General features: G+C 69.9%; 53 protein-coding genes (2 of these 53 cut by a window edge). 13 read left to right on the top strand and 40 right to left on the bottom strand.

Annotated features, from left to right (window positions below; genetic code table 11):
- The 5 genes in view from rplB to rpsJ are tightly spaced (at most 19 nt apart) and all read right to left on the bottom strand, a layout consistent with a single transcriptional unit that may run on beyond the window.
- Positions 1-54, bottom strand: partial view of a 50S ribosomal protein L2 gene (gene rplB, locus AB0K73_RS08790; protein WP_360516512.1) — the 5' portion only. Its footprint begins 786 nt before the window's first position; only the first 54 of its 840 coding nucleotides appear in the window; it begins with the start codon at positions 52-54; its stop codon lies off the left edge, out of view.
- Between the two features lie 19 nt (positions 55-73).
- Positions 74-379 (bottom strand): 50S ribosomal protein L23, encoded by a 306-nt coding sequence (rplW, locus tag AB0K73_RS08795; protein ID WP_360516509.1) that lies wholly within the window; start codon positions 377-379, stop codon positions 74-76.
- Complete coding sequence (gene rplD, locus AB0K73_RS08800) at positions 376-1,053, bottom strand: 50S ribosomal protein L4 (RefSeq protein WP_360516506.1); 678 nt, start codon at positions 1,051-1,053, stop codon at positions 376-378. The genes rplW and rplD overlap by 4 nt, the downstream gene beginning before the upstream one ends.
- 3 nt (positions 1,054-1,056) lie before the next feature.
- On the bottom strand, positions 1,057-1,713 hold the full coding sequence (rplC, locus tag AB0K73_RS08805; RefSeq protein WP_360516503.1) for a 50S ribosomal protein L3: 657 nt from the start codon (positions 1,711-1,713) through the stop codon (positions 1,057-1,059).
- A 7-nt stretch (positions 1,714-1,720) separates the two neighbouring features.
- Positions 1,721-2,029 (bottom strand): 30S ribosomal protein S10, encoded by a 309-nt coding sequence (rpsJ, locus tag AB0K73_RS08810; RefSeq protein ID WP_017201594.1) that lies wholly within the window; start codon positions 2,027-2,029, stop codon positions 1,721-1,723.
- A gap of 496 nt (positions 2,030-2,525) precedes the next feature.
- Here rpsJ and AB0K73_RS08815 point away from each other — a divergent pair, with 496 nt between their 5' ends.
- Positions 2,526-3,017: an OsmC family protein gene (locus tag AB0K73_RS08815; RefSeq protein ID WP_360516500.1), complete on the top strand. Its 492-nt coding sequence runs from the start codon at positions 2,526-2,528 to the stop codon at positions 3,015-3,017.
- Between the two features lies 1 nt (position 3,018).
- On the opposite strand, the gene AB0K73_RS08820 is transcribed toward AB0K73_RS08815, so the two are convergent.
- The 7 genes from AB0K73_RS08820 to AB0K73_RS08850 all read right to left on the bottom strand — a co-directional run bounded on the left by AB0K73_RS08820 (position 3,019) and on the right by AB0K73_RS08850 (position 10,210).
- A complete protein-coding gene (locus tag AB0K73_RS08820; RefSeq protein ID WP_360516497.1) occupies positions 3,019-4,146 on the bottom strand; it encodes an acyltransferase in 1,128 nt (375 codons plus the stop codon).
- Between the two features lie 183 nt (positions 4,147-4,329).
- Complete coding sequence (tuf, locus tag AB0K73_RS08825) at positions 4,330-5,523, bottom strand: elongation factor Tu (protein WP_360516493.1); 1,194 nt, start codon at positions 5,521-5,523, stop codon at positions 4,330-4,332.
- A gap of 112 nt (positions 5,524-5,635) precedes the next feature.
- Complete coding sequence (gene fusA / locus AB0K73_RS08830; protein ID WP_360516490.1) at positions 5,636-7,750, bottom strand: elongation factor G; 2,115 nt, start codon at positions 7,748-7,750, stop codon at positions 5,636-5,638.
- 82 nt (positions 7,751-7,832) lie between these two features.
- Complete coding sequence (gene rpsG / locus AB0K73_RS08835; protein WP_360516487.1) at positions 7,833-8,303, bottom strand: 30S ribosomal protein S7; 471 nt, start codon at positions 8,301-8,303, stop codon at positions 7,833-7,835.
- Positions 8,303-8,677: a 30S ribosomal protein S12 gene (rpsL, locus tag AB0K73_RS08840; protein ID WP_022889720.1), complete on the bottom strand. Its 375-nt coding sequence runs from the start codon at positions 8,675-8,677 to the stop codon at positions 8,303-8,305. Before rpsL ends, rpsG begins: the two co-directional genes overlap by 1 nt.
- Positions 8,678-9,001: 324 nt before the next feature.
- The gene (locus AB0K73_RS08845; protein ID WP_360516483.1) at positions 9,002-9,649 is read right to left on the bottom strand and encodes a spermidine/putrescine ABC transporter substrate-binding protein; all 648 of its coding nucleotides are present in this window, start codon (positions 9,647-9,649) and stop codon (positions 9,002-9,004) included.
- Positions 9,650-9,736: 87 nt separating this feature from the next.
- The gene (locus tag AB0K73_RS08850; protein ID WP_360516480.1) at positions 9,737-10,210 is read right to left on the bottom strand and encodes a DUF6121 family protein; all 474 of its coding nucleotides are present in this window, start codon (positions 10,208-10,210) and stop codon (positions 9,737-9,739) included.
- 103 nt (positions 10,211-10,313) lie between these two features.
- Here AB0K73_RS08850 and AB0K73_RS08855 point away from each other — a divergent pair, with 103 nt between their 5' ends.
- Together AB0K73_RS08855 and AB0K73_RS08860 are read left to right on the top strand one after the other, a co-directional pair.
- The gene (locus AB0K73_RS08855) at positions 10,314-11,045 is read left to right on the top strand and encodes a hypothetical protein (RefSeq protein WP_360516477.1); all 732 of its coding nucleotides are present in this window, start codon (positions 10,314-10,316) and stop codon (positions 11,043-11,045) included.
- Complete coding sequence (locus AB0K73_RS08860) at positions 11,042-11,677, top strand: hypothetical protein (RefSeq protein ID WP_360516474.1); 636 nt, start codon at positions 11,042-11,044, stop codon at positions 11,675-11,677. The genes AB0K73_RS08855 and AB0K73_RS08860 overlap by 4 nt, the downstream gene beginning before the upstream one ends.
- A gap of 36 nt (positions 11,678-11,713) precedes the next feature.
- Here the strand turns inward: AB0K73_RS08860 and AB0K73_RS08865 are convergent, their stop codons facing one another.
- From AB0K73_RS08865 to AB0K73_RS08915, 11 genes are all read right to left on the bottom strand, one after another.
- A complete protein-coding gene (locus AB0K73_RS08865) occupies positions 11,714-12,052 on the bottom strand; it encodes a hypothetical protein (RefSeq protein WP_360516471.1) in 339 nt (112 codons plus the stop codon).
- Positions 12,052-12,924: a T6SS immunity protein Tdi1 domain-containing protein gene (locus tag AB0K73_RS08870; RefSeq protein WP_360516468.1), complete on the bottom strand. Its 873-nt coding sequence runs from the start codon at positions 12,922-12,924 to the stop codon at positions 12,052-12,054. Before AB0K73_RS08870 ends, AB0K73_RS08865 begins: the two co-directional genes overlap by 1 nt.
- Positions 12,925-13,066: 142 nt before the next feature.
- Positions 13,067-13,438: a hypothetical protein gene (locus tag AB0K73_RS08875; protein ID WP_360516465.1), complete on the bottom strand. Its 372-nt coding sequence runs from the start codon at positions 13,436-13,438 to the stop codon at positions 13,067-13,069.
- A gap of 68 nt (positions 13,439-13,506) precedes the next feature.
- Positions 13,507-13,791, bottom strand: coding sequence for a hypothetical protein (locus AB0K73_RS08880; protein ID WP_360516462.1), 285 nt, complete (start codon positions 13,789-13,791; stop codon positions 13,507-13,509).
- A gap of 10 nt (positions 13,792-13,801) precedes the next feature.
- Entirely contained in the window at positions 13,802-18,787 is a 4,986-nt protein-coding gene (locus tag AB0K73_RS08885) for a polymorphic toxin type 15 domain-containing protein (protein WP_360516459.1), read from the bottom strand.
- 7 nt (positions 18,788-18,794) lie between these two features.
- The gene (locus AB0K73_RS08890) at positions 18,795-19,103 is read right to left on the bottom strand and encodes a hypothetical protein (RefSeq protein WP_360516456.1); all 309 of its coding nucleotides are present in this window, start codon (positions 19,101-19,103) and stop codon (positions 18,795-18,797) included.
- The gene (locus AB0K73_RS08895; protein WP_360516453.1) at positions 19,096-19,773 is read right to left on the bottom strand and encodes a WXG100 family type VII secretion target; all 678 of its coding nucleotides are present in this window, start codon (positions 19,771-19,773) and stop codon (positions 19,096-19,098) included. Before AB0K73_RS08895 ends, AB0K73_RS08890 begins: the two co-directional genes overlap by 8 nt.
- A gap of 65 nt (positions 19,774-19,838) precedes the next feature.
- Positions 19,839-20,132, bottom strand: a complete 294-nt coding sequence (locus AB0K73_RS08900; protein ID WP_056010942.1) for a WXG100 family type VII secretion target — start codon at positions 20,130-20,132, stop codon at positions 19,839-19,841.
- Positions 20,133-20,224: 92 nt separating this feature from the next.
- Complete coding sequence (locus tag AB0K73_RS08905; protein ID WP_360516448.1) at positions 20,225-20,854, bottom strand: FHA domain-containing protein; 630 nt, start codon at positions 20,852-20,854, stop codon at positions 20,225-20,227.
- 75 nt (positions 20,855-20,929) lie between these two features.
- Positions 20,930-25,270: an FtsK/SpoIIIE domain-containing protein gene (locus AB0K73_RS08910; RefSeq protein WP_360516445.1), complete on the bottom strand. Its 4,341-nt coding sequence runs from the start codon at positions 25,268-25,270 to the stop codon at positions 20,930-20,932.
- A 22-nt stretch (positions 25,271-25,292) separates the two neighbouring features.
- The gene (locus AB0K73_RS08915) at positions 25,293-26,351 is read right to left on the bottom strand and encodes a hypothetical protein (protein WP_360516442.1); all 1,059 of its coding nucleotides are present in this window, start codon (positions 26,349-26,351) and stop codon (positions 25,293-25,295) included.
- A 280-nt stretch (positions 26,352-26,631) separates the two neighbouring features.
- On the opposite strand from AB0K73_RS08915, the gene AB0K73_RS08920 reads away from it, so the two are divergent.
- Both AB0K73_RS08920 and AB0K73_RS08925 read left to right on the top strand, forming a co-directional pair.
- The gene (locus AB0K73_RS08920) at positions 26,632-27,096 is read left to right on the top strand and encodes a hypothetical protein (RefSeq protein ID WP_360516439.1); all 465 of its coding nucleotides are present in this window, start codon (positions 26,632-26,634) and stop codon (positions 27,094-27,096) included.
- 5 nt (positions 27,097-27,101) lie between these two features.
- The gene (locus AB0K73_RS08925; RefSeq protein ID WP_360516436.1) at positions 27,102-27,854 is read left to right on the top strand and encodes a hypothetical protein; all 753 of its coding nucleotides are present in this window, start codon (positions 27,102-27,104) and stop codon (positions 27,852-27,854) included.
- Positions 27,855-27,874: 20 nt separating this feature from the next.
- On the opposite strand, the gene AB0K73_RS08930 is transcribed toward AB0K73_RS08925, so the two are convergent.
- The 4 genes from AB0K73_RS08930 to rpoB form a co-directional block, all read right to left on the bottom strand.
- Positions 27,875-28,834: an RDD family protein gene (locus tag AB0K73_RS08930; protein ID WP_360516433.1), complete on the bottom strand. Its 960-nt coding sequence runs from the start codon at positions 28,832-28,834 to the stop codon at positions 27,875-27,877.
- Positions 28,835-29,017: 183 nt separating this feature from the next.
- On the bottom strand, positions 29,018-30,124 hold the full coding sequence (locus AB0K73_RS08935; protein WP_360516430.1) for a hypothetical protein: 1,107 nt from the start codon (positions 30,122-30,124) through the stop codon (positions 29,018-29,020).
- A 219-nt stretch (positions 30,125-30,343) separates the two neighbouring features.
- Positions 30,344-34,240, bottom strand: coding sequence for a DNA-directed RNA polymerase subunit beta' (locus AB0K73_RS08940; RefSeq protein ID WP_360517164.1), 3,897 nt, complete (start codon positions 34,238-34,240; stop codon positions 30,344-30,346).
- Between the two features lie 40 nt (positions 34,241-34,280).
- On the bottom strand, positions 34,281-37,772 hold the full coding sequence (gene rpoB / locus AB0K73_RS08945; RefSeq protein ID WP_360517167.1) for a DNA-directed RNA polymerase subunit beta: 3,492 nt from the start codon (positions 37,770-37,772) through the stop codon (positions 34,281-34,283).
- Positions 37,773-38,120: 348 nt separating this feature from the next.
- Between rpoB and AB0K73_RS08950 the strand changes: the two genes are divergently transcribed.
- Positions 38,121-38,891, top strand: a complete 771-nt coding sequence (locus tag AB0K73_RS08950) for a fused MFS/spermidine synthase (protein WP_360517170.1) — start codon at positions 38,121-38,123, stop codon at positions 38,889-38,891.
- Between the two features lie 85 nt (positions 38,892-38,976).
- Positions 38,977-39,837 carry a fused MFS/spermidine synthase gene (locus AB0K73_RS08955; protein WP_360517173.1) on the top strand — a complete coding sequence of 287 codons (861 nt, stop codon included), beginning with the start codon at positions 38,977-38,979 and terminating at the stop codon, positions 39,835-39,837.
- A 31-nt stretch (positions 39,838-39,868) separates the two neighbouring features.
- Here AB0K73_RS08955 and AB0K73_RS08960 read toward each other — a convergent pair whose 3' ends face one another.
- The 3 genes from AB0K73_RS08960 to AB0K73_RS08970 are packed head-to-tail and all read right to left on the bottom strand — an operon-like array spanning position 39,869 to position 42,116.
- Entirely contained in the window at positions 39,869-40,729 is an 861-nt protein-coding gene (locus tag AB0K73_RS08960) for a biotin-dependent carboxyltransferase family protein (protein ID WP_360517176.1), read from the bottom strand.
- Positions 40,726-41,358: an allophanate hydrolase subunit 1 gene (locus tag AB0K73_RS08965; protein WP_360517179.1), complete on the bottom strand. Its 633-nt coding sequence runs from the start codon at positions 41,356-41,358 to the stop codon at positions 40,726-40,728. The genes AB0K73_RS08960 and AB0K73_RS08965 overlap by 4 nt, the downstream gene beginning before the upstream one ends.
- Positions 41,355-42,116: a 5-oxoprolinase subunit PxpA gene (locus AB0K73_RS08970; protein ID WP_360517182.1), complete on the bottom strand. Its 762-nt coding sequence runs from the start codon at positions 42,114-42,116 to the stop codon at positions 41,355-41,357. Before AB0K73_RS08970 ends, AB0K73_RS08965 begins: the two co-directional genes overlap by 4 nt.
- Before the next feature lie 48 nt (positions 42,117-42,164).
- On the opposite strand from AB0K73_RS08970, the gene AB0K73_RS08975 reads away from it, so the two are divergent.
- The 3 genes from AB0K73_RS08975 to AB0K73_RS08985 all read left to right on the top strand — a co-directional run bounded on the left by AB0K73_RS08975 (position 42,165) and on the right by AB0K73_RS08985 (position 44,641).
- Positions 42,165-43,355 (top strand): PQQ-dependent sugar dehydrogenase, encoded by a 1,191-nt coding sequence (locus AB0K73_RS08975; protein ID WP_360517185.1) that lies wholly within the window; start codon positions 42,165-42,167, stop codon positions 43,353-43,355.
- Between the two features lie 66 nt (positions 43,356-43,421).
- On the top strand, positions 43,422-43,919 hold the full coding sequence (locus AB0K73_RS08980) for a SprT-like domain-containing protein (protein WP_360517188.1): 498 nt from the start codon (positions 43,422-43,424) through the stop codon (positions 43,917-43,919).
- A 104-nt stretch (positions 43,920-44,023) separates the two neighbouring features.
- Positions 44,024-44,641: an ABATE domain-containing protein gene (locus tag AB0K73_RS08985; RefSeq protein WP_360517191.1), complete on the top strand. Its 618-nt coding sequence runs from the start codon at positions 44,024-44,026 to the stop codon at positions 44,639-44,641.
- A 10-nt stretch (positions 44,642-44,651) separates the two neighbouring features.
- Here the strand turns inward: AB0K73_RS08985 and AB0K73_RS08990 are convergent, their stop codons facing one another.
- The 3 genes from AB0K73_RS08990 to AB0K73_RS09000 all read right to left on the bottom strand — a co-directional run bounded on the left by AB0K73_RS08990 (position 44,652) and on the right by AB0K73_RS09000 (position 47,051).
- On the bottom strand, positions 44,652-45,272 hold the full coding sequence (locus AB0K73_RS08990; RefSeq protein WP_360517194.1) for a 2-phosphosulfolactate phosphatase: 621 nt from the start codon (positions 45,270-45,272) through the stop codon (positions 44,652-44,654).
- An 89-nt stretch (positions 45,273-45,361) separates the two neighbouring features.
- Positions 45,362-46,627, bottom strand: a complete 1,266-nt coding sequence (locus AB0K73_RS08995) for a hypothetical protein (RefSeq protein ID WP_360517197.1) — start codon at positions 46,625-46,627, stop codon at positions 45,362-45,364.
- A 10-nt stretch (positions 46,628-46,637) separates the two neighbouring features.
- Positions 46,638-47,051, bottom strand: a complete 414-nt coding sequence (locus AB0K73_RS09000; protein ID WP_360517200.1) for a RidA family protein — start codon at positions 47,049-47,051, stop codon at positions 46,638-46,640.
- 224 nt (positions 47,052-47,275) lie between these two features.
- On the opposite strand from AB0K73_RS09000, the gene AB0K73_RS09005 reads away from it, so the two are divergent.
- The 3 genes from AB0K73_RS09005 (at position 47,276) to AB0K73_RS09015 (ending at position 50,193) form a co-directional block, all read left to right on the top strand.
- Complete coding sequence (locus tag AB0K73_RS09005; RefSeq protein ID WP_360517203.1) at positions 47,276-47,833, top strand: hypothetical protein; 558 nt, start codon at positions 47,276-47,278, stop codon at positions 47,831-47,833.
- Entirely contained in the window at positions 47,830-48,459 is a 630-nt protein-coding gene (locus AB0K73_RS09010) for a DUF1684 domain-containing protein (protein ID WP_360517206.1), read from the top strand. Before AB0K73_RS09005 ends, AB0K73_RS09010 begins: the two co-directional genes overlap by 4 nt.
- Before the next feature lie 228 nt (positions 48,460-48,687).
- A complete protein-coding gene (locus AB0K73_RS09015) occupies positions 48,688-50,193 on the top strand; it encodes a DEAD/DEAH box helicase (RefSeq protein WP_360517209.1) in 1,506 nt (501 codons plus the stop codon).
- 397 nt (positions 50,194-50,590) lie between these two features.
- Here AB0K73_RS09015 and AB0K73_RS09020 read toward each other — a convergent pair whose 3' ends face one another.
- The 7 genes from AB0K73_RS09020 to AB0K73_RS09050 form a co-directional block, all read right to left on the bottom strand.
- Positions 50,591-51,466 (bottom strand): SDR family oxidoreductase, encoded by an 876-nt coding sequence (locus AB0K73_RS09020; RefSeq protein WP_360517212.1) that lies wholly within the window; start codon positions 51,464-51,466, stop codon positions 50,591-50,593.
- Between the two features lie 63 nt (positions 51,467-51,529).
- Positions 51,530-52,567: a hypothetical protein gene (locus tag AB0K73_RS09025; protein WP_360517214.1), complete on the bottom strand. Its 1,038-nt coding sequence runs from the start codon at positions 52,565-52,567 to the stop codon at positions 51,530-51,532.
- On the bottom strand, positions 52,564-53,124 hold the full coding sequence (locus AB0K73_RS09030; RefSeq protein WP_360517217.1) for a UGSC family (seleno)protein: 561 nt from the start codon (positions 53,122-53,124) through the stop codon (positions 52,564-52,566). The genes AB0K73_RS09025 and AB0K73_RS09030 overlap by 4 nt, the downstream gene beginning before the upstream one ends.
- A gap of 167 nt (positions 53,125-53,291) precedes the next feature.
- Positions 53,292-54,890, bottom strand: a complete 1,599-nt coding sequence (locus AB0K73_RS09035; protein ID WP_360517220.1) for an ABC transporter substrate-binding protein — start codon at positions 54,888-54,890, stop codon at positions 53,292-53,294.
- A gap of 94 nt (positions 54,891-54,984) precedes the next feature.
- Positions 54,985-55,767 carry an ABC transporter ATP-binding protein gene (locus AB0K73_RS09040; RefSeq protein ID WP_360517223.1) on the bottom strand — a complete coding sequence of 261 codons (783 nt, stop codon included), beginning with the start codon at positions 55,765-55,767 and terminating at the stop codon, positions 54,985-54,987.
- Complete coding sequence (locus AB0K73_RS09045) at positions 55,764-56,708, bottom strand: ABC transporter ATP-binding protein (protein WP_360517226.1); 945 nt, start codon at positions 56,706-56,708, stop codon at positions 55,764-55,766. The genes AB0K73_RS09040 and AB0K73_RS09045 overlap by 4 nt, the downstream gene beginning before the upstream one ends.
- Positions 56,705-56,722, bottom strand: partial view of an ABC transporter permease gene (locus AB0K73_RS09050; RefSeq protein ID WP_360517229.1) — the final stretch only. Its footprint extends 897 nt past the window's final position; 18 of the gene's 915 nt are visible here — the last part of the coding sequence; its start codon lies beyond the right edge, outside the window — the gene reads right to left on this strand; its stop codon occupies positions 56,705-56,707. The genes AB0K73_RS09045 and AB0K73_RS09050 overlap by 4 nt, the downstream gene beginning before the upstream one ends.

Genomic DNA, 56,722 nt, shown 5'->3' on the forward strand with positions numbered 1-56,722 from the left:
GACCGACGAACCGCGGCGGCCCGGGGTCGTGGGCTTGTACTTGCGAATAGCCATAGTGAGTTACCTGTGCTCCCTAGCCGACAGCCGTGAAGATGTCGATCGAGCCGGACTTGAGGGTGACGATCGCGCGCTTGGTGTCCTTGCGCTTGCCGATCCCGAAGCGGGTGCGACGCGTCTTGCCCTGGCGGTTCAGGGTGTTGATGGACGCCACCTCGACGTTGAAGATCTTCTCGATCGCGAGCTTGATCTCGGTCTTGTTCGAGCGGGGGTCCACGGTGAACGTGTACTTGCCCTCGTCGATCAGGCCGTAGCTCTTCTCCGAGACGACGGGCGCGATGATGATGTCGCGCGGGTCCTTGTTGTGGACGGCGGAGCTCATGCGGAAACCTCTTCCTTCGCGGTGCTGTCGGCCTTGGGCGCCTTCGAGGCGATGAACGCCTCGAGCGCGGCCGTGCTGAAGACGATGTCGTCGGAGACGAGCACGTCGTAGGCGTTCAGCTGGTCGACCGGCAGCACGTGCACGGTCGGGATGTTGCGCACCGCTCGCGCCGAGAGCTCGTCGTCGCGCGTGAGCACGACGAGCTGGTGCTTCGACGGCGCGACGGCCGCGAGGAGCGCGACGGCGTCCTTCGTCTTCGCGACGTCGCCGTTCACGAACGACTCGATCGCGTGGATGCGGGCGCCGCGGGCGCGGTCTGAGAGCGCGCCGAGCAGGGCTGCGGCGATCATCTTCTTGGGGGTGCGCTGCGAGTAGTCGCGCGGCTGCGGGCCGTGCACGATGCCACCACCGGTCATCTGCGGCGCGCGGATCGAGCCCTGGCGGGCACGGCCCGTGCCCTTCTGCTTGAAGGGCTTGCGGCCGGCGCCGGAGACCTCACCGCGGGTCTTGGTCTTGTGGGTGCCCTGACGCGCGGCGGCGAGCTGGGCGACGACGACCTGGTGGATCAGCGGCACGTTGGTCTGCACGTCGAAGAGCTCGGCGGGGAGCTCGATCGTGCCCGACTTCTTGCCGGTGGCGTCGAGAGTGTCGATGGTGTTGGTCGCGGTAGCCATGGACTACGCCCCCTTCACTGCGTTGCGGACGAAAACGAGGCGGCCGCGCGCGCCGGGAACCGCGCCCTTGACGAGCAGGAGGCCCTTGTCGGCGTCGACGGCGTGCACGCGGAGGTTCAGCACGGTCACGCGCTCGCCACCCATGCGACCGGCCATGCGCATGCCCTTGAAGACACGGCTGGGGGTCGACGAGGCACCGATCGAACCGGGCTTGCGGTGGTTGCGGTGGGAACCGTGCGAGGCGGAGACGCCCTTGAAGTTGTGGCGCTTCATGACACCGGCGAAGCCCTTGCCCTTCGAGGTGCCGACGACATCGACCAGCTGACCGGCCTCGAAGGTGCCGTCGACGGTGAGCTCCTGGCCGAGCGTGTAGCTCGCGGCATCCGCCGTGCGGACCTCGGCGAGGTGACGACGCGGGGTGACTCCGGCAGCCTTGAAGTGGCCGGACGCGGGCTGGTTGACCTTGCGCGGGTCGATGGCGCCCGCCGCGATCTGCACGGCCTGGTAGCCGTCCTTCTCGGGGGTGCGCAGCTGGGTCACGACGTTCGGCGCGATCTCGATGACGGTGACGGGGACGAGCTTGTTGTTCTCGTCCCACACCTGGGTCATGCCGAGCTTGGTGCCGAGCAGACCCTTCACGTTCTTGGTAGCGGTGGACATGGTTACCTCAGAGCTTGATCTCGATGTTGACGTCGGCGGGGAGGTCGAGACGCATGAGCGAGTCGACGGCCTTGGGCGTCGGGTCCACGATGTCGATCAGACGCTTGTGGGTGCGCATCTCGAAGTGCTCGCGGCTGTCCTTGTACTTGTGGGGCGAGCGGATGACGCACACCACGTTCTTCTCGGTCGGAAGCGGCACGGGGCCGACGACCGTGGCGCCCGCGCGGGTCACCGTGTCGACGATCTTGCGCGCCGAGGTGTCGATGACCTCGTGGTCATACGACTTCAGTCGAATGCGGATCTTCTGTCCCGCCATCTCGAGCTCTCTCTCTGTCAAGGCGTCTTACCCCTTCCGAGGGCATCGGACGCCGCGTAGCTACTCCGTGTGAAGCACCACTGTTCTTCTGTCAAAGGCCGTGATCGAGCCTGTCGAAACCACCCCGCTGACGCGGTGGCCTCGGCACGCTCGACCCGAGAGCCTCACCGACCCCCGCGCTCGGGCGTGTCGCCCTCGCGAAACGGGCATGGTTCGCCCATGCTCGAAGTGGTGGTCGGTTGTATGTTCTGCTGCCCGCGGCCTAGCCTGACCCGTGGGGCCTCCCGACCGCGTTGGGTGGGGGCTTCCGGTGGCTATGCACTGCCTGGCAGTGATTCGAACGGCACGCAGCAAGGCACGCCGTTCGAAATGTTGAACTCATCGAGTTTGCCACAGTCGGGGCATCCATGCAACCCGGGCGTGTCGCGCTCGCCCCGCTCATGGCGATATCGCAGCCCTCGGCGTGCTGCGGCATCCGTCGTGATGGAATCGAGGCGTGACGACAACAGGAGAGACCATGCCCGAGGAGCCGCAGACACCGACCGCGCACCGCATCAGCGAGCGGATCGGCCCGGGCAGCGTCTCGGTCGTCCGCACAGGTCCTCGCACCTACGAGGGCCTGAACGAGCGCGGAACGACGGTGCGCATCGGGCCGGCCGATGTCGACGGATGCTTCACACCCGGTGAACTGCTGAAGCTCGCGCTCATCGGCTGCGCCGGCATGAGTGCCGACCGGGTGGCGGCTCGCCGCCTGGGCGACGACTTCGCGATGACCGTCTGGGCGCACGGCAGGTCGGATCGCGACGAGAACCGCTACCGCCGCGTCGACGAGGAACTCCTCGTCGACCTCTCGGAACTCGAGCCCGATGAGCGGGCGACGCTCATCGACCTCATGGGCAAGGCGATCCGGCGCGGATGCACCGTGGCCCGCAGCGTCGAGGGCGCCATCGAGCTCGACATGCTCATCGACGGCATCGAGGTGGTGTGAGTCACAACGGCATCCGGACGCCCGGTCCGCCCGCCTCGGAGGTCGCCGCCTGCCCCGGACGGCGGAAGGGATCCTCGATCCATCGCTTCGAGGCATCCGCGATGCCGATCGACAGCAGGAGCAGCAGCACCATCCCGATCGCCGGGGTGGGCTGACCGGTGATGTACGGCGTGAACATGATGATCGGCCAGTGCCACAGGTAGAGCGAGTAGGAGATGTCGCCGAACCACTGCACGGGCCGCCACCCGGCGACCGGTGCCAGCGACATTGCCGCCCGGGGCATCCCCGCCCAGATGATCGCCGCCGTGCCGAGCACGGGCAGGAGCGCGATGGTGCCGGGGAATCGGTCCCCGTCGGTGAAGGCGAGCGCCGCGAACGCGATCGCCGCAAGACCCGCCCACCCTGCCGCGGCCCGGGTGCGGCGCAGCCGATCCCCCTCGCTGCGCGGCAGCAGGGCGAGGAGACCGCCGACGCCGAACTCCCAGCCGCGGGCGAGGGTCGAGAAGTAGGCCAGGTTGTTGTCCTGCAACGTCAACAGACTGCCGTGCACGAAGGACGCCACCGTCGTGACGACGAGCACGGCGGCGAGCATCTCGGTGCGTCGCCGGCCGGAGCGGGCGGCGAGCCACAGCGCGAGGATGATGAGGAGCGGCCAGACGAGGTAGAACTGCTCCTCGACCGACAGCGACCAGAAGTGCTGCACGGGCGTCGACGCGAGGTCGGCACGCGCCGGGATCTGCAAGTCCCGGGCGAGGTGCCAGTTCTCGACGTAGAGCGCGCTCGAGAGGGTCTGCTGCAGAAACGGGCCCCACTCGCGTCGTGGGACGAAGAGGAGGGTCGCCGCGGCGCAGGCGGTGAGCACCGCCATGGCCGCGGGAAGGATGCGGCGGCTGCGACGGACGTAGAACTCCTTCAGCCGGACCCGATCGTGGCGTTCCGCGTCACGAAGGAGCAGTCCCGTGATCAGGAACCCCGAGACGACGAAGAAGACGTCGACGCCCACGAAGCCCGCAGGCATGACCGCCGGCCAGAAGTGGTAGAGGAGCACGCATCCGACGGCGACGGCGCGCAACGCCTGGATCTCCGGGCGGACGGAGGACCGTTGAACGACCGCGGAAGCTGAGGACATCCCCTCAAGGGTAGGCACCGCCCCCGAACGAGGGCAGGACTTGACAGGAGTTTTGCGGGATCCGCGGGGGCGATGCCCGGGTACGACCGAGCCGAGACATCCGGGGACGACGAAGGGGCCGGGCCACGAAGGCCCGACCCCTGTCGGTATCCGAACCGGATGAATCCGGCGATCGGATGGGTCCTACTTGATGATCTTCGTGACCGTGCCGGCGCCCACGGTGCGACCACCCTCACGGATGGCGAAGCCGAGGCCCTCCTCCATGGCGATCGGCTGGATGAGCTCGACCGTCATGTCGGTGGTGTCGCCGGGCATGACCATCTCGGTGCCGTCGGGCAGCGTGATGACGCCCGTGACGTCGGTGGTGCGGAAGTAGAACTGCGGACGGTAGTTCGCGTAGAACGGGTTGTGACGCCCGCCCTCCTCCTTGGAGAGGATGTACGCGGTGCCCTCGAAGTTCGTGTGCGGGGTGACCGAGCCGGGGGCCACGACGACCTGGCCGCGCTCGACGTCCTCGCGCTTGGTGCCGCGGAGCAGGAGACCGCAGTTCTCGCCGGCCCAGGCCTCGTCGAGCTGCTTGTGGAACATCTCGATACCGGTGACCGTGGTCTTCTGCGTCGGGCGGATGCCGACGATCTCGACCTCGGAGTTGATCTTCAGCGTGCCACGCTCGGCGCGGCCCGTGACGACCGTGCCACGACCGGTGATCGTGAACACGTCCTCGATCGGCATGAGGAACGGCTTGTCCTTGTCACGCACGGGGTCGGGGATCGACTCGTCGACGGCGTCCATGAGGTCGAGGACCGACTGGACCCACTTCTCGTCGCCCTCGAGCGCCTTGAGGCCCGAGACCTGCACGACCGGCGCGTTGTCGCCGTCGAAGCCCTGGCTCGAGAGGAGCTCGCGGACCTCGAGCTCGACGAGCTCCAGGATCTCCTCGTCGTCGACCATGTCGGCCTTGTTCAGCGCGACGAGCAGGTAGGGCACGCCGACCTGCTTGGCGAGCAGCACGTGCTCACGCGTCTGGGCCATCGGGCCGTCGGTCGCCGCGACCACGAGGATCGCGCCGTCCATCTGAGCAGCGCCGGTGATCATGTTCTTGATGTAGTCGGCGTGACCAGGGGCGTCGACGTGCGCGTAGTGGCGCTTCGGCGTCTCGTACTCGACGTGCGAGATGTTGATCGTGATGCCGCGCTGGCGCTCCTCGGGAGCCGAGTCGATCGATGCGAAGTCGCGCTTCACGTTGGTGGCCGACGGGTACTTGTCTGCCAGGACCTTCGAGATCGCCGCGGTGAGCGTCGTCTTGCCGTGGTCGACGTGACCGATCGTACCGATGTTGACGTGCGGCTTGGTCCGCTCGAACTTGGCCTTAGCCACTGTGGGTCCTCCTCAGGACTCGTGTAGAAACCCCGGGCGCTGGATTGCGACCGGTGTGCTACGGGGTTGTGTTGATATGTTACGCGAACCGGTTGGCTCGTGCGTCGGAGGGCTACTCGCCCTTGTTCTTCTGGACGATCTCGTCGGCGACAGCCTTCGGGACCTCCGCGTAGCTCTCGAATTCCATCGAGTACACCGCACGGCCCGAGGTCTTCGACCGCAGGTCGCCGATGTAGCCGAACATCTCCGAGAGCGGGACGTGCGCCCGCACGACCTTCACGCCGGCGGCGTCCTCCATCGACTGGATCTGACCGCGACGCGAGTTCAGGTCGCCGATGACGTCACCCATGTACTCCTCAGGGGTGCGCACCTCGACGGACATGAGCGGCTCGAGCAGAACCGGGTTCGCCTTCCGAGCGGCCTCCTTGAAGCCCATCGAGCCGGCGATCTTGAACGCCATCTCCGAGGAGTCGACGTCGTGGGCTGCGCCGTCGAGCAGGATGCCCTTGACGCCGACCATCGGGTAACCGGCCAGGATGCCGTACTGCATGGCGTCCTGGAATCCGGCGTCGACCGAGGGGATGTACTCGCGCGGAACGCGGCCACCAGTGACCTTGTTCTCGAACTCGTACGTCTTGTCGGCCGTGATCTCGAGGGGCTCGAGCGCGAACTGGATCTTCGCGAACTGGCCCGAACCGCCCGTCTGCTTCTTGTGGGTGTAGTCGTGCTTCTCGACCGCGCGCTTGATCGTCTCACGGTAGGCCACCTGGGGCTTGCCGACGTTCGCCTCGACCTTGAACTCCCGCTTCATGCGGTCGACGAGGATGTCGAGGTGCAACTCGCCCATGCCCTTGATGACGGTCTGGCCGGTCTCGGGGTTGAGCTCGGTGCGGAAGGTGGGGTCCTCCTCGGCGAGCTTCTGGATCGCGGTGCCGAGCTTCTCCTGGTCGGCCTTCGTCTTCGGCTCGATCGCGACCTCGATCACGGGAGCGGGGAAGGTCATCGACTCGAGCACGACCTGCTTGTCGGGGTCGCACAGCGTGTCACCCGTCGTGGTGTCCTTCAGGCCGATCACCGCGTAGATGTTGCCCGCGGTGACCGAGTCGACCGGGTTCTCCTTGTTGGCGTGCATCTGGAAGATCTTCCCGATGCGCTCCTTCTTGCCCTTGGTCGAGTTGATGACCTGGCCGCCCGAGTCGAGGTGACCCGAGTAGACGCGGATGTAGGTCAGGCGCCCGAAGAACGGGTGCACCGCGACCTTGAACGCGAGCGCGGCGAAGGGGTCGGTGGCGTCGGGGTGACGCTCGATGATCTCGTCTTCGTTGCGCGGGTTGCGGCCCTCGACGGCCGGCACGTCGAGCGGCGACGGCAGGAAGTCGATGACGGCGTCGAGCATCGGCTGGACGCCACGGTTCTTGAACGCGGAGCCGCAGAGCACGGGGTAGATCTCGGAGTTGACGGTGAGCTTGCGGATCGCGCCCTTGATCTCGTCGACCGTGAGTTCCTCGCCGCCGAAGTACTTCTCGAGCAGCGCGTCGTCGGTCTCGGCGACGGTCTCGAGCAACGCGTGGCGGTACTCCTCGGCCTTCTCCTGGAGGTCGGCGGGGATCTCCTGCACCTCGTACTTGGCGCCCATCGTCACGTCGCCCTTGGCGTCGCCGGGCCACACGAGGGCCCGCATCTCGATGAGGTCCACGACGCCGACGAACTCGCTCTCCGAGCCGATCGGCAGCTGCAGCACGAGCGGCTTCGCACCGAGGCGCTTGATGATCGTGTCGACGGTGAAGTAGAAGTCGGCTCCGAGCTTGTCCATCTTGTTGACGAAGCAGATGCGCGGCACGTTGTACTTGTCGGCCTGGCGCCAGACCGTCTCGGACTGGGGCTCGACGCCCTCCTTGCCGTCGAAGACGGCGACGGCGCCGTCGAGCACGCGGAGCGAGCGCTCGACCTCGACCGTGAAGTCGACGTGACCCGGGGTGTCGATGATGTTGATCTGGTTCTTGTTCCAGAAGCAGGTCACGGCGGCCGACGTGATCGTGATGCCGCGCTCCTTCTCCTGCTCCATCCAGTCGGTCGTCGAGGCGCCGTCGTGCGTCTCGCCGATCTTGTGGTTCACGCCCGTGTAGAACAGGATGCGCTCGGTGGTGGTGGTCTTGCCGGCATCGATGTGCGCCATGATGCCGATGTTGCGGACCTTGCTCAGGTCGGTGAGCACGTCTTGTGCCACGGGGGTTCCTCCGGGGAAGTCAGGAGCGAAAAGGGGAGTGAGCGGATGTCGCGAGTGTCGACTCGCGACATCCGCTCATCGACTACCAGCGGTAGTGGGCGAACGCGCGGTTCGACTCGGCCATCTTGTGGGTGTCCTCGCGGCGCTTGACCGCGGCACCGAGGCCGTTCGACGCGTCGAGGATCTCGTTGGTGAGTCGCTCGGTCATCGTCTTCTCGCGACGCGCCTTCGCATAGCTCGTGAGCCAGCGCAGGGCGAGGGTGTTGGCACGGTGCGGCTTGACCTCGACGGGGACCTGGTAGGTCGAACCGCCGACGCGACGCGAACGCACCTCGAGGGTGGGGCGCACGTTGTCGAGCGCCTTCTTCAGGGTGGCGACGGCGTCCTGGCCGGACTTCGTGGCGACGTTCTCGAGCGCCTCGTAGACGATGCGCTGCGCGAGGTCCTTCTTGCCGTCGATCAGGATCTTGTTGACGAGCTGGCTGACGACCGGCGAGCTGTACACCGGGTCGGCGACGACGGGGCGCTTCGGAGCGGGTCCCTTGCGAGGCATTACTTCTTCTCCATCTTCGCGCCGTAGCGGCTACGGGCCTGCTTGCGGTTCTTCACGGCCTGCGTGTCGAGCGCGCCGCGGATGATCTTGTAGCGCACGCCGGGGAGGTCCTTCACACGACCGCCGCGCACGAGCACCATCGAGTGCTCCTGGAGGTTGTGGCCCTCACCGGGGATGTAGGCCGTGACCTCGGTGCCGTTGGAGAGCTTCACGCGGGCGACCTTGCGGAGCGCCGAGTTGGGCTTCTTCGGGGTGGTGGTGTACACACGCGTGCACACGCCGCGCTGCTGGGGGTTGGCCTTCAGGGCGGGAGCCTTGGTCTTCGTGACCTTGGGCGAGCGACCCTTGCGGACCAACTGCTGAATGGTTGGCACTGCTTCTCCTTGTTGGTGCTGCACGGTGACAGCGTTGATGGATTTCACATCACGACCCACCGGCACTGCAGAACTGCAGCGCCCGTTGCGTGGTGGGTATGCCGTGGGGGCGACCGATCAGGTGCCCTGCGAATGTGCGTCTGCTGCGAGCCCGAGACGTGGCATGCTGGGGCTCATCGGGATGAATACCTGCAGGCACGATTCAAGCGCGCGTCAACGCGCACACCCGATCAATAGTAATGCCGCGTAACCTTGCGGTCAAATGGCGACGGATACCGCGAACCCGTGTTCTCCGAGGGCGGAAGCCGTCGCGCGACTCGAGACCTACCCCGACCAGCCGGGCGAATCGAGTTCGCGATCGAGGTCGGCGAGGAGTTCCTCCACCTGCGGCTCGACGTAGGCCACGACGGCCTCCCCGATGCGATCCCGATGACGGGCGAGCTCGACGCAGATGCGCCGGCCGAGTTGCTTGGCGAACTCGTCGGCGAGACGCACCTCCTCGCGCAGCGCCTCCTTCTCCTCGAAGGTGAACGGGCGCGGCGCCGGCTCGTTCGTCTCGGCCGCGGCATCCGCTTCGAGCCCCGTCAGCGTGAAGAGGAACGGTTGGTCGGGCATGGGCTCGGGGTCGAGGTCGAGCCCCAGGAATTCGGGGTCGAGCCCCTCGCCCGCGCGGTACGGGCGGCGGGCCTTGCGCTCCTCGGCGAGGCGGATCTCGGTGTGCAGCATCGGCAGGTTGCGTTCGGTGTAGTCGTCGACGGCGACGTCGATGATGCCCTTCATGCGCATCGAGAAGGCGTGCTGCACCGGATGCGGCACGTCGACGTCGAGGCCGGCGGCGGCGAGGATCGGCGAGCCGAAGCAGCGGGTGCACAGCCGCACGCGGGCGCGGTGGGTGCCCGGCCGCCACCTCGGCAGCCAGCCCAGCCATCGGTCGACCTCGTGGCTGACGCGCGCCTCGATCGATCCCTCCACGCGTTCACGATACTGCCCGGTCGGCCCACGGCCGTCGACCCGGGTGCCGACTGGCGCGCCGCGCCGACCGCACGGCCGCGCATCGTGTCACTCCTCGTCGCGCTCCCACGGCCAGCGGGGGCGATCGATGCCGCCCGACTGCGCACCGGCGACGAGGAGCGCGAGCCACGCGACGATGGCCGCCAGCACCGGGATGAGCAGGCCGAACCAGCCGATGCCGAACCCGACGCCGAAGATGAGGCTCGCGAGCACCGTGCCAGTGGCGATGGCGAAGCCGATGATCGCGACGAGCACGGCGGCGCCCCATGCCCAGGCGGCGGCGAGCAGCGTCGGGCCGAGCACCCGCCCGGGCGTTCGCAGCGCGCGGCCCAGGTGCAGGAGCAGTGCGAGCGCGGATGCCCCGACGATCGCGGGCCCGACGAGGCGGCCGGCGTCGTCGCTCGAGATCACCTCGGCGTCGGTGAGGAGGCTCACGAACCCGTAGGCGGCCACGACGAGCGCGAGGTAGAGGGCCGTCGCGAACCCGGCGACCGGCCAGGCCCTGCGCGCGTTCTCCTGCATGGTCCGAGACTACGCCGCTCGGCGGATGCGCCCCGCCCGGGGCGAATGGATAGGCTGTGGGAGCCCTCGGGCCCGCCGGGCCCTGACGACCCGGAGGTGGACTGTGGCGGACGCACCCTACCTGGCGAAGCTCGACCACACGAAGACCGACGCCGGCCGCCGCGCGAACGCCGTCATGTCGGCCGTCGCCCTCGGCGTCGCCGCACTGCTCGCGGGCGGGCTCGTCGTGGCCGTCTCGGCCGGCATGGGGTGGTTCACCGTCGTGATCGCCTCGCTGGGCCTCGTCGCAGGTGCGGTCGTCGCCGTGCTGACCGCGCGCCGCCGGCGAGCGCTGAACCTCCTCGTCGGCGAGGACGACATCGCGCTCAGCGTCGACCAGGTCGGCATCCGACTCGCCGGCGCTCCGCTCATCGCCTGGGATCAGGTGGTCTTCGTCGGCGTGCTCGACGACCGCGAACGCACGGGCCGGCTCCAGCGCCTTCCCCTGTCGGGGCCGCTGGCGCGAGCGACCGTGCGCGCGGGCAGCCCGACGCTGCTGTGCGAGGTCGGTGTGCGCGACGGCGTCGGACTTCGTCACGCCTTCGGCGGCGCACGTGGTGCCGACCGGGTCACGCTCTTCGACGAGTTCGACGGATGCCGCCGCGGTCTCGTTCCCCTGATGCTCGATGCCGTCGTGGACGACGCGACCGCGCATCAGGCGGCACAGGTGCTCGTCCGCGAAGCGGAACGCCGAGGCATCCCCGCCCGGGCCTTCGATCGAGTGTTCGCGTACTTCGACTGGAAGGGCCCCATGATCGATCGCAAGTGGCCTGTGGAGAAGGGAAGCCGCACGTGACCGAACCCCAGGAGCAGCCACTTCGTGGCGCGGCCGACGAGGTGCGACGGGTCCGCTCGCGGCAGCAGGTCTTGGCGGCGATGGTGACGTTGGGTCTCGGCGCCCTTGCGCTCGTCCTTTCGGTCACGCTCTACGAGGCGATCGCGGATCTCTCATCGGGCTTCGAGGGACGCCGCTCCGGACTGCGCGGCTTCGTGGCACCCGGCGCCGTGATCCTGAGTGCGGCCGCGGTGATCGGGGGCCTCGCCTGGTTGTTCGCGTGGTCGTACCGGTGGGAGCGCGTCGAGACCGGCGCGCCGCTGAAGCAGCAGGCGAGTTCATATCTCGCGCTCCCGGCGCGCGAGGCAGCGACGGTGCTCGATCGGTTCCGCACCGGCGATCCCCGGGTCTACCTGCCGGTGCCGACCGCGAAGCACGGCGACGTGGTGCTCGGCGTCTGGTTGGTCCGCGACGACGCGGTCGCCTACGTCGGCATCGCGGTGCGGTCGGGTCGTGACTGGCAGGCGCTCCCGCTCGTCACGCTGCGCGACAACGCATACGTCGCCCTGAGCCGCCTCACGATCGACCACTACGGCTCGCGCCCGGGCCAGACGGTCGTCAACGGGTTCCTCGACCCGTTCATTCGGGGCTGACGAGCGGCGCCGGAGTCCATGGGCCGCCCGAACCGGTCAGACCCTGGCCCAGCCTGGGAAGCCCGCGCAACCGTCGGTGAGTCGGATGAACCCGTCGGTCCGGTCGGTGAGCGCGGCGTACGATGCCGCCGCGTCGCCGGCGTCCACGGCCTCCTCCATGCGGTCGAGGATGCGGAGGGCGGTCGGCATCCAGTCGAGGAAAGGGCCCGGCGGGATCCCCGACGGGTCATCGGCGAGGATGGCGCGCACCGCAGCGATCGCACGTGCGAGCTCGGGAAGGTCCTGCGGGCGCAGGGTGGCGGCGATGCTGACGCCGACGAGTTCGGTGACAGGGTCGCGAAGCCGGTCGCACCGCTGTTCGAGGGTGTCGGCCATCAGCTGGTCGCCCCGCCGCGATCGATGTCGAACTTCTCGAGCGGCGTGCGCACGCCATCGCGGAACGCGCCCAGCCCGGCGTCGAAGTCGACGGCCGAACCGACGAACAGCACCGTCTCGTCGGGCGCGACGTAGACCTTGCCGCCCCCGCGCACCGCGTGGACCAGGCAGACGCCGAGCGCGTCGGGCAACTCGATGATGTTCAGCGTCGGATCGTCCGTGAGCTTCGCGAAGAGTTCACGGCCGACCTCGACGAGCCGGTCGAGGTCGACGCCGGCGGCTCCGCCGGGCGTCCTGTCGGCGGGCGCGACGGGGAGGTGCCGGCGGACCTCGGGCTGGCCAGCGAGCTGCGCGATGAGGGCGAGGTGCTCGTAGAGTCCGGAGAGCTGCAAGTGCGAGGCGTCGGGCGAGCCGCCGAGGGCGAGCAGCGGCACATAGCCGAAGCACTGCTCGAAGTCGGGCGCGCCGTCGCGATCCCGGGCGGCCGGGTACGGCTGCCATTCCCATGCGATGTCGCGCTGAGCCGGGTCGTCGATGAGGGCGATGAGCTCGTCGAAGGTCGCGCCCTCGATGACGTCGATGGCACCCCAGCGAGACTTGACGACGAGATAGAGGCCGTTGGCGTGGACCACGAGGTCCCCCAGTGCCGTGGTGAAGAGCACCGTCGACCCGTCGGGCAGGCCGAATACGCCCTGGAGCATCTGTGCGGCCCGGGCCGGATCGACGACTCGGAAGTAGCGGTCGTCACCGACGAAGCCCGCGCCCTGGGCGCGCCACAGCTCCACGACCTCGGCGGGAACCTGCGCGGCGTACTGCGCGATCGTCTCCTCGGCGATCGGCGCGACGAGATCGAAGCTCCGGAAGGTCGTCATGCGTGCCTTTCTGAGAGGTGCGGCGGTGTCACTACGTCGGCGGATGCCCCGAACCGACGTCGCCAGGACTGGATGGCCGTGCCACCCCGCGGAAGTCTATCGACGGTGCAGCCGGGCGATATGGGGAGGCCTCCCCATGCACTCATCGACCCGCGTCTCGATGGGGCGGAACGTCGACCCCGACCTCGACGAAGGGCCGGACGAGCACGTCGTATTGCTCGTCGGTCAACTGTTCCATCTTCAGGATGGCGCGAGCCGCGATCACCATGGCGCTCTTGGCATCGGCGTGCAGGCCGTCACGAACGGCGTTGAGCTCGTCGGCTCTCGGCAGCAATGCGCTGCGCACAGCATGTTCGAGCTCGGAGTTCTCCGCAGCCGACGGCCTCGTCGCGCCGCTCGCCTCCTTGCCACCCGCTCGACGAAGTGCGACCGCACGGTCGAAAGCGGCCGCGAGCGACTCGGGCGACAACGCGTGCGCGTCGTCGATGAACTTGCGGGTCGACGCATCGAACATGGCAACGTCCTTCCACTGGGCAGAGCGCGCTCCGAGCAGGCCTCGGCGAACCTCTCGGTCCGCAGAGGTCAATCGGGCACCGCGACCGGCGTCATCTCCCGGATCTTCTCGAGGTTCAGGGTGTGCACATCCTCACGGACCGCGCCGGTCTGCTTGTCGATGAAGATCACGAGGTTGTCCCATCGGCCGAACGCCTCCTGGCCCTCGACCAGGAACTCGCGGGCACCCCACACCGGCAGGTAGTCGGAGTCGTCCTCGTACCACTCGGAGATGTACAGCTCGCCCGCGATGGCCGGCGGATGCTCGGCGAAGTGCCGTTCGAGCGCGCGTCTCGCGTCGTGAATCGTCATCATGGCTCCAGTCTCATTCCGAAGTCCCGCCGATGCCACTCGCGTTCGCGGCCGCCGCGGTCACGTCGATCGCTGCCGAGAGGCCAGTGAGAGCGCCCGGAGGAGTAAGTGACTCGGGCTCCCCTTCGTCACGGTCCTCCGGTGGGGTGGGGGGTCGCAGGGGTGTTGCTGATGCCTCCCCGAGAATCGGGCCAGGCGGCGGGGTCGTGGACGGCTGTCCAAGGATCGGGCCAGGCGGTGGGGCCGTGGATTCGAACGACTCCACAAGCTTGTGCAAGCCCTCGATCAGCTCACGGTTCTGCATCTGGAGGTAGCGGCGTTCACCCCAGGCACGTTTCCTGTCCGCCGGGCTTGCAGTGGGATCTGCGAGCGTCTCATCCATCTCGGCGATCAATTCATCATTGCGTTCCCGCCACCGGGCATTCGCCGCGACTTCCCGGTCGAAGATCTCCTTGGGCATACGCGAGCTTGCCTCCCAGTCCTTCAGCAGCTGCAGCTCCGCGGCGGTGTGCGGCCGAGACGTCTTGAGCACTTCGGAGGTCGGTACGAGGTCATCCACCCTGAGCACCTTGATCGTCGCCCACGGCTGTTTCGCGTCGTTGTAGAGCATGTTGTCGAGGTATGACGACACGTCCGTCTTTGCGACCTGCCCGTCATAGAACCTGATCCCGTCGGCCTCCTTGACCACCGTGTAGACGTGTCCGCCACCGGTCTTCCAGAACCCGCCGATGAATCCGCGACCACCGATGGGCCAGGACTCCGTCAGGGTCGCCAGCGCCGTCATCGCAGAGCCGTCGACTTCGACACCCAGATCCTCGAAGTCACGGCGCGAGCCGTCGGTCTGAACCCAGTCCGCGGCGATCTGCGTCGGGATGCGGCCCTCTCCGTGGAGCCTGGTTGCGCCGGTCTCTGGATCGGTGAAGAGACCCTGGATCGTCGGAGCCGCAATCACGTCGTACCCGCGGAAGCGCAGTTCCAACGCATTGACGACGTGGTGGCAGTTGAACAGGAACCGGAGCCTGTCGGTTCTCGCACCCTGCACGTTGACCGTTTCGACCGATGCGACCCGAGTCTCCTCGACCTGGAGGTGCGGGAAGTCGGCATCGAGGATCGGGTGGTGCACCGTGGCGGGCACGGGGTCGGCCGCTGCAAGCTCCTCCCGCGTCGATTCCGACTCGGGTGAGGATGATTCGGACGGCTCGGACGGATCCGTGTCCGCCGACGGCTCTGAGCCTTCGGGCTCGACCGAGGGTGCCGCGCCGTCAGACGCATCCACGGGGACGCCGACGTCAGGGGCATCCGATGCGGGATCACCGGACGTGCCGGTCGCCGACGGCTCGAGCGCCCCGGCCCGCGGCGCAGGTGCCGGAGTGCCGCTCGTGACCGGTTGCGCCGAGGCCAACTTCGCCTGCGTGGCGGCCGGGCTGCCGTCGACCGAGTTCGTCGCACCGAGATGCACGTTCAGCTTGACGTGGGGGCGCAGCTTCGGATCGACGGACGCCATCGCACCTGCGACATCCTGGCGAAGATCGTCGATACGGTGCTGCCACTGGCTGCCCAACGAGCTGTTGACGCGCAGCGAGCCGGCTCCGTCGTATCGGTCGGCCCGGCCGCCCGCGACCTGATCGGGCCCGTGCAGCACGGCCTGGCCCTTCATCTGAACGCCGGCATCGGCGAGCGCATGGTTGCCAGCGGCCTGTTCGCTCTTCGCGACGCGGTTCTGCTGCTCGTAGAAATCGACGTTGTGACGCCATTCGGCGATCGTGAGCTGGTTGAGCCCCTGCTGTTGCAGGCCGACCTGGCGCTGGAACTCGTCCCAGTCGTGTTCGGGGTTCGACATGTCGAACGCGTCGACCTCGATCGGGTCCTTCAACGAGTACGAGCCGTCCTCATTGCGAACGATCGGCGAGTCGGGTCGCGCCGCGAGCTCGTCGAGCTGGTTCCGAATCTCGGGGGTGCGCTCGGGGATGGCATATCCGTTGTACGTCGTTCCCGCGCCCTTCGAGCCGTCGGAGGCGTGATCGGGTGAGACCGTCGCCTGCCCCTCGAACCTCGTGTTCGCGAAGCGGTCGCCGTCGGGGGCGGATGCCTCGTGCGTAGCAGCGGTGGGTGCGACTCCCGATTGCGCCGCCGACGGCGGCGCATTCGTGACGCCCGACGTCGATCCGTCGGAGTCCACGACATGCTCGGGCCGGATCGAGGCGTCCCAGTTCGTCGCGTGCGGCTCGTTCGGAGGCCACGGGGAGCGGGTACCGGTCTGGGCGTCGAGCGACCAGACGGTCGTGCCGTCGAAGTAGGCGTTGAACCAGTGGCCATCGCCCGTGGACCGGTCGATGCCGACCACGCAGTGCGAACCGGGACCCATCGCCCGGAGCGATGCGTCGATCTGCGCGGGTGTCATCGGGGTCTGCGGGTTGCCGGTGCGCGCCTCCATCTCGGGAACGTCGAGCGTGCCGGTCGGGGCCTCGGCCGACGGCTGCCCGTTGAGGAAGTCGTTGAGGATCGACGAGGTGTTGCCGCAGTTGGTCGCGTAGCCGTTCTGCGGGTCCGACGGATCGTAGTTCGGATTGATCTCGCCGAGCGCGTGGTCGATCTGGTCGATCGTGCGATCGGTGTGGTTGTTCTCGGGCGTGTCTGGCTTGCCGCCGTCCGTCGTGCCGTTGTCGGTGCCGCTCTGGCTCGTGCCATCCGGCTTCGCCCCGGGCGTCCCGGATCCGGGTGCGGTGCCATCAGGCGTCGCGGCCTGGGGTGACGTGGACGCTTCGGGCGTCGAGCCCGTCGGTGTCTGCGCCCCCGGGAGGGTCGGCTTGGTGAGCAGTGCGGCGGCACCGGCGACGGCGGCGGCGCCACCGGCGGCGGCCGCCGCCTCCTCCGGCGCGAGTTCACCGGCATCATCGGCATCGGACGCGTCGGACGCGTCGGGCGTCGCCGCTCCAGCTTCGGCCGGGTCGGCCTCCGGCGCGTCGGCGGCAGGCGCGTCGGCGGCAGCGGCGTCGGCGGCAGGGGCGTCACCCTCGGCCGCAGCAGCCGGAGTCGAGTGGGCGGATTGAGTCGCCGAGGCAGCGGAGCCGGACGCCGCCGCGACCGGAGCGTCGTGCTGCGACGTCGCTGATGCCTCGACGGGCGCAAAGTCGGGGGCGGTCTCTGCCGCCGGCGAGCTCGCCTCGGGCGATGCGGGAGCGGATGCCTCCGGCGCCGCCGGGGCGGATGCCTCCGGCGCCGCCGGGGCGGATGCCTCCGGCGCCGCCGGGGCCGAGACGTCGGGCGGGGATGACGACGATCCGTCGGAACCGGCCGGCGCAGAAGCATCCGGAGTCGACGACGCCGGCGCCGACGCCTCGGGCGCGGACGGCGACGATCCGTCGGAACCGGCCGGCGCAGAAGCATCCGGAGTCGACGCTTCGGGGGCGGAGGATGCCGACGCCTCGGGCGCGGACGGCGACGATCCGTCGGGACCGGCCGGCGCAGAAGCATCCGGCGACCCGCTGGGAACGTCGACGGCATTCCCGCCGTCGATCGTGCTGGTGCCGGTGTCGCCCGCGCCGGGCGTCGGCCCGTCGTTCGAGACGTCGACCGGGGCGACACCACCCGGGTTCGATGTGCCGCCGTCGGCGCCGGCCGGCGTCGGGCCGTCGGGCGTGGTGACGCCCGCGCCACTGGGGTCGACCGTGGCTGTTCCGTTGCCGCCGGGGCGCACGGCGTTGATGCCTCGGGCACCGGCCGTCAGGCCACCGCCCAGCAGCGCGCCGAGCACCATGCCGGAGATGGGGTTGAACTCGTTGCCGGACAGACCCGACTCCACGCCCGAACTCACGAGGCCGTCGATGGCTCCTGCACCCGTTCCCCCGGCGACCTCCCGCGTGCCGGCCCGAAGACCCGGTCCGCCGCTGCCGCCCAGGAACCGCGATGCGGGAGAGGAGGCCGCACCCCCCGCGAATGCGGAGAGGAAGGCGGTGCCCACGTCCTGACGCTCGTAGCCCTCCTCACCCTCGCGCATCTTGTTGACACTCGCGGACGCGATGGCGCTGGCGAGGCCCGCCTGGAGACCCTCCTTGCCCGCGCGGAGACCGCCGCGCACGAGCGCGCCCTTCAACCCGCGGATGCCCTTGAGGAAGTCCTTGAGCCGGTCGATGAGCTTGGCGATCTTCATGCACCAGCGGATGACGGTCGTGCCGACCTTTGCGGCGGTCGCGAGTGCACCGAGGCCGGCGGTGACGACGGTCAGGAGTCCGCCGATCGCGAGCTCGGCGGCGATCTCGATCGCCATCTGCTTCAGGAACCAGCCGAGCTCCTCCCGCATCTGCCGGAGCTGGCTCCGGAAGTCGGCGATCCACTGCTGCATGGCGTCGGCGCTCTCGCGCATGCGATCGAGGCCCTCGGAGAGGCTGGTGCGGCACGAGAGCATCCGGCCCTGCTGCGGAAGGGTCATCGCCGCGACGTTCGGCATGCTGCTCGACACGCGGGACTTCGCGCTCTGGATACTGTCGCCGAAGCTGCCCCACGCGTCGGATGCCGCCTGCAGCTTGTCCTCGTCCCCGGTGGGGATCACGACCCCGATCTGGGCGAGCCCCCACTCGATGAGCTCCTGGAACTCGCCGAGCGGCCCGGGCCAGCCGGCACCGAGGGCGCTGGGCACCGAGGCCTTGCCCTCGTCGATGGTCGCCGTGGCCTCGGCGGGCGATGCCGTGGCGGGGTCGAGGCCTGCGCCGGGCTTCTGGGCGCCATCGTAGGCGCGGGCGGTGTTCGAGAGCGCAGCATCGACGATGCGGAGCGCGTTGCCGAAGGACGTCACCGCGCTGATGGTGGGGCCCGCCAGCGCGTCGTAGCCGTCACTGCCCTGGCAGAACTCCTCTGCGGCGTTGTCGTCGCCGGCCATGCCCCCGCTGTTGCCCAGTCGATCGACGAGCGTCGTCACCGCACTGTCGAGCGTTCGAGCGATGCTGAAAAGGTCGTCTCCGTCTTGGACCAGGCGTGCCGGATCCAGCTTCACGTGCGCCATCTGTGCCCTATCCGAGATTCGATTCGATCTTCGACCAAGCGGTATTCAGGTCCTCGATCGTCTTGGTATACGAGTTGAACGACGCCTGCGCCTGCTTCTGCAGGGCCTCAGCGGTCCCCTCCAGCGCGGTCGCGCCGGCCGCCCACGCCGCGAACGAACCGAGGAACGCCTGCATCGCGGGACCCTGCCATTCGGCGGGCAGCATGTAGGCGAAGCCGCTCGCGCCCTGCTTCAGCGCGGAGCAGTACCCCATGAGCTCGGTCATCGTCTGCACGAGCGCGCGGAGCTCCGCGGTGTCGGCCTGTTGTTCAGCCACGGTCAACCCCATCCGGCGAGCTGGCGCCGTCGGGGGCGCTCCCCTGGACGACCTCGGGGACGTCGATGCTCGCCATCGACGACGCCTCCCACTCCACCTGCGGCTGCACGAGCGGTTCGCCATCCGGGCCGAGCCGGAAGACTCCGGTGCCGATGGAGTCGTCGTCGCCATCGCCGTCGGTGTCGCCGGATCCCCCACCGCTGGCCTGGCCACTCTTGCGCGAGCCGAGCATTCCGCCGCCGAAGCGCTCCACCTCGTCATCGCCCGCGTAGTCCCGGCCGAAGAACTCCGCCATGTCCTCGGCACGCTCCTCGCCGGTGGCGACCCGCTTGCCGAGGCCGCCGGACGCACTGCGCACCGCCACGAGACCCTGGCGTCCGCCGGTGAAGCTCCCGCCGACGCCCGCCTCCGTGCGGGTGTAGGAGCCGTCGGCGGCGATGAGCCCCTGCTGCAGGCCGGTCAGCGCGAGCCGAACCTGGCCGGCGAGCGCCATGAACGAGCCCCAGTTCTCACCGAACTTCTCCGCGTCCTCGCCGACCCAGGTGGTGCCCGCCACGCGCGTGACGGCTTGGTCCGCGGAGGCGAGGTTCGAATCGAACGTCGCCACCACGGTGCCGATCAGGGCCGCCACCTCGCTCAGCGAGTCGGCGCGAACCTTGAAGTAGACCATGCCAGATCCCTCGGTCGTGGCCGGATGCCGGCGCGCTGTGCGCGTCGGCACCGGACTCGCGGATGTCAGCCGTTGAACGTGCCGGCGATCGCGTTCTCGCTGTCTTCGTACGACAGCGCCGCCTGGTTGAGCAGGTCGCTGATGCCCTGCAGGGACTCCTTGAGCTGGAGACCGGCCTGGTCCCACTGCGAGTACAGCTCGTTGAAGCTCTGCGACGCGGTGCCCGACCAGTCGCCCGAGATGAGACCCTCGACGAGGGACTTCAGATTGGACAGCTGCGATTCGATCGACTGCGAGCCGGACGACAGTTGCCCGGCCACGCCTGCGAGCGAGTCCGAAGTGACGCGGATCTCCGCCATGGTTTCCTCCGTTGTTCAGCGAGTTTCAGGGTGCTCCGGTACGTTAGCGCGCCCGGCACCCCGAGCGAGATGGGGAGGACTTCCCATGCTCGTCAGAACGCGCGGACGACGAAGCTGATGTCGCCGACCCAGACCGTGTCGCCCGGGAACGCCTCGACGCGCGGCCCCGCGCTCTCCAGCTGGGTGACCACGCCGTTGCGTTCGATGCCCGACCCGTTGCTCGATCCGACGTCACCGACCGTGATCGTCCCGTCGGCGACCTCGAGGACCAGGTGCACTCGTGACACCGATCGGGTGTCGTCGGCGACCTCGATCCCCTGGACGCCCATGGCGAGCGCGGTGTCGCCCGGCTTCCTTCCGATCACGGCACTGCCGGCCACCGTGACGCGCTGCCCGGTCGAGAAGGCGAGCTCGACGCGGTCGACGCGGGTGCGCGCGACGGGCTGGGGCGTCGGCGCCGCAGACTCGACCGACGATTCGATTCCCGCTCGACGCTGCTGCCACGGGAGCGTGCCCGGCAGGGGCACGGCCTCGATCCGTGAGGACGTCGGACGCGGCCTCTGCGCACCCTCGGTGGGCTGACCGGATGCCGCGGGCGCGGCGAACTGCGACGGCACCGGCGGACGTGCGGGCTGCTGCGGGATCAGCTGACCGCACTCGAGGCAGTACATGCTGTTCGGCTGGAGCGTCGCGTCACAATAGACGCAGCGTGCAGAAGCCACGGGGGAGCACGTCCTTTCGTCAGCGGCGCGGGTCGCGGGGGGCGCCCGCTCAAGTGTATGGCGGCGGATGCCTCGTCACTGGCGGATGTCGGGCACCCGCACCGGGAGCCAGCCCGAGGCCGTGGAGAGCACTCCGGCACCGGCCGACGCCCGGCCGAGCATGAACTTGGGAATGGGCGATCCGATCACCTGCGTGCCGTTGATCGCGCTCTCGGGTCGCAGCACGAGCGCTCGACGCGACTTCTTGGCCTCGACTATGGGGCCGCCGAACAGGGTGGACACCGCCTCCGTGTCCGCGGCCACGATGAACGTGGCCCGGTGCCTGACGCCGGCCAATGCGTGCTCGATCGGCGCGTTCTTGAACTGCTCAGCGTCGTCGACGACGACGGTGACGCGTTCGCCGATCCCATCGAGGATCTCGTCGAGCTGCTGCGGGCTCGTATCGCCTGCGGCGATGGTCGGCGTGCCGTGGCCCGCGGCGACCTCGGTCAGGATCGACTGCCGAGCCGAGACGACGACGATCGGCTCCTTCCGCCACGCGAGCTGATGCACGACCGCCGCAAGCGTCGACGACCGGCCGGACTTGCGCGTGCCGGTGACCACGAACCCGCCCTCGGCGGGCCAGTCGAGCGTGAATCGCGACAGCAGGTCGCCTCCCACGGCCACGACCGGTCCGTCGGCGGGCCCCGAGTCCCCGAGTGGGAGGTCGTAGGCGGCCGTGAGGGCGAGATACGCCGGCAATGGGTCGACGCGGAACGGCCGCGGCAGTTCGGCGAGCTGCCCGAACTGGTCGAAGTGGTCGCGAACGAGCTCGACGGTGCGTCGGAGCGCGGTGGTCTGGGCCTCTCCCCTGGTGTCTCGCACCAGTACGGCCAGCTGCGCCTCGGCGCCATGGCTGCCGTGGAGCACGCGGCCCGGCGGCAGGTCGAGCGGGATGTCCTTGGCCAGGATGCCGGCCGTGCGGTAATCGCTGATGTCGCGCATCGGCAGCGCGTACTGCTCATCGATGAACGAGGTGATCTTGTCACCCGAGATCCCCCGGTCGCCGGTGAGGAGGACTCGCAGGCCGACCGCGGGTCCCTCTCGCAGCACGCGCATGAACTGGTCGCGGAACGTGACCAGCTGGTCGGGGTTCATCGTCGAGAGCATCCGCTCCCAGCCGTCGATGACGACGATCATGTACGGCAGCGCCTCGGCCGGTTCCGCCTGCGCCCGCTGCTCCCGGATATGACCGACGCCCGCGTTCGACAGGACGGCCTGACGATGGCCGAGCTCATCGAGGAGCCGCTGGACGAGTCGTGGGAGCCGGTCGGCATCGAGCTGCGTGACCACGGCACCGCAGTGCGGTGCGTCGACGAACGGGAGCAGCGCGCCGTTGCCGAAGTCGATCACGTAGAGGTGGAGGTCCGCTGGTGAGAACTGCTGCACCGCCTGCCCGAGCATGGTGCGCAGTGCCGTCGTGCGGCCGGACATCGAGCCGCCGAGGAACAGCACGTGCGAGCCGTCCACGACGTCCCAGGTGAGGGCCCGCTGCGACTGCTCGCCCGGAACGTCCTCGAGCCCGAGCACGATCGACGTCGGCGCCACCTGCTGGTCCTCGAACCGCTCGAGCGGGAGCACGGTGGGGAGCGGGACGAGCCACGGCGACGGGTTCTTCGGAATGCCGAGCTGATGCGTCGCGGCCGTGATGAGGTTGACGAGCGCCCGAAGATCGGTGTCGTCATGGTCGGTGTTCACCGCGTGCGTCGCCGCCGACGGCGGGTACTTCGCGGGGAACCCCAGCGAGGCCCACTCGAGCGGCGCCTTGCGGGGCAGCACCTTCACGGCTCGCTGCGCGCCGGGCCGGATGCCTGCCACGCGTGCGGTCTGGAATCCCGATGGGGCCGCCGACGGACCGAGCCGAACGTAACCACGTCCCGGCGTCCCCGCGCTGATGAGCGCCGCTTCCCCGGACCCCAGGATGTCGGTCGAATCCGAGCGATCAGTGACGCGCAGGGCAACCCGGAGGTTGATGTTCGACTGCATCTCGGGCGTGACCACCCCCGAAGGGCGCTGGGTGGCGAGCACGAGATTGACGCCGAGCGAGCGACCCACACGTGCGATACGCACCAGGCCGTCGATGAATTCCGGAAGCTCGGTCTTCAGCTCGGCGAACTCGTCGATCACGATCATCAGGCGGGCGAGTCCCCCGCGAGCGGCCGCTTCGGGATCCTTGGCCCAGGCGCCGTCGACGTCCTTTGCGTTCATGTCCCGCAGCACTCGTTCGCGCCGCTTCAGCTCGGCATCGAGGGAGGCGAGCGCGCGCTCCGTCTCGCGCGCGTCGAGGTTCGTCACCATGCCGACCGTGTGCGGGAGTCGCTCGCAATCCGCGAACGCCGAGCCGCCCTTGTAGTCGACGAGGACGAAGTTGAGCGCGTCTGGGCGGTTCGCCATCGCGAGACTCACGACGAGCGCCTGCAGGAACTCCGACTTGCCGGAACCCGTCGTGCCGGCGACGAGCGCGTGAGGACCGTCGCGTGAGATGTCGAGCGCGAACTCGCCGTCGGCGTTGGCTCCGACCACCACGAAGGTATTGCGGGGTTGCCGTTGCCAGCGATTGACGAGTTGGTCGGGATCGTCGAGATCGATCTTGAGGAGGTCGACCATGCGCACGCTCGTGGGCAGCATCGCCTCGTCGCCCACGCCGCTCACGTGGCGAATCGAGCACAGGCTCCGCGCGAGCTCCTCGGCCCGCACGATCGAGAGTCCGTCGAGCAGCACGGTCGGGAAGTACTCCGAACCCGTCTCGAACCGTGCGATGGACGGATCGGCCGGATCGATCACGACGACGCTCTTCGCCTCCTCGGGAAGCCGGGCGCGCTCCGTGTCGAGGGCGATGACGTGCATGCCGTGCGCCGGACCGTGTTCGAGCAGGGGCACCATGCCGGGCAGCATTCGGAAGTCGCGGGCGCCGTCGACGATGATCAAGACATCGCTGGGGACTTCCGCCCCCCGCTGGCCGGCAGCGCGCACGCGGTGCTCGAGCAGCACCGCGGCCTCGCGGATGCGTTCGCGGCGACTGTCGTCGGTGTTGCCGAACATCGCCGGCACCGTGCCGCCCGACTGGGCATGCGGCAGCCACTGCGCCCACTCCCAGACGACCGAATCGTCGCCATCGCAGATGATCACGACCTCCGCGTCGCGGGGTGAACGGAGCGTGCTGAACGACGCGAGCATGGCCCGGGCCACGTTGCGTGCGGCATCCGCAGGACCCGCGATGCCCACCACGCCCGTGCGCAGGTCGGCAGCGACGGGCACCGGCGACACGCCGACTCGACGCGGGGCCGTCCGGTCCTTGCCGCCGCCCTCGAAGCGAACGTCGAGCGCCACCTCGGTGACACCGACGCGCAGCAGCAGCGCATCGTCGTCGGCACGGCGCCGCTCCCAGAGTCGGGCGAGAGGCGCGGTCGCGATGTCGGTGACCACCACCGGGTCGGGCAACCGATACCAGGCCTCGAGTCGCTGGACCCGGGCGAGCTCGGCGATGCGTCGACCGGCGGCCTTGATGTCGTCGATCCACTGACGCTCGGTCTTCAGCCCCTTCTTCTTCGCCATCCGCCGGTTCGCAAGGAAGGAACCGATCACCATGATGGGGCTCGCCGCCGCCATGAGGAGCATGATCGCTCGGCCGAAGACGATCGCCATGGTGACGCCGAGGACGACGGGAATGATGGCGGAAAGCCACGGCATCGGCGACTGGTCGGGGTCCTCGGGCTTGTCACCGGGGAGCTGCACGACCGGTTGCTCCTTCGCGGGTCGGATCCGCGACGGACGGTTGAAGCCGCGGGCGCCGAGTGCGTCGCGCGTGAGGTCGGCGTCGGGCGCCGGGGTGACGCCGATGCGGAGCATGCTGTTGCCCAACTGCACGAGATCGGCGGGGACCAGGTCGACCGACCCCGCGACCGGTTCGCCATTGACCCAGATCGTCGCGTCGTCGGATGCCGCGGCGAGCGTCGACGTCAGCGGTGAAACGCGCCCGTCTCCCGTCGGCGACGCCGAGCTGATCGCGAGCGTCGCGTGAACCGGTGCGAGCGCCGGATCGGCGATCATGATCGAGGCCTCGTTGCCCGACCCGATGGAGTAGGCGGCACCCCGGGTGACGGGAACCAGGTCACCCGCGAAGGGCCCGCCGACCACCTCGATGCGAAGGGTGCCCGGTGCCGGCTGCGTGGTCGGCCGGGCGGGCCGGGTCGCTCCGGACAGCAGGGGTGTCTGGGCCAGTGGCGTCGTCGCCGGGACGGTGCGGTCGAGCAGGGTGGCCGGCACGCTCAACGACTCGGCGACCTCGCCGATCGTCGTCGCCTCGTCGGTCTCGAGCATCCACGACGTGGGCCCCCCGCTCTGCGCGGGGTCGTCGATCGTGATGCGAACCGTCATCCGTTCCACCCTTCCGAGGTGCTCATCGGGCGCCCACCCGGTCCAATATGCCGATGAGCGCTGCGAACGCGCCCGTGCGCTCGTCGCCCCGGGGCCCTGCCGGCAGCGCCGGCACGATCGCAGCGGCGACCGCGCCGCCATCGATCCTTCCGGATGCCGGAACAACACCCTCGGTGGGCAGGTCACCGCCCGCACGGACGAGCGTGACCGAGCCGGTCGACTGCTCGCCAGCGGCCGAGGCGACCGAGAAGCTGAACTGGTCCACCGCCGCCTCGCTGGACGTCGTGTACACGGCGACGCCGTCGGCTCCGCAGACGACGCCGCCATGCACAGGGGCACCGCACCCGGTGAAGAATGCGTCTGCATCACCGTTCGTGAACACGAGGGACGCGAGATCCACCGTGGTCGGGCCGGTCGCGTCGAGCGGCGCGAAGACGTCGAGGGCGATGAGTGCGGCCGGACCGGGACGGGTGACGGCGATGCCGAGGGTCGACTCGGGCGAGGCGGTCCCGTAGTCGTCGACGAAGCGGATCACGATTTCGGCCTCGCCTGCGTAGCCGGCGGCCGCTCGGAACACGACGTGCGTGGACGTCGCGATCGCGCTGCCCGCCGTCGCCGGACGCATGTCGACGACCTCGAGCGCCCCCCGCTCCGCGCAGACGGTGCACTCCACCCCGAGATCGCTGATCGGCACGAGCGACACGGAGCCCGCCGCAACCGGTGTCGCGGCGCGGGTGGGGGTGACCGTGGGCGCCTCAGGCGGGGCCGTCGCCACGATGTAGTCGAGGGCCAGGTCGGTGCGCCCGTTCGTGAGCCCGACCGGAATCGTGACGGCATCGGCATCCGGGTCGAATCCCGTGGCGGCGAGTTCGATCCGGTCCGCGTCGCAGCCGACCACGAGCGGCGAGGACGCGACCGGACCCGTGCAGTCACTGATCTGCCAGCCTTCGGCGGGTTCGATCGTCGCGGTGCCGAGATACGGGACGTCGATCCGCGTCGGGCTCGAGGGCAGGGGATCGGGCTCGGAGGCGCTCGCGGCGGATGAGGATGAGGGCGCGGACGCCGCTCCGGCGATGGTCATTGCGAGGAGCGTGACGAGAACGCCCCGCCACGTCGCCCCCGCCATCGTTCTCCCGTCGTCGCCGCAGTTGGCAGAGCGCCGGAGCGCCCGAGATAGTATGGTAGCGGTCGGCGTCGGCCGCTCGGTGCGTCGGAGCGCTACACCCGATCAAGCGTCGGCGAGTCGACCGTTCTGCCATCGATGAAGGGGAGCGATGCTCGACCGCCAACGGCCGCAGACGATCCAACGCCCGAGTCTCGGCTCCTCCCCCGGTCAGACTCGACTCCATGGATCGGATGGCGTGCGTCCGCTCGGCTCGACCGGATCCGTCCTTCCCGAGTTGGCCGAAGCGCCGCAACGCGAGCGCAAGTGGTGGCTGCATCCCGCATTCCTCGTCTCCGTCGGCCTCACCGTTCTGGCCCTCCTCGGCGCCGCCGCCTGGTTCGTCATCGCGGCGGTCACCGATGACTCGGTGCAGGTGACCGGCCTTTCCATTTCGGATGACGCCGGCAACGCACACCTCGACTGGAACGGCCCCGATTCGGCGTACGCCGTGTTCGCGGTGCACGGCGACGGGGAGGTCGTCGACCTCTCCCAGCTGATCCGGGGCACCGAGGCGTGGATCCCCTCCGCCGCGGGGCTCTACGGGGACGACACGTGTTTCGTCGTGCGCCCCGCGAGCGTCGACGCGGAGGTGTCCCTCGACGCGTCGGCCCTCGGCGGCCAGCGCGGTCAGAGCACGTGCGTCGCCGACGCAGCCCGATGATGTGGGTGCGGCATCCGGCCGCCATGGCCCTCGTCGCCGTGGGCGTGCTCGCCGTCGCGGGGTGCGCCGGTTCGGCCTCCTCCCCACCGAGCCCGAGCGGGGTGGCCCTCGACGCGTTCGACCCGGCCGCGGGCAACGGGCTCTGGCTGCTTGGTGGCGACGCCGCAGGTTCCGAGATCGTGGACTCGGTTCGCGAAGCGGGTTCGGTGCGCTACTCGGGCTCGTTCACCGAGCTCGTTCCCGGCACCTCAGACGTCGAACCGGCGCCCGGTCGCTCGCTGACGATCGAATACGCCGGCCGTCCGGGCACGGCGACCGCTCGGATCACCGCGGGTGATCTCGAGTTCGACGTGGTCATGGTCGACGGGCGCACGTACGTGCGAGGCAATGCCGCCTACGCTGAGCGCACGGGGATCGCCGCCGCGGCACAGGGGTACGTCTGCTCGGTCGGGGTGCAGACGCTGCTCGACGAGTGGGCACCCGTCCTCCGCCCGGCCGAGCTGGTGGCGTCGCTCATCGACTCGAGCGAATCACTCACGGTCGAGCCGCCGCAGTCCAACGAGTCCACGGTCTCCGTCGTCATGGGCGGGTCCGAGGCTCCCATCGGGGAGCTGACCGTCGCGCGCTCCGGAGCGCCGCTTCCGACCGGCTTCACCGCGGGCGATGGCAGCGGCGACGGCGCCTTCACCTTCAGTGCCTGGGGCGAGCTGGTCGACGTCACGGCTCCGGCCGATCCCATCGTCGACTGCGGCGGATGACGGGTGCCGCGAGCTGAGGCTCATCCCATTCCCGTGTCCCACTTCAGGGTGAAGGATCGATCGCCGAGCCTCACGCGCGTGCCTGCCCGCAGCGGCGTGGGCACCCTCGGTGCGAGGGTGCGCGTCGCGCCATCGGGGAGCGTGATCGTGACGCCGTTCTTGGATCCTCGATCGGTGAGCCAGAACGCCCCCGAGTCGATGCCGTAGGTCGCGTGGGTCTTCGACATGCGCATGGAGCGGTCGACCAGCGGCACGAGTTGCTCGACATGTTCGCCGGGCGCGGGCGTCGGGCCACGGCCGAGCAACCCGGATGCGGCGGCGATGATGCGAGAGCCGTCGTCGAACACGAGCTCCCATCGCGGGCCGGCCGGCGACGGTGCGGCAGCTCCGCCCCCCTGGACGGCCACCGACGCCGCGGCGAGCGGGTCGAGGCCACGCCTCACGTCGACCACGTAGCATCCGCCGATGCGATCGAGCCAGCTGCGCCCGCGCTGCTGCGGGTCCCAGCTCGACGAGGCGAACATGATCGCCGGACCCGTCACGGGCAGCACGAGCTGCGACGCCCAGAGCGTGAGCGCACGCAGCACGACCCGCCGGAACCCGGGCGCACCGACACGTGCCACGCTCACGGAGCGCAGCTCGAGTGCGGACTTGCCGAGCGTGAGCCCCCTGCGCCCGTGCAGGACCAGCTGCACGAGCGCGAACACGACGAGGAGCCCGTGGCTCACGGCGAGCAGGATGATCGGACCCGGCGGAAGTGCGGCCACGTCGCCGACAAGGATGGACGTGGACGAGCCGACGAGCTGCATGGCGCCGATGATGCCCGGCACCGAGAGCACGACCCACCCGGCTGCATCGAGCGCGAACGCCGCCGCTCGACGGGTCCCCGGTGCCGGTACGAGGCCAGGGCGCTCGGCGAACTCGGCGTCGGCAGCGAGCCCCGAAATCGCCTCGTCGTCGACGTCGAGAGTGACGCTCACTTCGCTCCTCGCCATGGATGGGACTGTCTCGCCACCCAATCCGATCGCGGGCGCACATGTCGATGGGGAGTGGTCACCATCCTCGACTCAGCAGCGTACCGGCACTCCGGCACTCCGTAGCACGGCACGGGCACCCGAGCACCGCTCGCCCGACACCGGAGCGAAGCGCGGTACCAGAAGAGGTCAGGGGCGCTGCGGCTGTGGTCCGGCTGCGAGCTCCCGGTCGTACTCCTCACGGGCGACGCGATTGCGTTCGCCGACCGCGCGGCCGCGCTTCGCGAGCCAGCCGCCGAACCAGATCGGGATCTCCCGTGCGATGAGGAACGCCGCGATCGCGAACGGGTCGAGCCAGCGATCGCGCAGGAACTCCGCGGCATCCTCGCGCGTGAACGTCCAGGCCTGCACCGCGAGCAGGGCGCCGCCCACGTAGGCGAAGTACACGAGCACGGCGACGAGCAGGCCGAACACCGCGTAGTACCACCACGCGCCCCGGTTCACGATGACCGCGAGCAGTGCGAAGCCCAAGAAGAAGGCGACGATCGGCACCCAGAAGAGCGGGCTCACGAGGAACTCCACGAACGCGTCGGTCGCCTCGGCGGCGTCGCCGCGTCCGAGCAGCAGCAGATACGCGACGCCCGCGTAGAGCAGCGCGAACACGATGGCCCCGATCAGGGCGACGAGCACGCCGAATCCTCGGTTGCTGCGGGTCTTCGGCGGCGTCGGCGCCTGCACGTAGACGGTCTGCGGGGCCGCGGCTGCGGGTACGGGCTCGCGCGGCTCGCGCATGGACTCGCGCTCGGGCTCCGGGGCGATCGTTGCGGCGCCCGCGGCGATACCTGGGGCCGCGACGGTGGCGGCCGGTACGTAGGTCTCGCGTCGCACGGTGTCGGCCGGAACCGGCCCGGGGACCCCGTCGTCGGCGTCGCGCGCAGCACGGGTGTCGTCGGCGTCGGAGGTCACGGGCGCGGCGTTCGCGCGGCCGACCGCGGCGTCGAGCCGGGCGGTCGCGTCCCTCGACTCGTCGCGCTCGTCGACGGGCTCGGATGCCGCGCGGTCCTGCACTGCGCTGTCGGATGCCTCGGGCGTGCGCGCCGAGTCATCCGCCGAGGCCGGCCGTGGCTCGTCGACGCGCTCCATGTCGCGCTCGGTGCGAGCCGTGCGGTCGGCGTCGTGCTCGTTCGCCGGCGCGTCGTGCTCGCTCGCCGGTGGCTCGTGGTCGGTCGCGCGTGGGTCGGGGGCGCCGTCGTCGTACGGGCGATCCGGGTCGGATCCGGGAGTCGTGCTGCTCATGATCGCGCTCCTTCCGGGCGCCGTCGCACCCGCATTCGTGGCCACTGTAACAACGGCGCAGCGCCGCGCGAGGCAGCCGCGCGGCGCTTCGCCGCACCGTGACCGCGGCGGGAGGCCTCCGGACGGCGCGCCTGAGACGCCGAAGGGCCCCGGATCGCTCCGGAGCCCTTCGGGGTGTTGCGGCGGCGGCCCGCTCGAGGCGGAGCCGCCGCCGCGGGATCAGCTGTAGTTGCCGGGCGTGAAGTCGTCGCTCGAGAACGCGTCGAAGTCGACGAAGCTGAGGTCGCCCTCGGCGAAGGCTGCGTCGTCGGCGAAGATGCGGTTCGGGTACCGCTCCGCCTTCGCCTCCTCCGTGGCCTCGACCGCGACGTTCCGGTACCGGGGCAGGCCCGTGCCGGCGGGGATCAGCTTTCCGATGATCACGTTCTCCTTGAGGCCGACGAGCGGGTCGGACTTGCCCTCCATGGCGGCCTGCGTGAGCACGCGGGTCGTCTCCTGGAAGGACGCGGCCGACAGCCACGACTCGGTCGCGAGCGAGGCCTTGGTGATACCCATGACCTCCTGGCGGGCCGAGGCCGTCTTCTTGCCCTCGGTGAGCGTCGCACGGTTGATCTCGTTGTACTTCATCCGGTCGACGAGCTCACCGGGAAGCAGGTCGGTGTCGCCGTGGTCGACGACGGTGACCTTGCGCAGCATCTGGCGCACGATGACCTCGATGTGCTTGTCGTGGATCGGCACGCCCTGCGAACGGTAGACGTCCTGCACGCCGTCCACCAGGTGCTTCTGCACCTCGCGGACGCCCTTGACCCGGAGGACCTCCTTCGGGTCGACGGTGCCGACGATCAGCTGGTGGCCGAGCTCGACGTGCTGGCCGTCCTCGACGAGCAGCGTCGAACGCTTGAGCACGTTGTACGCGATCGGCTCGTCGCCGTTGTCGGGCGTGAGGATGACCTTGCGCTGCCGCTCGGTCTCGTCGATCGTGATCCGGCCGGCCGCCTCCGCGATGGGCGACGCACCCTTGGGGGTGCGGGCCTCGAAGAGCTCCTGCACGCGGGGAAGACCCTGCGTGATGTCGTCGGCCGAAGCCGAACCACCGGTGTGGAAGGTGCGCATCGTGAGCTGCGTGCCGGGCTCGCCGATCGACTGGGCCGCGATGATGCCCACGGCCTCGCCGATGTCGACGAGCTTGCCCGTCGCGAGCGAACGGCCGTAGCACTTCGCGCACACGCCGACCGCGGACTCGCAGGTGAGGACCGAACGGACCTTGATCGTCTCGACACCGGCGCCGATGAGCCCATTGATGAGCACGTCGCCGACGTCGGATCCGGCCTCCGCCACGACCTTGCCCTTCGCGTCGACGGCGTCGGCCGCGAGTGAGCGGGCGAACACCGAGTTCTCGACGTTCGGGTCGCGCACGAGGTTGCCCGAGGCATCCGTCGTCGCGATCCGCAGGTCGAGGCCCTTGGTCGTGCCGCAGTCCTCCTCGCGGATGATGACATCCTGCGAGACGTCGACGAGACGACGCGTGAGGTAACCCGAGTCCGCCGTGCGGAGGGCCGTGTCGGCCAGGCCCTTGCGGGCACCGTGCGTCGCGATGAAGTACTCCGCCACGCTCAGCCCCTCGCGGTACGAGGAGATGATCGGACGAGGGATGATCTCACCCTTCGGGTTGTTCACGAGGCCTCGCATGCCGGCGATGTTGCGCACCTGCAGCCAGTTACCACGAGCACCCGACGTCACCATGCGGTTGATGGTGTTGTCGGTCGGGAAGTTCTCCTGCATGGCCCGGGCGACCTCGTCGGTGGCCTTGGTCCAGATCTGGATGAGCTCCTGACGACGCTCGAGGTCGGTCGTGAGACCCTTCTCGAACTGCGACTGCACCTTGGCGGCCTGCTTCTCGTACCTCGAGACGATCTCGCCCTTGTTCGGCGGCGTCACGATGTCGGAGAGCGCCACGGTCACACCCGAGCGGGTCGCCCAGCGGAAGCCGGCGTCCTTGATCCGGTCGAGGGTCGCGGCGACCTCCGTCTTCGGGTAGCGCTCGGCGAGGTCGTTGACGATCTGCGAGATCTGGCCCTTGCCGGCCTGCGCGTTGAAGTACGGGTAGTCCTCGGGCAGCGCCTCGTTGAAGAGCGCACGACCGAGCGTGGTCTCGAGGAGGTGGGGCTTGCCCGACACGAAGCCCTCGGGCTCGTCGCCCTCGGCGAAGTGCAGCCCCTCGAGGCGGATCTTCACCTTGGCACCGAGGTCGAGCGCGATCTCTCCCGGACGGTTCTGGTCGAACGCGAGGATGGCCTCGGCGATCGACGAGAACGCACGGCCCTCACCGGCTGCGCCGTCCTTCTGCGTCGTCAGGTGGTGCAGGCCGATGATCATGTCCTGCGAGGGCAGGGTCACCGGACGGCCGTCCGACGGCTTCAGGATGTTGTTCGACGCGAGCATCAGGATGCGGGCCTCGGCCTGCGCCTCGACCGACAGCGGAAGGTGCACGGCCATCTGGTCGCCGTCGAAGTCCGCGTTGAACGCGGCGCAGACGAGCGGGTGGAGCTGGATGGCCTTGCCCTCGACGAGCTGCGGCTCGAACGCCTGGATGCCGAGGCGGTGCAGGGTGGGCGCACGGTTCAGCAGCACGGGGCGCTCGCGGATGATCTCCTCGAGCACGTCCCACACCTGCGGACGCGAACGCTCGACCATGCGCTTGGCAGCCTTGATGTTCTGCGCGTGGCTCAGGTCGATGAGGCGCTTGATGACGAACGGCTTGAAGAGCTCGAGCGCCATCTGCTTGGGCAGACCGCACTGGTGCAGCTTCAGCTGCGGGCCGACCACGATGACCGAACGGCCCGAGTAGTCGACGCGCTTGCCGAGCAGGTTCTGGCGGAAGCGACCCTGCTTTCCCTTGAGCATGTCGCTCAGGGACTTCAGGGCGCGGTTGCCGGTGCCCGTGACCGGGCGACCACGACGACCGTTGTCGAACAGCGCGTCGACGGCCTCCTGCAGCATCCGCTTCTCGTTGTTCACGATGATCTCGGGAGCCCCGAGGTCGAGCAGGCGACGCAGGCGGTTGTTGCGGTTGATCACGCGACGGTAGAGGTCGTTGAGGTCGGAGGTCGCGAAGCGGCCACCGTCGAGCTGCACCATCGGGCGCAGCTCGGGCGGGATCACCGGCACGACGTCGAGCACCATCGCGGCCGGCGAGTTGCCGGTCTGCAGGAAGGAGCTGACGACGCGCAGGCGCTTGATCGCGCGGATCTTCTTCTGGCCCTTGCCCTCGGCGATCTGCAGGCGCAGGTCGTCGGCCTCGGCAGCCAGGTCGAACGCCTCGAGGCGCTTCTTGATGGCCTCGGCGCCCATATAGGCGTCGAAGTACATGCCGAAGCGGTCCTGCAGCTCGTGGAACACGGAGTCCTCGGGCTTGAGGTCGCCGACCTTGAGGGTGCGGAAGTCCTCCCACACGCGCTCGAGATGCGCGATCTGCTCGTCGGCGCTCTTGCGGACGCCGGTCATCTCCTTGTCGGCGGCGGCCTCGGCGCGCTTGCGCTGGTCGCTCTTGGCGCCCTCGGCCTCGAGCTCGGCGAGCTCGGCCTCCTTGCGCGCCATGAGCTCGGCGATGCGCGCGTCGCGCTGGTCGCCGATCGTCTTGATCTCGAGGCGGAGCTCGTTCTCGAGGCCGGGCATGTCGGCGTGACGGCCCTCCTCGTCGACGTCGATCACCATGTAGGCGGCGAAGTAGATGACCTTCTCGAGGTCCTTCGGCGCCATGTCGAGCAGGTACCCGAGGCGCGAGGGCACGCCCTTGAAGTACCAGATGTGCGTGACGGGAGCGGCGAGCTCGATGTGGCCCATCCGCTCACGGCGCACCGAGGACTTGGTGACCTCGACACCGCAGCGCTCGCAGACGATGCCCTTGAAGCGCACGCGCTTGTACTTGCCGCACGCACACTCCCAGTCACGGCTGGGTCCGAAGATCTGCTCGCCGAAGAGGCCGTCCTTCTCGGGCTTGAGCGTGCGGTAGTTGATGGTCTCGGGCTTCTTGACCTCGCCATAGGACCAACGACGGATGTCGTCGGCAGTGGCCAGACCGATGCGAAGCTCGTCAAAAGTGGTTGCGTCGAGCAATTTCTCTCCTAGAAAAGTCTCTGTCGTCGTTCTGGCCGGGTCAGATCTCGTCGATGTTCGACGACTCGAAGCGCGCGGAGATGTTGATGCCGAGCTCCTCCGCCGCGCGGAAGGCCTCGTCATCGGTGTCGCGCAGGCTCACCGCGGTGCCATCGGCCGAGAGCACCTCGACGTTCAGGCAGAGCGACTGCATCTCCTTCATGAGCACCTTGAAGGACTCGGGGATGCCGGGCTCCTGGATGTTCTCGCCCTTGACGATGGCCTCGTACACCTTGACGCGGCCGAGGATGTCGTCGGACTTGATCGTGAGGAGCTCCTGCAGCGCGTAGGCGGCGCCGTAGGCCTCGAGGGCCCACACCTCCATCTCACCGAAGCGCTGGCCACCGAACTGCGCCTTACCACCGAGCGGCTGCTGGGTGATCATCGAGTACGGGCCGGTGGAGCGCGCGTGGATCTTGTCGTCCACGAGGTGGTGCAGCTTCAGGATGTACATGTAGCCGACCGAGACCGGGTACGGGAAGGGCTCGCCCGAGCGGCCGTCGTAGAGCTGCGTCTTGCCGCTCGAGTCGATCAGGCGCTCGCCGTCGCGGTTGGGGAGCGTCGAGTCGAGCAGACCCGCGATCTCCTCCTCGAGTGCGCCGTCGAACACCGGGGTCGCGACCTTGGTGCCGGGGGCGGCCTCGTGCGCGTCCTTCGGGAGCTTCTTGGCCCAGGCCGGGTTGCCCTCGACCTTCCAGCCCTGCTTGGCGACCCACCCGAGGTGGGTCTCCAGCACCTGGCCGAAGTTCATGCGCCCGGGGATGCCGAGCGGGTTGAGGATCACGTCGACCGGAGTGCCGTCGGCGAGGAACGGCATGTCCTCGACCGGCAGGATCTTCGAGATGACGCCCTTGTTGCCGTGACGGCCGGCGAGCTTGTCGCCCTCGGTGATCTTGCGCTTCTGGGCGATGTAGACGACCACGCGCTGGTTGACGCCCGAGCCGAGCTCGTCGTCGCCGTCCTGCGCGTCGAACACCTTGACGCCGATGATCGTGCCCTGCTCACCGTGGGGAACCTTCAGCGACGTGTCGCGCACCTCGCGGCTCTTCTCGTTGAAGATCGCGCGGAGCAGGCGCTCCTCGGCCGAGAGCTCGGTCTCGCCCTTGGGCGTGACCTTGCCGACGAGGATGTCACCGGGGCGGACCTCGGCGCCGATGCGGATGATGCCGCGCTCGTCGAGGTCGGCGAGAAGGTCGGGGCTGACGTTCGGGAGATCACGCGTGATCTCCTCCTTGCCGAGCTTCGTGTCGCGCGCGTCAACCTCGTACTCCTCGATGTGGATCGACGAGAGCACGTCGTCCTTCACGAGGTTCTGGCTGAGGATGATCGCGTCCTCGAAGTTGTGGCCCTCCCACGGCATGAACGCGACGAGCAGGTTCTTGCCGAGCGCGAGCTCGCCGTTGTCGGTGGCGGGACCGTCGGCGACGACCTCGCCGACCTCGATGCGGTCGCCCGCCGAGACGACGACGCGGTTGTTGTACGACGTGCCCTGGTTCGAGCGGTCGAACTTGCGCAGGTAGTACGTCTGCGTGCCGCCCTCGTCGAGCTGGACGGTCACGAAGTCGGCCGACACCTCGGCGACGACACCCGCCTTGTCGGCGGTGATGACGTCACCGGCGTCGACGGCCGCGTAGCCCTCCATGCCGGTGCCGACGAACGGCGAGTCGCTGCGCAGCAGCGGCACGGCCTGGCGCTGCATGTTCGCGCCCATGAGCGCGCGGTTCGCGTCGTCGTGCTCGAGGAACGGGATGAGCGACGTCGCGACCGACACCATCTGGCGCGGCGAGACATCCATGTACCCGATCTCGTCGGCGTGGAACAGGTCGACCTCGCCGCCCTTCTTGCGGGCGAGGACGCGCTCCTCCTGGAAATGGCCGTCGGCCTTCAGCGGCGCGTTGGCCTGGGCGACGATGTAGTCGTCCTCCTCCATCGCCGTGAGGTAGTCGATCTGCTCCGTGACCTTGCCGTTCACGACCTTGCGGTACGGCGTCTCGATGAAGCCGAACGAGTTGATGCGCGCGAACGACGCGAGCGAGCCGATGAGGCCGATGTTCGGGCCTTCCGGCGTCTCGATCGGGCACATCCGGCCGTAGTGCGAGGGGTGCACGTCGCGGACCTCGACGCCCGCGCGGTCACGCGAGAGGCCGCCGGGGCCGAGCGCCGAGAGGCGGCGCTTGTGGGTCAGGCCCGCGAGCGGGTTGTTCTGGTCCATGAACTGCGACAGCTGCGAGGTGCCGAAGAACTCCTTGATCGCGGCGACGACGGGTCGCACGTTGATCAGGGTCTGCGGCGTGATCGCCTCGATGTCCTGCGTGGTCATGCGCTCGCGGACGACACGCTCCATGCGGCTGAGGCCGGTGCGCACCTGGTTCTGGATGAGCTCGCCCACCGCGCGGATGCGACGGTTGCCGAAGTTGTCGATGTCGTCGACGTCGAGACGGATGTCGACGTCCTTGCCACCGCGCCGACCTGCGATCGTGGTGCGCTCGTCGTGCAGGGCGACGAGGTACTTGATCGTGGCCACGATGTCCTGCACCGTGAGCACCGAGTCGGTGAGTGGCGCCTCGAGACCGAGCTTGTTGTTGATCTTGTACCGACCGACCTTGGCGAGGTCGTAGCGCTTCGGGTTGAAGTAGAAGTTGTCGAGGAGCGCACGCGCGGCCTCGGCAGCCACCTGCTCGCCCGGACGGAGCTTGCGGTAGATGTCCTTGAGGGCCTCTTCCTTGGTGAGGATGTTGTCCTTCTCCAGGGTGAGGGCGATCGACTCGTAGCCGGCGAACTCCTCGAGGATCTCCTCGCTCGTGAGGCCGAGCGCCTTCAGGAAGACGGTCACCGACTGCTTGCGCTTGCGGTCGATGCGCACGCCGACCTGGTCGCGCTTGTCGATCTCGAACTCGAGCCAGGCACCGCGGCTCGGGATGACGCGCGCGGAGTAGATGTCCTTGTCGCTCGTCTTCTCGGGGGTGCGCTCGAAGTAGACGCCCGGCGAACGCACGAGCTGCGACACGACGACGCGCTCGGTGCCGTTGATGACGAAGGTGCCCTTCGGGGTCATCAGGGGGAAGTCGCCCATGAAGACCGTCTGGGTCTTGATCTCACCCGTGAGGTGGTTCATGAACTCCGCGTTGACGTACAGCGGAGCGGAGTAGGTCTTGCCCTTCTCCTTGCACTCGTCGATCGTGTACTTCGGCGGCTCGAGCTCGGGGTTCGTGAACGAGAGCTGCATGGTCTCGCCGAGGTCCTCGATGGGCGAGATCTCCTCGAAGATCTCCTCGAGGCCGGTGGTCTCGGGCAGGTCCTTCCGGCCGGCCTCGACCGCAGCCTCGACGCGCGCCTTCCACGCGTCGTTGCCGACCAGCCAATCGAAGCTCTCCGTCTGGAGGGCGAGCAGATCGGGTACGGTGAGGGTGTCGGTGACCTTTGCGAACGAGAGGCGGCTCGCGCCGCGTCCGTTCTTGGGGGTGGGCGTGGTCGCGTTACGCGCAGCAGCCAAGTGAATAACCTCCATCGGCCCCGTCGGGCCGGTTCACTGTCGGTAGCGGAGAGTGGTTACCCCTCAGACGTATGCAAGTGCTCGAGGGTAAATCCCTCGGCACGCAAAGCCGACCGCAATATGAAGGCATGGTGGGTCTGGGAGCGCAAAGGTTAACTATATGCCGCGCGACGCGCTCTGTCCAGTCGAATCTTGACCTCTTCGCGAATCTCGGGTATAACCCGGGCGCGCTGCAACCGACTTCCCTGATCTGACGCGGTTTCCGGTCGAGCGGATGCCTCCTGCGCCCCGCATCCGGTCGAGACCGCGCGTTCCTCGACCGGTCGCCGGACATGGCACGATGCAGGCATGACGGAGCCGCACATCGAGTTCGAGCCCGAGGTGTTCTCGTCGACGGGACTCACGCTGCTCGTCGACGGGACGGCGCAGTCGCACGTCGACCCCACCGAGCCGCGGCGGTTGTTCTTCGAGTACGTCCGGCGCATCGGCCACGTGCTCGACGCCATGCGCCCCGCGGGCGAGCCGATCACGGCGGTGCACCTCGGCGGAGGCGCGCTCACCCTCCCTCGGTACGTCGCCGCCACCCGTCCGGGTTCGACGCAGGTGGTCGTCGACCACGACGCGGCGCTCATCGAAACGGTGCTCGCGCGACTCCCGCTGCCCGAGGCATCCGGCATCGAGGTGCTCATCGCCGATGCGCGCGACGCGCTGGCGACCCTTGCCGCACGGCCGTCGCCCACCTCGGTCGACGTCGTCGTCGTCGACCTCTATTCACGGCTCGACGCGCCGGCGTTCGTCGACGAGGTGTCGTTCATGGCCGGATGCCTCGGACTCGTCGCCCCCCGCGGGCTCGTCGTGCTGAACGTGGCCGACGCCGCGGGCCTGCGTCGCCTGCGCGCCCAGGCGCGCGCGCTCGCGAGGGCCGACCCGAGCGCCGAGCTCCTCGTCGCGGGTGACACGGGCGTGCTCTCGGGTGCGGAGGAGGGCAACGCCATCCTCGTGGCCGCGCCCGACGGGCTTCCCGCCGGGCTCGAGGGCCGGCTCGGCACCGCCGGGCCGTTCCCGGCGACCGTCCTCACCGGGCACCGGCTCGACGCGGCGCTCTGGGGCGTGTGCTGAGCCGAGACGCGACGTCTCGGCATCCGTCGCCTGAGCTGAGCGGATGCCGCGAGCCCGCATCCGGACGCCGGGTAGCGTGGCATCCGTGTCAGACCTCGAACGCCGCCTCGCCGTGAGCGGCCATCTCGCCCGGCTCGAGGAGTCCCGTCAGGCGCCGGGGTCGTGGACGCTCTACGTCGATGGCACGCCGCAGTCGCACGTGGAGCTCGACCGGCCCGACTGGCTCGGCTTCGAGTACGTGCGGCGCATCGGCCACGCGATCGACCTCGTGCGCGCCGAGGGCGAGCCGATCACCGCCGTGCACCTCGGCGGCGGTGCCCTCACGCTTCCCCGCTACGTCGCGGCGACCCGGCCGGGGTCGCGGCAGCAGGTGGTCGAACTCGAGTCCGACCTCGTCGACCTCGTGCGCGCGCACCTGCCGCTCCCCCGTGGTGCTCAGATCCGGGTGCGGCACGGCGACGCACGCGAGGTGCTGCAGAAGCTGCCGCACGGTCTCGACGGCGCCGTCGACATCGTCGTGGTCGACATCTTCTCGGGCGCGCGCACGCCCGCGCACGTGACCAGTGTCGAGTTCTACGAGCTCATCGCACCGAGGCTCGCGCCGGGCGGCATCGTCGCCGTGAACGTGGCCGACGGCGCGGGCCTCGGCTTCGCCCGCCCTCAGGCGGCGACGCTCGGGCACGTCTTCCGGCACGTGGCGATCGCGGCCGACACCTCGATGCTCAAGGGCCGGAGGTTCGGCAACGTCGTCATGTACGCCTCCGACGACGAGCTGCCGTTCGGCGAGCTGCCGCGCCGTCTCGCGAGCGACCCCGCGCCGGCCAAGCTCGTCGACGGCGACGAGCTCCGCCGGTTCATCGCGGGTGCGCCGGTGGTGACGGATGCCACGGCCGTGCCCTCGCCGCCTCCGGCGCGTTCGGTCTTCCTCTCGAAGCCCGGCGCCTGACGCGACATCCGCTCGCTCTCGTCCGGGTGGGTCAGGCGTGCCGGAACCGCACCGCCTGCCCCGGCCGCAGTTGCGCGACGGCGTCGAGCGAGCCGCGCGCCACGATCGCGATGACGGGATAGCCGCCGGTCACGGGCCGGTCGGCGAGGAGGATGGTCGGCTGGCCGCCGCTCGCCACCTGGATCGAGCCGGGCACCGTCGCCTCGCTCTCGAGCTCCCCGTCGAGGCGCCGCTCGAGTGCCGGGCCCAGGAGCCGGGCCCCGATGCGGTCGGCCTGCTCCGAGAGCCGCCAGTCCGCGTCGAAGAGCGCCTGCCGTGCCGCATCCGTGAACCAGTCCGCCCTCGGACCGGGCCGCAGCGCGAGCGTCACGGTGCCCGCGTGCGGCGGGAACGCGACGTCCTGATCGACGGCGGGCACGGATGCCGTCGGCTCCACGCCGATGTCGAGCACGTCGCCCGCCGCAACGGGCTCGGGGCCGAGCCCGGCGAGCGTGTCGCGTGAGCGGGAACCGAGCACCACGGGCACGTCGAGTCCGCCGCGGACGGCGAGCAGGTACCGGATGCCGCGCTCGGCCACGCCGACCTCGAGCACCGACCCGTCGGCGGCGCGGGCCGCGGTGTACGGGGGGACCGGCCGCCCGTCGAGGCTGACGCTGCCCCAGGCGCCGGTCACGGCGAACCAGGCCTCACCCTCGAAACGGGCGCGGAACCCGCCGACGAGCAGTTCGAGCGCCGCCGCGCCGTCGGGATTGCCGACCAGGCGGTTGGCGAGCGTGAGGGCGCGGCGATCGAGGGCACCGGACGCCGCGACGCCGAGCCGCGCGAACCCCGGTCGTCCGAGGTCCTCGACGAGGGCCAGTGGCCCCGGCTGCTCGACGTGAAGGCGGGTCATCTCACGTCGACCGCCTCGAACCGCACCCGGCGACCGGGCACGAGGAGCGCCGGCGGGTCGGCCTCGGGATTCCAGAGGTCGACGTCGGTGCGACCGATCAGGCGCCAGCCGCCCGGGCTCTGCCTGGGATACACGCCGCCGAAGGCCCCGGCGAGCGCGACGGCCCCCTGCGGCACGCGGGTGCGCGGCGCGGCGAGCCTCGGCACCTCGAAGGGCCAGTCGTCGCTCACGAGGTAGCCGAATCCCGGCGCGAACCCGATGAAGGCGACGCGCCACTCGGCGGCGACGTGGCGGGAGATGAGCGCTTCGGTCGAGACCGCGAGGAGCGCCGCCGTCGAAGCCAGGTCGTCGCCGTCGTAGGAGACGGGGATGGTCACGGGTTCGGCGGCGGCACCGGCGGCCCGCGAGCCCGCCTCGGCCGGGACCCGGCGCACCCACGTCGCGGCGGACTCGAGGGCGATGACACCCGGGTCGATCGCCACGAGGATGGTGCGCGCCGCCGGCACGAGCTCGACGACGCCGGGCCTCGGGTCGGCCGTGAGCGCGTCGTGCAGCGCGAGCACCTCCTCGAGACTGTCGCACTCCACGAGGATGGCCGACTCGCCGCTGGGCAGCAGCCGGCGGCTCATGCGAAGGACCGGATCTCGACGCCGGCGGCCTCGAGCGCGACCCGCACGGCGCGGGCCAGCTCGACGGCGCCGGGGGTGTCGCCGTGCATGCAGAGCGAATCGGGTGCGAGTTCGAGCCGACTGCCGTCGTCGGCGGTGATGCCGCCGGTCTCGGCGAGCTCGAGCGCCCGGTCGGCCGCCGCCGCCGGGTCGTCGACGACCGCGCCGAGCTCGCCCCGTGGCACGAGCGAGCCGTCGGCGACGTAGCCGCGGTCGACGAACGCCTCCCGCGCGTAGCGGAGGCCCGTGGCGTCCGCCGCCCGCTCGAGTGCGCTGAACGGCGGACCGAGGAGCGGCAGCGTCTGGTCGTAGCGGGCCAGCGCCTCGGCGAAGGCGTGCGCGGCCTGCTCGTCGGCGGCGAGACGGTGATAGAGCGCGCCGTGCGCCTTGACGTATCGCACCCGGATGCCGGCGCCGCGCGCGATGGCGTCGAGCGACCCCAGCTGCGCGAGGAACTCGGCGGCGATCTCGGCGGGACTCGTGTCGAGCGCGCGGCGACCGAAGCCGACCCGGTCGCGGTACCCCGGGTGCGCGCCGAGCACGACGCCGTGCTGGATCGCGAGGCGCACGCTCGACGACATGGTCAGCGGATCACCGGCGTGGTAGCCGCAGGCGATGTTCGCACTGGTGACCAGGGCGAACATGGCCTCGTCGTCGCCGACGCGCCAGGCACCGAACGACTCGCCGAGGTCGCTGTTCAGGTCGATCGCAGGCCGCATGTTCCCATTCTGCCGCCGCCCGGGGCACACTGAGGACGGGGAGGGCGGATGCCGCACGCGACGAGCACGGGCCGGGGGCTGCGCCGCGCGATCGGCCGCCGCACGGCATCCGTCGCCGCGATCGCCGTGGCCCTCACGCTCGCTGCCTGCACCCAGGCACCACCCGAGTCCGCCCCGACGCCGCTGCCGCTGCCCTCGACCAACCCGCCGCCCACGCCCGCGACACCGGCGCCGCCACCGCCGGTTCTGCTGCCATCGGGTGGCCCCGAAGTGATCGCGTCGGGACTCGATGCGCCCTGGTCGATCCTGCGGCTGCCGACGGGCGGGGTGCTCGTGAGCGAGCGTGACACCGCCGACATCGTGGAGGTCCTGGACGACGGATCGCTCCGCGTCGCCGCGACGGTGCCGGGTGTCTCCCCGGCGGGCGAGGGCGGATTGCTCGGGCTCGCGTTCCGCGCGGGCGACGGGCAGGACCCGGCGTACGTCTACGCGTACTTCACCGCGGCATCCGACAATCGCATCGTGCGGATGCCGCTCGCCGGTGCTCCGGGCTCGCTCGGGCTCGGTGCGCCCCAAGACGTGCTGACGGGCATCCCGAAGGCCGGCAACCACAACGGCGGACGCATCGCGTTCGGACCCGACGGGTTCCTCTACGCGACCTCGGGCGATGCCGGCAATCGGGACGCGGCACAGGACGTGGCTTCGCTGTCGGGCAAGATCCTGCGGATGACGCCCGAAGGGCAGCCCGCGCCGGGCAACCCGTTCGGCAACCACACGTGGTCGTTCGGGCACCGGAATCCTCAGGGCATCGCGTGGGATGCAGCCGGCGGCATGTGGGCCGCCGAATTCGGGCAGAACACGTGGGATGAGCTCAATCGCATCGAGCGGGGCGCGAACTACGGGTGGCCCGTCGTGGAGGGTCGGGCGGGCGATGGCCGCTTCGTCGACCCGGTCATGCAGTGGGCGACCGACGAGGCGAGCCCGAGCGGTCTCGCGATCGTGGGCGACACGCTGTTCCTCGCGGCGCTGCGCGGTGAGCGCCTGTGGTCGGTCGCTCCGGCCACGGCAGGCGGGGAGCCGACGGCCACGCCGTGGTTCGCCGGCGAACTCGGGCGCCTGCGCGACGTGGTCGCCGGCCCCGAGGGCGAGCTGTGGTTCATCTCGAACAACACCGACGGCCGGGGATCCCCCGGCCGTCACGACGATCGGCTCTTCCGCCTGACGCTCGCACCGAGGTGAACACGGCACCCCCGTTCGGGGGTCATCCCGACCCGGGACGACGGTGGCCGGGTCTATTCTCATCCCATGGCGGATCTGCATCGGGTTCGACGGTGGGCCGAGGCCCTCATCGTGCTGCACCTCGATGCCGACGTCTGGAGCTTCGGCTTCGACAACGCCAAGAAGCGCGCCGGGCTCTGCAACTACACGGCCAAGCGCATCTCGGTGTCGCGCTACCTGGCCGCGCGTTACGACGACGACGAGATCCACCAGATCCTGCTGCACGAGGTCGCGCACGCCATCGCCGGTCCGCGCGCCGGACACGGTCCGAGGTGGGCGACGATCGCCGCCGACCTCGGATACGTCGGCGAGCGCACGCACAACGGCGACGTCGCGCACGAGCTCGCGCCCTGGGTCGGCAGGTGTCCGGCGGGGCACGAGCATTTCCGCTACCGTGAACCGAATCGTCCCCTGAGCTGCGGCGTGTGCCGCCGCGGTTTCGACCGGGCCAATCTCATCGTCTGGCGCTACCGCGAGATCACCTCGACGGTGCGTCGCCGGGCCGCGAGCGCGGCCTCGGGCTGAGTCGGGCCGAGTCGGCTCGACGCGCGAATCGATGCATGCCACTGGGCGCATGCACGCGGCCTCAGCGCGCAGGCGAGGCATCCGTAACCGGCTAGGATGGTTGCATGCCCGTCTCCACCGTCTCCATCCCCGTCGGACAGTGGTTCACCTCCCCCGAGGGCGTGCGCTGGTGGTTCGACTCGGGCTCGTTCGCGCTCGACTTCGCGTACACGGGCGCCATCGGCGGCAACCCCGCCTGGGACCGGCTGCATGCCCCCGACGACCTGACCACGTGGCTGCACGACCGCTTCCCGGTGGTCATCGGCACCGCACGGTCGCGCGACCTCTTCGACGCGATCTCGCTGCGTGACGCCATCGGCCGCATGGCGAGGGCGTCCGCGCACGGCGCGGCGCTGCGCATCACCGACATCGACCTCGTCAACCTGTACGCGGCGACCCCCGATATCCCGCCGGTCCTCTCCGGAGGCTCGCGCCAGGCCGGTCGCTCGGTGCAGACGGTCGCCCAGGCGCTCTCGACGATCGCGCGCGACGCCGTCGACCTCTTCGATCCCGCGAACCACGGCCGCATCCGCGAATGCAGCGGAAGCGACTGCGCGATCGTCTATCTCGACACCTCGCGCGCCGCGACGCGCCGGTGGTGCTCGATGCAGCGCTGCGGCAATCGGGCGAAGGTGCGCGCGCACCGGGCGCGGGCACGCCAGGTGGTCGAGACCGCCGCCTGAGCGATCGGCGCTACACCCGGAACACGCCCTCGTGCAGTTCGGGCACGACACGTGTGACGTCGAGTCGGGTGGCGAGGCGCACCTCCGCCTTGCGTCCGTCCGCCGTGAGCTCGACGCCCGAGCCCGAGGCGCCGATGAGGTGCACGAGCGCGCGGCGCAGTCCCTCGAACGCTGCGGATGCCACGGCCGCCTCGGGTGAGGTGTGATCCAGGCCGAGGCCGACGAGCGCATCCACGACCGCGCCGGCCGTCAGCTGGTCCTCGATGGTGAGGCGGTCGGTGTCGCCCACGGCGACGACGGCGACGAGCATCCGCTCGCCGCGCTCCTCCTGCAGCGCGAGGATCCGTTCCGCTACGGCGGTGCGGTTGCGAAGCGACGCCGCCAGCACGATCGGGTCGTCGACGGTCGCGAGCGAGGCGTCGATGACCGCGGATGCCGCGGCGGCATCCGGACCGTCGATGCGCGTCTCAGCGCCCTGCTCCGCCGCCACGACGACCCCCGTCGTGAACAGCAGCGCATCGGCGAGCACCACCACGTGCACACCCGGCACGATCCGCCCGGCGCCCGAGGCGCCCCAGTCGAACCGGACCTGGTACTTCGCCTGACCGAAGGGCGTCGTCGAATCGCTCACCGCGACAGGCTAGCGCCGCCGCGAAGCGGGACGAAGCCGCGGCATCCATTCGTGACGAACCGCGACGCGAGCGCCCGACCGCGGCGCCGTCACCGGCCTCCGCCCATGCCGTCGTACATCGCGAGCGCCTCGGCGTCGCTGGCACGTGACGCCGCCCGGCGTGCGGCGTCGAGCGCCGCAACGGGGTCGGGTTCCTGACGAGCGATGACGAGCTGGCGCTCGGCCTCCGCGAGCCGGGTGCGGGCGTCGGCGCCGATGCGCCCGCCGCCGCGCCCGATCGCGGCCTGCGCGACCCGCAGCTGGCTCTCGGCGATCGCGATCGCGCCGCCGAGCGCGCCCCGGGCTCCGTCCAGTCGGCCCTGCGCGTTCCGCGCCGCAGCCCTCGCCACCTCGAGGCGGTCGCGAGCGGCACGGAGCCGGTCGCGGTCGGTGAACGGGTCGCCCGCGTGCTCCCCGCGTGTGGCGAGCACGGCCGAGGCCTCGCCGATCGCGGCACCGAGCGCGGCCTGGGCGCCGGCATCCTCCTGACGGTCGCGCTCCTCGCGAGCTGCGGCCAGTTCCGCGTCGAGGGCCTCAGCCGATTCGGCGGCATCGGACTGCGCCGTCGCGAGCACGAGCTCGACGCCCTCGACCTCGACGAGGTCACGCTCGGCGCGCGCGATCCCATCGGTTGCGACGGCCAGCAGGTCGGCGGCCGGGTCGGCATTCGCGAGCCGCCGTTCGGCGTCGTCGAGTGCGGCCGTCGCCCCGGCGAGCGCCGAGTCCACGCGTGCGACCGCCCCGTGCGCACCGGCGAGCGCACCGGATGCGAACCTCGTCGCGAGGCGTCCGAGCGCGGCGACGGCCTCGTCGAGCCGGCGAGCGAGGCGCGCAGCCTCCTCGCGGAGTGCGGGCACGCCCTCGCTCGCCCCACGCTCGGCCCGGCGACGTGCGCCGAGCGCGGCATCCGCCTCGACGATCTCGGCGAGCGCCGACTCGCACAGCTCGACGATGCGCGTCGACCCGCGCTGACGCTCGGCCGCCGTATCGGGTACGGCGTCGTCGAGGCGCTGCTGCAGGAGGAACGCCTCGCGCAGGCGACCTCGGGCCGTCTCGAGCGCGTCGCGCACGTCGCGCGCGACCGCGGCGCCGAACTGCGCCTCGGCGAATGCGACCTCGCGATCGGCCTCGCGCACCGCGGTGTCGGTCTGCACGATGAGGCCCTTCGCACGCACCTCGAGCCCCCGCCCGGCCTCGATGGCGGCCCGCTCCCGGCGAGCACCGACCCGGCGCAGCCCGATGGCCCCGGCACCGAGGGCGACGACGGCCCCACCGAAGACGAGGAGGGAGGGCAACCACCAGAGTCCGTCGGCCATGTGCGGGAGTCTAGGCCGTGCCTCCCAGATCGGTGTTGTCGTCGAGCCTGGCCGCGATGGCCTCGATCTCGACGAGCCATTCGGGTTCGAGGAGTTGTTGGACGACGACCGTGCGCGCCGCGAGATGATCGCCGAGGTGCGCCTGCAGGATCTCGACGTTGGCGGGGTCGAAATCGGCGGAGGTGAGGAAGAACCGCAGCGAGACGAGGTCGCCGTACTCCATGCCCGCGGAGGCGAGGATGTTGCCGAGGTGCGACCAGATGTTCGTGACCTGACCGGCGAAATCGTCGGGGAGCCGGGCTCCCGTCTCGTCGTAGCCGTTGATGCCGCTGATGTAGAGGGTGCGTGCGCCGGGAGGCACCTCGACGGCATGGGCGTAGTTCCGGTACGGCGGGAACACGCTCGCTGGGTTGTGGGCTTTCATTCAGACGTCCTTCGGTTGCTGAGCCTGCTGAACGGGTGAGCGACGGTTTCGGTGAGTCCGCGACGGCCGAGACTCTGGTCATGATGGTGTCGAACTCGACGGGTGTCAACGCCCGCGTCGCACAGGTCGGCTGGGTTTCCGCGTACCCGTGAAGCGCGTCGGGCAAGCCCGTGAATCCGCCGAGCGCGCTTGGCAGCGGCATCCGCTCGCCCTACTCTCGGCACATGCGCGTGCTCCTGAAACTCACGCTCGATTGCACACCGGATGCCGCATGGCGGGCGCTCCGGAGTCCGGCTGTGCTGCGGGAGGTCGTGGCCCCGTGGCTCGACTTCTCGTCGCTCGAGGCGGAGGGCCTGCCGACCGTCTGGCCGGAGGGAACGCACCGGGTGCGCGCCCTCGCGTTCCGCCGCTTCCCGGCCGGCGAGGAACTCGTCGACGTGAGCTACCCCGGGGGCCTTCCCACGGGCGTGCGCATGCTGCGCGACGCGGGCGGTGCGCTCACCGGGCCGCTCGCGCTCTTCGACCGCTGGGACCACCGCATGGCGGTCTCGCCGCTGCCCGACGGGCGAACGCTGTACCGCGATCAGCTGATCGCGAACGCGGGCCCGCTCGATCTCGTGGCGTGGTACCCGACCTGGGCGTTCTGGCAGTGGCGCGGCATGCGGCTGCGGCAGCTGGCCCCGGGCTGGTCGTACGACCCGCCGGGCACCGCAGACGCCGTCGCTGCCGAAGCGGCCTCGGCGAGCCGAGCGGATGCCGCGACCAGAACCGACGCCGCGTGACCGACTCGATCGGCTCCCTCCAGCTCGCCGACTGGCGCCGCCGGGTGTTCGGGCTGTACGGGGGCGTCCGCCAGCTCAGTGCGAAGGACCCGGCCGCCGGACACGAGCTCTGGGTCTCGGGTCGCGACGAGCTGTTCGCGGGGCATCCGCAGTCGCCGCTCCTTCCCGACGACCGGGCCCGGTTCAGGGGCCTCCCGGTTGCGCGCTACAACCCCGACTGGCGGTTCGAGCTCGAGGTGCTCCGGGCCGAGGAGCCGGTGCGCATCACGGTCGACAGCGCGTCGGACGGCCCGATTCCGTTCTCGCTCGTGGGCACGGTGCGGGTGCCGGCGATCGGCACCCTCGACGTGTGGCGGCTCACGGGATACGGCGGCGGACTCTTCGTGCCGGTGAAGGATGCCCTCGCCGGTCGCCCCGGCGGCACGTACGGCGGCGGGCGCTACCTGCTCGACACCGTGAAGGGGGCCGACCTCGGTGCGGGCGCCGCCGCCGACTCGCTCGTCATCGACTTCAACTTCGCCTACAACCCGTCGTGCGCCTACGACCCGTCGTGGTCATGCCCGCTCGCGCAGCCGGGCAACACCCTGGCCGACGAGGTCCCCGTGGGCGAGCGGATGCCGCGCTGACGGCATTCCCTCAGGGGCATCCGCTACAGTGGACACCGGCGAGCGCGGTGAACGCGCCGCCTGCGTCGTAGAAACGCTTCCGGGCAGGGCCTCTCAGGAGGGCGCCCGATGACTCATACGGCGAACGGATGCGCCGACCGGCGTCTTCGCCAACGTCCCATCGTCACGTCTCGATACGGCTGCCCCGCGGCCTGCACGACATCGATGGATCCCTGCCGGAAAGGCAACATGACCGACATCACCTTCGGCGCGCTCGGCGTGCCCGCTCCCCTCGTCGCGGCCCTCGCCGCCGACGGCAAGACCACCGCGTTCCCGATCCAGGTCGACACGCTGCCCGACACGCTCGCCGGACGCGACGTGCTCGGCCGCGGCAAGACCGGTTCGGGCAAGACCATCGCCTTCGCGCTGCCCATGGTCGCGCGCCTCGGCACCTCGCTTGCCGGCGGCAAGCGTCGCCCGGGCCGCCCGCTCGGCCTCGTGCTCGCCCCGACCCGCGAGCTCGCGACGCAGATCATGCAGACGTTCGAGCCGTTCACCAAGGCATACGGCCTCACGGTCACCACGATCTTCGGCGGCATCAATCAGACTCGCCAGGTCGCCGCCCTGCGCGCCGGCGTCGACATCGTCGTCGCCACGCCGGGACGCCTCGAGGACCTCATGAAGCAGGGCTACCTGCACCTCGACGCCATCGAGATCACCGTGCTCGACGAGGCCGACCACATGGCCGACCTCGGCTTCCTGCCGGTCGTCACGCGCATCATGGACAAGACTCCGCAGGGCGGCCAGCGCATGCTGTTCTCGGCGACGCTCGACAACGGCGTGGACAAGCTCGTGAAGCGCTACCTGCAGAACGAGGTGCGGCACTCGGTCGACGAGGCGAACTCGCCCGTCGCCCAGATGACCCACCACGTCTTCGAGATCGACGACGTCGACCAGAAGAACGAGCTCGTGCGCACCCTCGCCTCGGGCACCGGCCGCCGCATCCTCTTCATGCGCACCAAGCACCACGCCAAGAAGCTCGCGAAGAAGCTCACCGAGCAGGGCATCCCCGCGGTCGACCTGCACGGCAACCTGTCGCAGCCGCAGCGCGATCGCAACCTCGCCGCGTTCGGCGACGGCTCGGTGAAGGTGCTGGTGGCCACGGATGTCGCGGCGCGCGGCGTGCACGTCGACAACGTCGAGCTCGTCATCCACGTGGACCCGCCCATGGAGCACAAGGCGTACCTGCACCGTTCGGGCCGCACCGCGCGAGCCGGCAGCGAGGGCGACGTCGTCACGATCTGCCTGCCCGCCCAGAAGCAGGACCTGAAGACCCTCCTCCGCAAGGCCGACATCCGGGTGGCCCCGCAGCGGGTGTCTCCCACGGCGGCCGCCGTGACCGAGCTCGTCGGCGAGGTCGCACCGTACGTGAAGCCGCTGCCGAAGGCCCCGGTGCAGCAGCAGGGCGGCGGCGGCCGGTCGCAGGGTGCGAACGCGCAGCGCAAGCGCTCGGCACGCGGCGGCCGCGCCGGTCAGGCGGATGTCGCACCCTCGACGCCGCGTCGTGACCGTTCGGGCCGTGCGTCCGAGACGAAGGCGCACGCCCCCAAGCAGGGCGCCGGCCACAGCCGCGGCGCGCAGACCTCGGGCGCGCAGCGGGGGGCATCCGGTCGCTCCACCGCGAAGCCGCCGCTCCGCGTGGGCAGCCTCGTCTCGCCGCACAGCACGCGCACCAACCGGCGCGCGCAGGGCTGACCCGCTCCGCAACCGCAACCGCACGAACGAAGCCCCGCCGCCGACCCGATGGTCGACGGCGGGGCTTCGCTGTGCGATGGTGTGATCAGTAGGCGGCGTAGAAGGTGCCGAGGGCCCGGTCGACGGCGTCGAGGTCCGCATCGCCGATGGCCTGCGCCGCGACGATGACCGAGTAGCTGCCGGTGTAGTCCTGGGCGCCGACGACGACGTAGGTCGCGCTGCCGCCGCATCCGGTGAAGATCTCCCAGACGCCGGTGTCGAGTCCGTCGTCGAACGGCTCGCGGCCGGTGGAGACGCAGCCCTGCGCGGTCGGGAGCGGCCGGGAGCCGAAGGCGCATGTGCGAGCACCGGGGTACCACGGGCGGGGCCGGGAGCCGCCCCTGAACGTCGACGCGGGTTATCCCTGAGACGCCGGCGAACGGGTGGGGTTCGAACCCGCCGCCCCGCTGTTGCCGGTCATCCGGAACCCGCCGCCGTCGACGCTGATCGTCTGCCCGGTGATCCAGCGCGCCTGGTCGGTCAGGAGGAAGAACGCCGCACGCGCGATGTCCCAGTTGTTGCCCTCGGTCTGCAGCATCACATTGTTCGCACGCAGGACGCGTTGTTCCTCGGTCATGCCGCGGGCGGCGAAGGCGCCCCAGATCATGCCGACGCGCACGCAGTTCACGCGGATGCCACGGGCGGCGAGGCTTCCCGCTGCACCCGACGTGAGCTTCTCGAGCGCCGCCTTGCCGAAGGAGTACGGCAGGCCCGGTCCGCGTCCCTCGGCGGCCCCCGACGAGATCGTGACCATGGAAGCCCCGCGATCCATGTGCCGCTGGGCATGGCGCATGACGTACCAGACGGCCGTGAAGTTCAGCCGCATCGCGGCCTCGAACTGGTCGAGGCTCGCGTCGAACATGGGTTGCACCCCACCGCCGCCGATCGAGTCGGCGACCACGTCGAACCGGCCGAAGCGTTCCGCCGCGGCGGTCACGGCCGCCGCCACCGAGTCGTCGTCGGTGACGTCGACGGAGAAGTATTCGGCGACGCCGCCCGCCTCGCGGATCGCGCCGACGGTGCGCGCTCCGGCAGCAGGGTCGCGATCGAGGATCGCCACCGCCGCGCCGCTGCGGGCGCACAGCCACGCGATCGCGAAGCCGACGCCGCCCTCGGGGCCGCTGAGGCCTCCGCCGACGACGAGAGCGACCTTGCCCGACAGCCAGGGCTCAGGCTCGCGAGCAAGCGCGTCGCTGACCGGTACGGACCAGACCTCGGGAGTGGGGTCGGACATGCGGAATCTGGCCTCTCTGCCGGACGCGGGACGCTGACGCGGGACGCTGGGTGCGGGTCGGTCTCAGCGGACCGGGAAGGACTGGCCCGACCATGCGCCGAGCACCCGGAACACCAGGGACATGGCGGCATTCGTCGACCCGGCGACGATGATCGGGAGTGTCGCGGCCCTGGCATCCGCGATCGTCGGATGGAAGTGGTCGGGAGCGAAGGGACCGCCCGGAAGATGGCTCAGGCCCTTGCCCACCGCCTGCAACTGCGCCTCGGTGCGCCCGGCGTGGGCGACGATCCACTCGCGGACGTCCTGCTTGCTCATCCCGGCCTCGGCGAAGAGCCGTGCGTGCTCGGGGTTGAGGATGACGCCCGTCGGGCTGTGCCGCCCGATCAGGGCACCACTGCGCTGCACGGTGTCGACGAGGTCCGCGAGGACCTCCTCGTGACTGGTGAAGCTCCGGTTGTCGACGACCTCGAGCGTTCGAACGAGCATCGTCGACACCGCGCTCTCGCCGGCAGCAAGGCCCGCCTCGACCGAGAGCGGCTCCCATGGGCTCGCTTCCTCGTTCTCGCCGATGCACAGCTGCCACCGGCCGGCCGTGCCGATGGTCGCCTGTTCGAGCTCACGGGGACGAATGCCGAAGCCGTTGCGCACGGTCAGCCCGATCGCTCGCGGGATCGTCGCGTTCGCGCGGAACCCCGGCCCGAGCGCTCCGCCCGCGGAGTTGAGGCCGATTCGGTCGCGGATCGGGCCGTTGACGATCACCAGGGGACCGGGGCCGCTCGTGCTCTGCCAGCCTCCTCCTCGAGCCGAACGCTCGGCCGACAACGCATCCCAAGCCGCCAGGACGATCGGGAAGTACTCGGGGAGGCAGCCGGCCATGACGGCGTTGACGGCGATCTCGCGAACGGTGACCTCGCGTTCGAGCTGCGGATGCTGCGCCGCGACCTCGTCGGGGTGGCGCGATGTCGTGGCGAGCATGCGCTCGACCGAATCGGCGGTGGCGGGCAGGGCGGGAAGTCCGTCGGTCCAGCCCTGCCCGTAGATGTGCTCCGCGACTCCGACGGCGACGTCGGGATCGAGCGCGATGGCCTTTCCCGCTGTCACGCCGACACGGGGACGAGGGCTCGCTCGTCGATCAGGCGACGCTGCACGGCGTCGACGAGCTGGGCGCCGCGCTCGCGGATCTCGGCTGCCGAAAGATTCGCGATGGGGTGCTCGGTGAGGAGGAACGGGAAGTCGGGCGCGCCCTTCATTCCAGCCATCGCCGTCGACGGGTCGACGAATGCCTCGGTGCAGATCACCGCGGTGGGGATGCCCACGCGCTCGAGCGCGATGCCGTCTGCGACGGCTGACGCGCTGCACGAGCCGCAATCGCCCACGCCGATGACGACGACGTCGCACTCGCGGATGAGCTCCTCGATCAGGTCGACGGGCAGCGGCATCGCGAACTGCGTCTTCGTGCGCGGCACGAGGGTGACCGCGTCGTGACGCTGCGAGAGCTCCGCTCCGACGGCGTCGAGGATGTGGTCGGCGTTGCGCTTGGTGTTGCCCAGCAAGCCGATGCGGATCCCGTCGAGGGAAGGCGGGCGGGGGGCATCCGCCGGCGCGCCTGCGGACACCGCATGCAGGAGTTTCGTGGGATCGATAATCTCGGCAGTCATCTCGGGACCTTCCTGTTCGACACTTCTGACTATTGCGCTGTCCGTGGCCGGTGGCCGCTGCGATTCCATCTCATGGAACCCCGGATTCCGCGGTTTTCGCGGCTTCGTCGGCGCCCGGAGAAGGGGCGCGACGGCCGGAACCGTCACGCCCCTTCACCGCGTCAGGGTCAGCCCTTCCACTTCATGGTCAGCCAGTTGATGTTGCCGCTGGCCGTGCCCTCGTCGATTCCGACGAGGCCGTCCCAGCGGGTCGTGTTCACCGTCGGGAACGACGCGTTCGTCCACACCAGCGGAGCGAAGAAGATGAGCTCCTTGGCGCGCTGCTGCATGTCGCGGAAGGCCTCGCCGCGCTCCTCGCGATCAGTCGTCGAGTTGGCGGCGGCGACGGCCGCGTCGATCTCGGGGTCGCAGACGCCCGACGGGTTGCGGGCGGACATGTGGTCGGGGTTGCACTCGTACCAGCGCGAGATGCCCAGGCCAGGGTCGGCCGAGACGGTGGTGCGCAGGAATGCCAGATCAAAGTTGTTCTGGACATAGATCTGGTCGGTGAAGATCGCAGAGGTGACACCCTCGAGGTTGACCCCGATGCCGACCTCTTCGAGCATCGACTTGGCCTGCTCGGCCATCGCGACGGTGTCGGTGAGGGCCGTGATGTACTTGACGTTCAGCGAGAAGCGCAGGCCGTCGGCGCCGACCGGGTATCCCGCCTTGTCGAGGCCCTTGTTGATCGCCTTGACGTCGTAGGGGAAGTCCTTCTCGAAGTCGATGTCCTCGTCCTTGGCCCACTCCAGGGTGTCGGGGAAGAAGCCGTCGGCGGGCTCGCCATAGCCGGCCAGCGCCACCTTCGCGAACGCTTCGCGATCGAGCGCGGAGAAGACGAGGGCACGCACCTCGGGGTCGGCCAGGACCGGGTTGAGCGTGTTCATCTCGAGCACGACCGCCTGGGCGAAGAAGCCCTCCTCGAGGTGGACCAGCTCGGGCTTCCCCTGGATCTGGTCGAGCTGCGACGCGTCGATGGATGCCTTGTCGACCTCGCCCGAGATCAGGGCGAGCGCGCGCGTGTTCGTGTCGGCCATGACCGGGTAGATGGCCTTGTCGACCTGCACGTCGCCGCGCCAGTAGTCCTCGTTCTTGACGAGGATGACCTCGGCGCCGGAGGAGAACGACTCGAACTTCATCGCGCCGGTGCCGATGGGAGCCATGTTCGCGGGGTTGGTGACGGGGTCCGTGCCCTCGTAGACGTGCTTCGGGACGATCGCCTGCAGCGCCAACGTCTCGAAGAACGGCCCGAACTGCGAGTTCAGGTTCAGGACGACGGTGTGCTCATCGGGTGCCTCGACGGAATCGATCGACTTGACGAGCGCGGCACCGTAGGTCTGGAACTGCATGATCTCTTCGAAGTTGAACTTCACGTCCTCGGAGGTGAAGGGCTCGCCGTCGTGCCAGGTGACGTCCTCTTCGAGGGTGAAGGTCAGCGTCTTCTGGTTGTCGCTGTACTCCCACGACTTCGCCAGCATCGGATGGATCTCCGACTCGGTGTCGATGTAGACGAGCTGGTCGAAGATCGCCGCACCGAAGGCGGTGGTGGCGGGCGAGTTCGTGATCTGCGGGTTGAAGCTGATCGGGTCGGCCGAGATCGCGTCGATGTACACGGTCGGCTCGTCGGGCTTCTCGCTCTGCGGTGCGGCCGGCGTGGCCGAACAACCTGCGATGAGCAGGGCCGCGGACGCGACCGCCGCCAGAGCGGCTGATCGGGTCGTGCGCATGGATCTCATGGGAGTACCTCTCTGTGGCTCCGAGCGCAGAGGTGCGCTCGGACGGGGGATGGGTATTCAGTTGTGCTGCCGGCCGGCCGCCAGGTCAGAGGACGGTCTCCAAGATGAGCTCGGAGGCCAGCAGATTCTGGGTGTACGGATGCTGTGGATCCTCGAAGATCTGCTGCCTGGTGCCGGATTCGACGATTTCACCGGCCTTCATGACGTAGACCCGATCGGCCACCTTCTTGACGACCGGGAGGTCGTGCGTGATGAAGACGTAACCGACGCCGAGGCGTTCGGTGAGCCCGTTCATCAGGTTGAGGACGCCGGCCTTCACCGACGCGTCGAGGGCGGAGACCGCCTCGTCGGCGATGATGATCTGCGGATCCAGGACGATCGCCCTGGCGATCAGCACACGTTGGCGCTGTCCGCCGCTGAGCTCCTGCGGGAACCGGTAGATGAAGGATTCCGCAGGCGTGAGGCCGACGAGCTCGAGCACCTCGAGGACCTTGGCGTGCACGTGGTCACGGCCCCGGGCGATGCCGTGCAACCTGACGATCTCGCCGATCGTGCGTCCGACGGGCTTGCGCGGGTTCAGCGACCCCGAGGGGTCCTGGAGGACGGCCTGAACGGTTCGCCGGTAATCCTTGCGCTGGGCGGCGTTCATACGGGCGATGTCGACGCCGTTGATCTCGATGCTTCCGGACGTCGCGGGGATGAGCCCCAGGAGCATCCGGGCGAGCGTGCTCTTGCCCGACCCGCTCTCGCCGACGATCGCCACGAACTCCCCGCGCCCGGCAGTGAGATCGGCGTCGACCACCGCTGCGACGGCCTGGCCGCCGCGCCGGGATCGGAAGACCTTGGATGCGTTCCTGACCTCGATCATGCGTTCGCTCCGTCCTTCACGATGGCGTCGATCTCGCGCCGCAGCTCGGGTGTGATGGACCACAGGTCCACGCCGTCGTCGGTGAGGCTGCGGACACTGCGGAGCAGGGCCTGCGTGTACAGGTGCTGCGGTGAGGTGAGCACCTGCCGCGTGGGTCCGGACTCGACGACGCGCCCGGCGTACATCACGTAGATGGTGTCCGTCATGCTCGCCACGACCGCGAGGTCATGCGAGATGAGGATCAGCGAGGTGCCGAGCGTGGTGACCGTCTCATCGAGCGTGTTCAGGACCCTGCGCTGCACCGTGGCATCGAGTGCGGTCGTGGGCTCGTCGGCGATGATCAGGTCGGGCCGCTTGGCGATCGCGATCGCGATGAGCACGCGCTGGCGCTGGCCACCGCTGAGCTCGTGCGGGAAGCGCCGGGCGAGGTCGTCGGCGTCGGCGAGGCCGGCCAGCTTCAGGTACCGGATGGCCTCGGGATCGGCCGCGGCGTCGCGGCCGCTGCGCTCATCGGGGGTGATGGCCTCCCGAACCTGCGCGCCCACCTTCATGACGGGATTGAGGAAGGTGAGCGGGTCCTGGAAGATCATCCCGACCGACCGTGACCGGATCTCGTCCCAGGCCCGCGCGGGTGCGCCGACCATCTCGCGGCCGTCGAACCGGATGGAACCCGCGACCCGGACGCGCGGGTTGGTGGGCAGGAGCCCCGCGATCGCGCGGCCGGTCACGGACTTGCCCGATCCCGACTCCCCCACGATTCCGACGCGTTCGCCCCGGTGCACCCGGAGGCTGACCGACTGCACGGCCTGAATCTCCTTGCGCGGACCCGTGGGGAGGTGGACCTCGAGGCCGGCGACCTCGAGGAAGGCGGCATCGGCTCGCTCCGAGGCATCCGGTCGGGCGGTCTCGTGCTGAGCCGCACGGGACTCGGTGGTGGTCATTTCACCCTTCCGAT

The sequence above is a fragment of the Agromyces sp. NPDC052230 genome, from assembly GCF_040679595.1.
Lineage (GTDB): Bacteria > Actinomycetota > Actinomycetes > Actinomycetales > Microbacteriaceae > Agromyces.

What these genes read in the sequence shown, in the direction of transcription:
- rplW (WP_360516509.1), bottom strand. Translation starts at nt 379, where the DNA reads ATGAGCTCCGCCGTCCACAACAAGGACCCGCGCGACATCATCATCGCG.
- rplD (WP_360516506.1), bottom strand. Translation starts at nt 1,053, where the DNA reads ATGGCTACCGCGACCAACACCATCGACACTCTCGACGCCACCGGCAAG.
- rplC (WP_360516503.1), bottom strand. Translation starts at nt 1,713, where the DNA reads ATGTCCACCGCTACCAAGAACGTGAAGGGTCTGCTCGGCACCAAGCTC.
- rpsJ (WP_017201594.1), bottom strand. Translation starts at nt 2,029, where the DNA reads ATGGCGGGACAGAAGATCCGCATTCGACTGAAGTCGTATGACCACGAG.
- AB0K73_RS08820 (WP_360516497.1), bottom strand. Translation starts at nt 4,146, where the DNA reads ATGTCCTCAGCTTCCGCGGTCGTTCAACGGTCCTCCGTCCGCCCGGAG.
- rpsG (WP_360516487.1), bottom strand. Translation starts at nt 8,303, where the DNA reads ATGCCTCGCAAGGGACCCGCTCCGAAGCGCCCCGTCGTCGCCGACCCG.
- AB0K73_RS08850 (WP_360516480.1), bottom strand. Translation starts at nt 10,210, where the DNA reads ATGCAGGAGAACGCGCGCAGGGCCTGGCCGGTCGCCGGGTTCGCGACG.
- AB0K73_RS08865 (WP_360516471.1), bottom strand. Translation starts at nt 12,052, where the DNA reads ATGGCCGACACCCTCGAACAGCGGTGCGACCGGCTTCGCGACCCTGTC.
- AB0K73_RS08870 (WP_360516468.1), bottom strand. Translation starts at nt 12,924, where the DNA reads ATGACGACCTTCCGGAGCTTCGATCTCGTCGCGCCGATCGCCGAGGAG.
- AB0K73_RS08875 (WP_360516465.1), bottom strand. Translation starts at nt 13,438, where the DNA reads ATGTTCGATGCGTCGACCCGCAAGTTCATCGACGACGCGCACGCGTTG.
- AB0K73_RS08880 (WP_360516462.1), bottom strand. Translation starts at nt 13,791, where the DNA reads ATGATGACGATTCACGACGCGAGACGCGCGCTCGAACGGCACTTCGCC.
- AB0K73_RS08885 (WP_360516459.1), bottom strand. Translation starts at nt 18,787, where the DNA reads ATGGCGCACGTGAAGCTGGATCCGGCACGCCTGGTCCAAGACGGAGAC.
- AB0K73_RS08895 (WP_360516453.1), bottom strand. Translation starts at nt 19,773, where the DNA reads ATGGTCTACTTCAAGGTTCGCGCCGACTCGCTGAGCGAGGTGGCGGCC.
- AB0K73_RS08900 (WP_056010942.1), bottom strand. Translation starts at nt 20,132, where the DNA reads ATGGCGGAGATCCGCGTCACTTCGGACTCGCTCGCAGGCGTGGCCGGG.
- AB0K73_RS08910 (WP_360516445.1), bottom strand. Translation starts at nt 25,270, where the DNA reads ATGACGGTTCGCATCACGATCGACGACCCCGCGCAGAGCGGGGGGCCC.
- AB0K73_RS08915 (WP_360516442.1), bottom strand. Translation starts at nt 26,351, where the DNA reads ATGACCATCGCCGGAGCGGCGTCCGCGCCCTCATCCTCATCCGCCGCG.
- AB0K73_RS08935 (WP_360516430.1), bottom strand. Translation starts at nt 30,124, where the DNA reads ATGAGCAGCACGACTCCCGGATCCGACCCGGATCGCCCGTACGACGAC.
- AB0K73_RS08950 (WP_360517170.1), top strand. Translation starts at nt 38,121, where the DNA reads ATGACGGAGCCGCACATCGAGTTCGAGCCCGAGGTGTTCTCGTCGACG.
- AB0K73_RS08960 (WP_360517176.1), bottom strand. Translation starts at nt 40,729, where the DNA reads ATGACCCGCCTTCACGTCGAGCAGCCGGGGCCACTGGCCCTCGTCGAG.
- AB0K73_RS08965 (WP_360517179.1), bottom strand. Translation starts at nt 41,358, where the DNA reads ATGAGCCGCCGGCTGCTGCCCAGCGGCGAGTCGGCCATCCTCGTGGAG.
- AB0K73_RS08970 (WP_360517182.1), bottom strand. Translation starts at nt 42,116, where the DNA reads ATGCGGCCTGCGATCGACCTGAACAGCGACCTCGGCGAGTCGTTCGGT.
- AB0K73_RS08975 (WP_360517185.1), top strand. Translation starts at nt 42,165, where the DNA reads ATGCCGCACGCGACGAGCACGGGCCGGGGGCTGCGCCGCGCGATCGGC.
- AB0K73_RS08980 (WP_360517188.1), top strand. Translation starts at nt 43,422, where the DNA reads ATGGCGGATCTGCATCGGGTTCGACGGTGGGCCGAGGCCCTCATCGTG.
- AB0K73_RS08985 (WP_360517191.1), top strand. Translation starts at nt 44,024, where the DNA reads ATGCCCGTCTCCACCGTCTCCATCCCCGTCGGACAGTGGTTCACCTCC.
- AB0K73_RS08995 (WP_360517197.1), bottom strand. Translation starts at nt 46,627, where the DNA reads ATGGCCGACGGACTCTGGTGGTTGCCCTCCCTCCTCGTCTTCGGTGGG.
- AB0K73_RS09000 (WP_360517200.1), bottom strand. Translation starts at nt 47,051, where the DNA reads ATGAAAGCCCACAACCCAGCGAGCGTGTTCCCGCCGTACCGGAACTAC.
- AB0K73_RS09005 (WP_360517203.1), top strand. Translation starts at nt 47,276, where the DNA reads ATGCGCGTGCTCCTGAAACTCACGCTCGATTGCACACCGGATGCCGCA.
- AB0K73_RS09015 (WP_360517209.1), top strand. Translation starts at nt 48,688, where the DNA reads ATGACCGACATCACCTTCGGCGCGCTCGGCGTGCCCGCTCCCCTCGTC.
- AB0K73_RS09020 (WP_360517212.1), bottom strand. Translation starts at nt 51,466, where the DNA reads ATGTCCGACCCCACTCCCGAGGTCTGGTCCGTACCGGTCAGCGACGCG.
- AB0K73_RS09030 (WP_360517217.1), bottom strand. Translation starts at nt 53,124, where the DNA reads ATGACTGCCGAGATTATCGATCCCACGAAACTCCTGCATGCGGTGTCC.
- AB0K73_RS09035 (WP_360517220.1), bottom strand. Translation starts at nt 54,890, where the DNA reads ATGCGCACGACCCGATCAGCCGCTCTGGCGGCGGTCGCGTCCGCGGCC.
- AB0K73_RS09040 (WP_360517223.1), bottom strand. Translation starts at nt 55,767, where the DNA reads ATGATCGAGGTCAGGAACGCATCCAAGGTCTTCCGATCCCGGCGCGGC.
- AB0K73_RS09045 (WP_360517226.1), bottom strand. Translation starts at nt 56,708, where the DNA reads ATGACCACCACCGAGTCCCGTGCGGCTCAGCACGAGACCGCCCGACCG.